The 56,406-nt window shown below is 74.3% G+C and carries 52 protein-coding genes (1 of these 52 cut by a window edge); 25 read left to right on the top strand and 27 right to left on the bottom strand.

The features are described from left to right. Positions 1–79 precede the first annotated feature (79 nt). Complete coding sequence (locus tag ACFY3U_RS05250) at positions 80–1,498, top strand: trehalose-6-phosphate synthase (RefSeq protein WP_387195169.1); 1,419 nt, start codon at positions 80–82, stop codon at positions 1,496–1,498. 9 nt (positions 1,499–1,507) lie between these two features. Here the strand turns inward: ACFY3U_RS05250 and ACFY3U_RS05245 are convergent, their stop codons facing one another. From ACFY3U_RS05245 to ACFY3U_RS05220, 6 genes are all read right to left on the bottom strand, one after another. Beyond that, positions 1,508–2,323, bottom strand: a complete 816-nt coding sequence (locus tag ACFY3U_RS05245; RefSeq protein WP_387195166.1) for an alpha/beta hydrolase — start codon at positions 2,321–2,323, stop codon at positions 1,508–1,510. Continuing rightward, positions 2,320–3,729, bottom strand: coding sequence for a flavin-containing monooxygenase (locus ACFY3U_RS05240; protein WP_387195163.1), 1,410 nt, complete (start codon positions 3,727–3,729; stop codon positions 2,320–2,322). Before ACFY3U_RS05240 ends, ACFY3U_RS05245 begins: the two co-directional genes overlap by 4 nt. A gap of 172 nt (positions 3,730–3,901) precedes the next feature. Next, the gene (locus ACFY3U_RS05235; protein ID WP_387195960.1) at positions 3,902–4,588 is read right to left on the bottom strand and encodes an endonuclease/exonuclease/phosphatase family protein; all 687 of its coding nucleotides are present in this window, start codon (positions 4,586–4,588) and stop codon (positions 3,902–3,904) included. Positions 4,589–4,659: 71 nt separating this feature from the next. After that, complete coding sequence (locus ACFY3U_RS05230) at positions 4,660–5,616, bottom strand: ROK family glucokinase (protein ID WP_387195160.1); 957 nt, start codon at positions 5,614–5,616, stop codon at positions 4,660–4,662. Positions 5,617–5,680: 64 nt separating this feature from the next. Further along, on the bottom strand, positions 5,681–6,394 hold the full coding sequence (locus ACFY3U_RS05225; RefSeq protein WP_387195157.1) for a hypothetical protein: 714 nt from the start codon (positions 6,392–6,394) through the stop codon (positions 5,681–5,683). Positions 6,395–6,428: 34 nt separating this feature from the next. Continuing rightward, the gene (locus ACFY3U_RS05220; protein WP_387195154.1) at positions 6,429–6,884 is read right to left on the bottom strand and encodes an SRPBCC family protein; all 456 of its coding nucleotides are present in this window, start codon (positions 6,882–6,884) and stop codon (positions 6,429–6,431) included. 187 nt (positions 6,885–7,071) lie between these two features. Between ACFY3U_RS05220 and ACFY3U_RS05215 the strand changes: the two genes are divergently transcribed. The 5 genes from ACFY3U_RS05215 (at position 7,072) to ACFY3U_RS05195 (ending at position 14,078) form a co-directional block, all read left to right on the top strand. Next, complete coding sequence (locus ACFY3U_RS05215) at positions 7,072–8,871, top strand: AMP-dependent synthetase/ligase (protein ID WP_387195151.1); 1,800 nt, start codon at positions 7,072–7,074, stop codon at positions 8,869–8,871. Between the two features lie 14 nt (positions 8,872–8,885). Continuing rightward, positions 8,886–10,577: a GAF domain-containing sensor histidine kinase gene (locus tag ACFY3U_RS05210; protein ID WP_387195148.1), complete on the top strand. Its 1,692-nt coding sequence runs from the start codon at positions 8,886–8,888 to the stop codon at positions 10,575–10,577. 7 nt (positions 10,578–10,584) lie between these two features. Next, on the top strand, positions 10,585–11,253 hold the full coding sequence (locus ACFY3U_RS05205; RefSeq protein ID WP_387195145.1) for a response regulator: 669 nt from the start codon (positions 10,585–10,587) through the stop codon (positions 11,251–11,253). Positions 11,254–11,482: 229 nt separating this feature from the next. Further along, a complete protein-coding gene (locus tag ACFY3U_RS05200) occupies positions 11,483–12,295 on the top strand; it encodes an SAM-dependent methyltransferase (protein ID WP_387195142.1) in 813 nt (270 codons plus the stop codon). A 79-nt stretch (positions 12,296–12,374) separates the two neighbouring features. Continuing rightward, positions 12,375–14,078: a putative bifunctional diguanylate cyclase/phosphodiesterase gene (locus ACFY3U_RS05195; protein WP_387195957.1), complete on the top strand. Its 1,704-nt coding sequence runs from the start codon at positions 12,375–12,377 to the stop codon at positions 14,076–14,078. 10 nt (positions 14,079–14,088) lie between these two features. Here ACFY3U_RS05195 and ACFY3U_RS05190 read toward each other — a convergent pair whose 3' ends face one another. Then, positions 14,089–15,213, bottom strand: a complete 1,125-nt coding sequence (locus tag ACFY3U_RS05190) for a glycosyltransferase family 4 protein (protein ID WP_387195138.1) — start codon at positions 15,211–15,213, stop codon at positions 14,089–14,091. Then, on the bottom strand, positions 15,210–16,469 hold the full coding sequence (locus ACFY3U_RS05185) for a M48 family metallopeptidase (protein ID WP_387195135.1): 1,260 nt from the start codon (positions 16,467–16,469) through the stop codon (positions 15,210–15,212). Before ACFY3U_RS05185 ends, ACFY3U_RS05190 begins: the two co-directional genes overlap by 4 nt. A gap of 206 nt (positions 16,470–16,675) precedes the next feature. Between ACFY3U_RS05185 and ACFY3U_RS05180 the strand changes: the two genes are divergently transcribed. Together ACFY3U_RS05180 and ACFY3U_RS05175 are read left to right on the top strand one after the other, a co-directional pair. Beyond that, a complete protein-coding gene (locus ACFY3U_RS05180) occupies positions 16,676–17,182 on the top strand; it encodes a hypothetical protein (RefSeq protein ID WP_387195132.1) in 507 nt (168 codons plus the stop codon). A gap of 32 nt (positions 17,183–17,214) precedes the next feature. Continuing rightward, positions 17,215–18,060 (top strand): DUF4097 domain-containing protein, encoded by an 846-nt coding sequence (locus ACFY3U_RS05175; RefSeq protein ID WP_387195129.1) that lies wholly within the window; start codon positions 17,215–17,217, stop codon positions 18,058–18,060. A gap of 14 nt (positions 18,061–18,074) precedes the next feature. On the opposite strand, the gene ACFY3U_RS05170 is transcribed toward ACFY3U_RS05175, so the two are convergent. Then, entirely contained in the window at positions 18,075–18,296 is a 222-nt protein-coding gene (locus ACFY3U_RS05170; RefSeq protein ID WP_387195126.1) for a hypothetical protein, read from the bottom strand. A 195-nt stretch (positions 18,297–18,491) separates the two neighbouring features. Further along, positions 18,492–19,985, bottom strand: coding sequence for an NYN domain-containing protein (locus ACFY3U_RS05165; RefSeq protein WP_387195124.1), 1,494 nt, complete (start codon positions 19,983–19,985; stop codon positions 18,492–18,494). Between the two features lie 127 nt (positions 19,986–20,112). Between ACFY3U_RS05165 and ACFY3U_RS05160 the strand changes: the two genes are divergently transcribed. From ACFY3U_RS05160 to ACFY3U_RS05140, 5 genes are all read left to right on the top strand, one after another. Continuing rightward, positions 20,113–21,870, top strand: coding sequence for a DEDD exonuclease domain-containing protein (locus tag ACFY3U_RS05160; RefSeq protein WP_387195121.1), 1,758 nt, complete (start codon positions 20,113–20,115; stop codon positions 21,868–21,870). Positions 21,871–21,998: 128 nt separating this feature from the next. Next, positions 21,999–23,783 (top strand): RelA/SpoT family protein, encoded by a 1,785-nt coding sequence (locus ACFY3U_RS05155; RefSeq protein ID WP_387195954.1) that lies wholly within the window; start codon positions 21,999–22,001, stop codon positions 23,781–23,783. A 76-nt stretch (positions 23,784–23,859) separates the two neighbouring features. Next, the gene (locus ACFY3U_RS05150) at positions 23,860–24,399 is read left to right on the top strand and encodes an NUDIX hydrolase (RefSeq protein WP_387195118.1); all 540 of its coding nucleotides are present in this window, start codon (positions 23,860–23,862) and stop codon (positions 24,397–24,399) included. Then, complete coding sequence (locus tag ACFY3U_RS05145; protein WP_387195116.1) at positions 24,396–25,286, top strand: NDP-sugar synthase; 891 nt, start codon at positions 24,396–24,398, stop codon at positions 25,284–25,286. The genes ACFY3U_RS05150 and ACFY3U_RS05145 overlap by 4 nt, the downstream gene beginning before the upstream one ends. A 31-nt stretch (positions 25,287–25,317) precedes the next feature. Beyond that, positions 25,318–25,602 carry an Lrp/AsnC family transcriptional regulator gene (locus ACFY3U_RS05140; RefSeq protein ID WP_387195113.1) on the top strand — a complete coding sequence of 95 codons (285 nt, stop codon included), beginning with the start codon at positions 25,318–25,320 and terminating at the stop codon, positions 25,600–25,602. 91 nt (positions 25,603–25,693) lie between these two features. On the opposite strand, the gene ACFY3U_RS05135 is transcribed toward ACFY3U_RS05140, so the two are convergent. The 5 genes from ACFY3U_RS05135 to ACFY3U_RS05115 form a co-directional block, all read right to left on the bottom strand. Beyond that, positions 25,694–26,386 (bottom strand): DUF4142 domain-containing protein, encoded by a 693-nt coding sequence (locus ACFY3U_RS05135; protein ID WP_387195110.1) that lies wholly within the window; start codon positions 26,384–26,386, stop codon positions 25,694–25,696. 173 nt (positions 26,387–26,559) lie between these two features. Beyond that, entirely contained in the window at positions 26,560–28,191 is a 1,632-nt protein-coding gene (locus ACFY3U_RS05130; RefSeq protein ID WP_387195107.1) for a cytochrome b N-terminal domain-containing protein, read from the bottom strand. Continuing rightward, the gene (locus ACFY3U_RS05125; protein ID WP_387195104.1) at positions 28,188–29,276 is read right to left on the bottom strand and encodes a ubiquinol-cytochrome c reductase iron-sulfur subunit; all 1,089 of its coding nucleotides are present in this window, start codon (positions 29,274–29,276) and stop codon (positions 28,188–28,190) included. The genes ACFY3U_RS05130 and ACFY3U_RS05125 overlap by 4 nt, the downstream gene beginning before the upstream one ends. Positions 29,277–29,343: 67 nt before the next feature. Beyond that, positions 29,344–30,177, bottom strand: coding sequence for a cytochrome c (locus tag ACFY3U_RS05120; protein ID WP_387195101.1), 834 nt, complete (start codon positions 30,175–30,177; stop codon positions 29,344–29,346). 72 nt (positions 30,178–30,249) lie between these two features. Continuing rightward, entirely contained in the window at positions 30,250–30,849 is a 600-nt protein-coding gene (locus ACFY3U_RS05115; protein ID WP_387195098.1) for a heme-copper oxidase subunit III, read from the bottom strand. Positions 30,850–30,968: 119 nt separating this feature from the next. On the opposite strand from ACFY3U_RS05115, the gene ACFY3U_RS05110 reads away from it, so the two are divergent. From ACFY3U_RS05110 to ACFY3U_RS05095, 4 genes are all read left to right on the top strand, one after another. Next, a complete protein-coding gene (locus ACFY3U_RS05110; RefSeq protein WP_387195095.1) occupies positions 30,969–31,952 on the top strand; it encodes a cytochrome c oxidase assembly protein in 984 nt (327 codons plus the stop codon). Between the two features lie 106 nt (positions 31,953–32,058). Beyond that, on the top strand, positions 32,059–32,460 hold the full coding sequence (locus tag ACFY3U_RS05105) for a hypothetical protein (protein WP_387195092.1): 402 nt from the start codon (positions 32,059–32,061) through the stop codon (positions 32,458–32,460). 89 nt (positions 32,461–32,549) lie between these two features. Next, a complete protein-coding gene (gene trpD / locus ACFY3U_RS05100) occupies positions 32,550–33,599 on the top strand; it encodes an anthranilate phosphoribosyltransferase (protein ID WP_387195089.1) in 1,050 nt (349 codons plus the stop codon). Between the two features lie 181 nt (positions 33,600–33,780). Beyond that, complete coding sequence (locus tag ACFY3U_RS05095; protein ID WP_387195086.1) at positions 33,781–33,990, top strand: hypothetical protein; 210 nt, start codon at positions 33,781–33,783, stop codon at positions 33,988–33,990. A gap of 148 nt (positions 33,991–34,138) precedes the next feature. On the opposite strand, the gene ACFY3U_RS05090 is transcribed toward ACFY3U_RS05095, so the two are convergent. The 3 genes from ACFY3U_RS05090 to coxB form a co-directional block, all read right to left on the bottom strand. Beyond that, positions 34,139–35,020, bottom strand: coding sequence for an aminoglycoside phosphotransferase family protein (locus tag ACFY3U_RS05090; protein WP_387195083.1), 882 nt, complete (start codon positions 35,018–35,020; stop codon positions 34,139–34,141). Positions 35,021–35,234: 214 nt separating this feature from the next. Further along, entirely contained in the window at positions 35,235–35,660 is a 426-nt protein-coding gene (locus tag ACFY3U_RS05085) for a cytochrome c oxidase subunit 4 (RefSeq protein WP_387195080.1), read from the bottom strand. 10 nt (positions 35,661–35,670) lie between these two features. Continuing rightward, positions 35,671–36,642: a cytochrome c oxidase subunit II gene (gene coxB / locus ACFY3U_RS05080; protein WP_387195077.1), complete on the bottom strand. Its 972-nt coding sequence runs from the start codon at positions 36,640–36,642 to the stop codon at positions 35,671–35,673. Between the two features lie 168 nt (positions 36,643–36,810). Here coxB and ACFY3U_RS05075 point away from each other — a divergent pair, with 168 nt between their 5' ends. After that, entirely contained in the window at positions 36,811–37,962 is a 1,152-nt protein-coding gene (locus tag ACFY3U_RS05075) for a cysteine desulfurase family protein (protein WP_387195075.1), read from the top strand. A 55-nt stretch (positions 37,963–38,017) separates the two neighbouring features. Then, positions 38,018–38,248, top strand: coding sequence for a sulfurtransferase TusA family protein (locus tag ACFY3U_RS05070; RefSeq protein WP_387195072.1), 231 nt, complete (start codon positions 38,018–38,020; stop codon positions 38,246–38,248). A 26-nt stretch (positions 38,249–38,274) separates the two neighbouring features. On the opposite strand, the gene ACFY3U_RS05065 is transcribed toward ACFY3U_RS05070, so the two are convergent. The 4 genes from ACFY3U_RS05065 to ACFY3U_RS05050 form a co-directional block, all read right to left on the bottom strand. Then, positions 38,275–38,832, bottom strand: a complete 558-nt coding sequence (locus ACFY3U_RS05065; protein WP_387195069.1) for an AAA family ATPase — start codon at positions 38,830–38,832, stop codon at positions 38,275–38,277. Next, positions 38,829–39,806: a carbohydrate kinase family protein gene (locus ACFY3U_RS05060; protein WP_387195066.1), complete on the bottom strand. Its 978-nt coding sequence runs from the start codon at positions 39,804–39,806 to the stop codon at positions 38,829–38,831. The genes ACFY3U_RS05065 and ACFY3U_RS05060 overlap by 4 nt, the downstream gene beginning before the upstream one ends. Before the next feature lie 184 nt (positions 39,807–39,990). Further along, positions 39,991–40,359: an iron-sulfur cluster insertion protein ErpA gene (erpA, locus tag ACFY3U_RS05055; RefSeq protein ID WP_387195063.1), complete on the bottom strand. Its 369-nt coding sequence runs from the start codon at positions 40,357–40,359 to the stop codon at positions 39,991–39,993. Positions 40,360–40,552: 193 nt separating this feature from the next. After that, positions 40,553–41,713: a glycerate kinase gene (locus ACFY3U_RS05050; RefSeq protein WP_387195060.1), complete on the bottom strand. Its 1,161-nt coding sequence runs from the start codon at positions 41,711–41,713 to the stop codon at positions 40,553–40,555. Between the two features lie 71 nt (positions 41,714–41,784). Here ACFY3U_RS05050 and nadA point away from each other — a divergent pair, with 71 nt between their 5' ends. The 3 genes from nadA (at position 41,785) to ACFY3U_RS05035 (ending at position 45,228) form a co-directional block, all read left to right on the top strand. After that, positions 41,785–42,981 (top strand): quinolinate synthase NadA, encoded by a 1,197-nt coding sequence (gene nadA, locus ACFY3U_RS05045; protein ID WP_387195058.1) that lies wholly within the window; start codon positions 41,785–41,787, stop codon positions 42,979–42,981. 216 nt (positions 42,982–43,197) lie between these two features. Next, on the top strand, positions 43,198–44,553 hold the full coding sequence (gene murA, locus ACFY3U_RS05040; protein ID WP_387195055.1) for a UDP-N-acetylglucosamine 1-carboxyvinyltransferase: 1,356 nt from the start codon (positions 43,198–43,200) through the stop codon (positions 44,551–44,553). Between the two features lie 72 nt (positions 44,554–44,625). Further along, the gene (locus ACFY3U_RS05035) at positions 44,626–45,228 is read left to right on the top strand and encodes a DUF3043 domain-containing protein (RefSeq protein WP_387195051.1); all 603 of its coding nucleotides are present in this window, start codon (positions 44,626–44,628) and stop codon (positions 45,226–45,228) included. 91 nt (positions 45,229–45,319) lie between these two features. Here ACFY3U_RS05035 and ACFY3U_RS05030 read toward each other — a convergent pair whose 3' ends face one another. From ACFY3U_RS05030 to ACFY3U_RS05020, 3 genes are read right to left on the bottom strand one after another with little or no spacing between them, the layout of a single operon-like run. Further along, the gene (locus tag ACFY3U_RS05030; protein ID WP_387195048.1) at positions 45,320–46,300 is read right to left on the bottom strand and encodes an ATP-binding cassette domain-containing protein; all 981 of its coding nucleotides are present in this window, start codon (positions 46,298–46,300) and stop codon (positions 45,320–45,322) included. Next, positions 46,297–47,103: an ABC transporter permease gene (locus ACFY3U_RS05025; protein WP_387195045.1), complete on the bottom strand. Its 807-nt coding sequence runs from the start codon at positions 47,101–47,103 to the stop codon at positions 46,297–46,299. Before ACFY3U_RS05025 ends, ACFY3U_RS05030 begins: the two co-directional genes overlap by 4 nt. Further along, entirely contained in the window at positions 47,096–47,947 is an 852-nt protein-coding gene (locus tag ACFY3U_RS05020) for an ABC transporter permease (protein ID WP_387195042.1), read from the bottom strand. Before ACFY3U_RS05020 ends, ACFY3U_RS05025 begins: the two co-directional genes overlap by 8 nt. Before the next feature lie 161 nt (positions 47,948–48,108). On the opposite strand from ACFY3U_RS05020, the gene ACFY3U_RS05015 reads away from it, so the two are divergent. Further along, the gene (locus tag ACFY3U_RS05015) at positions 48,109–53,322 is read left to right on the top strand and encodes a WG repeat-containing protein (RefSeq protein WP_387195039.1); all 5,214 of its coding nucleotides are present in this window, start codon (positions 48,109–48,111) and stop codon (positions 53,320–53,322) included. A gap of 55 nt (positions 53,323–53,377) precedes the next feature. Continuing rightward, positions 53,378–54,376, top strand: coding sequence for an aldo/keto reductase family protein (locus ACFY3U_RS05010; RefSeq protein ID WP_387195036.1), 999 nt, complete (start codon positions 53,378–53,380; stop codon positions 54,374–54,376). A gap of 137 nt (positions 54,377–54,513) precedes the next feature. Here the strand turns inward: ACFY3U_RS05010 and ACFY3U_RS05005 are convergent, their stop codons facing one another. Then, positions 54,514–55,341, bottom strand: coding sequence for an NmrA family NAD(P)-binding protein (locus tag ACFY3U_RS05005; RefSeq protein WP_387195033.1), 828 nt, complete (start codon positions 55,339–55,341; stop codon positions 54,514–54,516). Beyond that, complete coding sequence (locus tag ACFY3U_RS05000; protein ID WP_387195030.1) at positions 55,338–55,754, bottom strand: nuclear transport factor 2 family protein; 417 nt, start codon at positions 55,752–55,754, stop codon at positions 55,338–55,340. Before ACFY3U_RS05000 ends, ACFY3U_RS05005 begins: the two co-directional genes overlap by 4 nt. Before the next feature lie 106 nt (positions 55,755–55,860). On the opposite strand from ACFY3U_RS05000, the gene ACFY3U_RS04995 reads away from it, so the two are divergent. Continuing rightward, positions 55,861–56,406 carry the 5' portion of a TetR/AcrR family transcriptional regulator gene (locus ACFY3U_RS04995; RefSeq protein ID WP_387195027.1) on the top strand. It continues 12 nt past the right edge of the window, so the window shows 546 of its 558 coding nt (coding positions 1–546); it begins with the start codon at positions 55,861–55,863; its stop codon lies beyond the right edge, outside the window.

Raw genomic sequence — 56,406 nt, 5'->3', positions numbered from 1 at the left:
GCCGTACGTCACTTCCCTTCCGACCGCCCGGCTGTTCCTCCCCCGCGCCGGTGGTCCGCTGCAGATCGGAATGCCCGAGATGCGACAGAGCTCCCTGGTGCTGGTGGCCAACCGCCTGCCCATCGACGACAGCGTCGCCCCCGAGGGCGCCTGCGAGTGGCGCCGCAGCCCCGGCGGGCTGGTCAGCGCGCTGCACCCGCTGCTGCGGCACACCCCGGCCACCTGGGTGGGCTGGGCCGGCGGCACCGGCCCCGCCCCGGCCCTGCCCGACGTCGACGGGGTGCGGATGCACTCCGTCGCGCTCACCGCCGAGGACCTGCGCGACCACTACGAGGGGTTCGCCAACGCCACCCTGTGGCCGCTCTACCACGACGCGGTGGAGCAGCCGGAGTACCACCGCCGCTGGTGGGAGGCGTACCAGCGGGTCAACCAGCGGTTCGCCGAGGCCACCGCGGCGGTGGCCGAGCGGGGCGCGGTGGTCTGGGTGCAGGACTACCACCTGCAACTGGTGCCCGGGCTGCTCCGCGAGCTGCGCCCCGACCTGCGGATCGGCTTCTTCCTGCACGTGCCCTTCCCGCCGCCCGAGCTGTTCATGCAGCTGCCCCGCCGCGCCGAGCTGCTGCGCGGCATGCTGGGCGCCGACCTGATCGGGTTCCAGCGGGCCCAGGCCGCGCACAACTTCGCCCAACTGGTCGCCAAGGTGTTCGACCTGCCCGCCACCGACCGGCGGATCGGGGTGGGCGACCGGGTGGTGCGGGTCGGGGCGTACCCGGTCTCGATCGACACCGCCGAGATGGCCGCGCTGGCCGGCCGGCCGGACGTCACCGCGCGCGCCCAGCGGCTGCGGCGGGATCTCGGCGACCCGGCGCAGGTGATCCTCAGCGTCGACCGGATGGACTACACCAAGGGCATCGAGCAGCGACTCAAGGCGTACAGCGAGCTGCTGGCCAGCGGCGACGTCAAGGTCCGGGACACGGTGCTGGTGCAGGTCGCGATGCCGAGCCGGGAGCGGGTCGGCCAGTACCAGATCCTGCGGGAGCGGATCGAGCGCGAGGTAGGCCGGATCAACGGCGAGTTCGGCCGGGTCGGCGAGCCGGCGATCCACTACCTCAGCCAGCCGTTCGACCGCGCCGAGCTGGCCGCCCTCTACCGGGTGGCGGACGTGATGGCGGTCACCCCGCTGCGGGACGGGATGAACCTGGTCGCCAAGGAGTACGTCGCCGCCCGGGTGGACGACACCGGCGCCCTGCTGTTGAGCGAGTTCGCCGGCGCGGCCGCCGAGCTGGAGCAGGCGTACCTGGTCAACCCGCACGACCTCGACGGCCTCAAGCAGGGGTTGCTGGCCGCGCTGCGGGCCGGCCCGGACGACGGCCGGGACCGGATGCGGGCGATGCGCGCGCACCTGCACCGGCACGACATCCGGGCCTGGGCCCGGTCCTACCTGAGCGCGCTGGACGAGTCCGGCGCGCTGGTCACCCGGCTGGGCAGCACCGGCTGACCGGCCGGGTCACACCCGCTGCGGGTCCTTGGCCAGCCAGTCCAGGACCGCGTCGATCGGCTCCCGCCAGCGGGCGTCGAGCATCACGTCGTGCCCCATGCCGGGAAAGAGCAGCGGCGCCGCGGCGTACCGGCGGGCGGCCCGGGTCAGCGCGGCCGGCGGGACCACCCGGTCGTCCGGGCTGCCCAGCACCAGCACCGGCGGCCGGCCCACCGGCGGTTCGGCCTCCCGGCCGGCCAGCAGCTGCCACTGCGCACGCCGCCCGGCCCGGCCCAGCCGGGCGACGTGCCGCCGGGCGTCCGCGTCGGGCAGCTCCCGGCTGAACAGCTGCCGGCGGTTCAACCGCAGCGCCCCGCCGAAGAGCGCGGGCAGCGTACCGGCCGGGTTGTGCCGCAGCGCCGCGCCGGCCGACGACCAGCCACCCAGCACCGGCGCGACCAGCGCCGCGGCCCGCGCCGGGTAGCGGGCCAGCGCGTGCGTCACCACCAGCGCCCCGGCGCCGTGCCCCACCAGCACCGCCCGCCGCGGCAGGCCCGCCGCCACCTGCACCACGTCATGGGTGTACGCCCGCAGCGTCGCGTCCGGTGCCGGCGCGCTGCCGCCGTGCCCGCGCAGGCTCACCGCATAGGCCGGGAAGCCGCGCGAGGCGGCGTGCTCCAGCCAGTGCTCGGCGAACGCCCACGCGCCGTGCCCGAAGCCCGGCACGAACAGCAGCGGCGGCCGGCCCTCGTCCAGCTCCGGCGCGGCGCCCAGCACCTCGCGCCGGACCGGCCGCACCGGCCGCGCCCACTCCCGCCCCCGCATCACCCGGGTCCGCTCGCTCATGCGCTTTTCTCCAGGTCGTCGAGGGCGCGTTCGACGGCGCGCAGGTAGTCGGCGTGACCCACCTCGAACCAGTGCCGGCTGCTGTCCTTGACCTTCGGCGAGTACCGCTCGCCCGCGCCGGCCGTCACCCTGGCCGCGAACGCCGCGGCCCGGTCCGGGTGGCTCAGCCGCAGCAGGAGCAGCCGGGCGAAGAGCACCGTCTGCCAGTGCGACAGGGTGAAGATGCCGGAGTCGGGCTGCACCAGGCCGGCCACCGCCAGGGTCGGGTGCCCGGGAACGAACGCGTTGAGCCACAGCCGGGGCCGGCCGACGGCCTCGGCGTCACCCAGGACCGCCGGGTCGAGGAACTCGAAGCGCGGCAGGTAGCCGGTGGCGAAGACGACCAGCTCCGGATCGATCTCCCGGCCGTCGGTGAGGGTGACCCCGCCGGCGTGGAAGCGGGCCACGTCCGGCACCGGGGTGATCTCGCCGTGGCCGACGTAGTAGACCAGCTGACTGTTGGCGATCGGGTGCGTCTCGTAGACCCGGTGGTCCGGCTTGGGCAGGCCGAACCGGGTCAGGTCGCCGACGGTCAGCCGCAGCGTCCAGTGGTAGAGCCACTGCCGGATCCGCAGCGGCACCCGCAGCGCCAGCAACGTGTCGTTCACCTGGTCGGCCGGGCGACCGAGGACGTACTTCGGGGCGTACCAGTAGCCGCGGCGGGTGGAGTGCCAGCAGCGGGACGCCTGCTGGGCGGCCTCCACCGCGATGTCGCACCCGGTGTTGCCGGCGCCGACCACCAGCACCCGCTTGCCGCGCAGCTGCGCCGGGTCCTTGTAGGACGACGCGTGCATCACCTCGCCGCGGAACTCCTCCAGCCCCTCGTAGGCCGGCAGCTTCGGCGACCAGTTGTGCCCGTTGGCGACCACCACGGCGGCGTACCGGGAGGTGCGCTCCGGGCCGTACCCGCCGGTGCTGCGGGTGGTGACGTCCCAGCGGTCGCCGTCGACCGGCTCGGCTCGGACCACCTCGGTGCCGAACCAGACGTGCCGGCGCAGGTCGAAGTGGTCGGCGTACCGCTCGAAGTAGGACAGCAGCTGGCTGTGGTGCGGGTAGTCCGGCCAGGAGTCCGGCATCGGGAAGTCGGGGAACTGGGTGAACGGCCGGGACGAGATGAGGTGCGTGCTGGCGTACACCGGGCTGCGGTCGTGCCGCCAGTTCCAGGCGCCGCCGACGCCCGTCTCGCGCTCGTAGCAGTCCACCCCGAAGCCGTGCTCGGTGAGGTTCTTGACGGCGGCCAGCCCGCTGGCCCCGGCGCCGATCACGCAGACCGTGTCGCCCCGGTCGGAGATCGGGCGACCGTCCCGGGTCAGGGCGAGCGTGCTGGTCTCCGGATCGGGCCGGTCGTGCGCGGTGGAGGGGGACACCGGAAATCTCCTTACTGCGGCACGAATGCCGGTCCGACGGGCATCCTTCCCGCCGTCGGTGGCCGTTGTCCAGTCCCGCTGGCCCGGGCCCCGCGGACGCCGGGCGCGGGCCCGCCAGGGGGTCGCCGACGCCGGACCGGAGGCCTCGGCCGCCGGTCCGGGGGCTGTCGGGTCAGCCGGAAGCCGGCAGCAGCAGGTCCACCAGGACCGGGAAGTGGTCGCTGGCGCGCCGGGTCAGCGGGGTGTCCACCACGTCGTAGTCGACCACCCGGATCCGCGGGTCCACCAGGACCGCGTCGATCCGCCGGCGCGGGTCGGCGCAGGAGAAGGTGTTCCGGTCGTCCGCACCGGCCGCCACGGCCGCGTCGGTCAACCCGTCGGCGAGGGTACGCCAGGCCGAGCCGTCCGGGCCCTCGTTGAGGTCCGCGCCGAACACCACCGGCACGGTGGCGCCGGACAGCTCCCGCTTGACCAGCGCCGCCTGGCCGGGCCGCTCGGCCGGGTCGGTGGCCAGATGCGAACCGGCCAGCAGGAACCGCGCGCCGCCGACCTGGCAGTGCGCGTACGCCGCCCCGCGCAGGTGCCGGCCCGGGGTCAGCGGGAAGCGCTGGCAGCGCGTGTCGCGGACCCGCACCCGCAGGCTGGTCAGCAGCAGGTTGCCCAGCGAGGGCAGGCCGCCGGCGGCCACCACCAGCCCGAACGATTCGGCCAGCGTGGCCGACTTCTGCCGCCACCGGAACCGGCGCGGCGCCTCCTGGACGATCACCACGTCGGGCGCGGCCGCGCGGACCACCTCGGCCAGCGCGGCGGTGTCGTCCCGCTGGCTGTGCACGTTGTACGAGATCACCCGCAGCGGCACGCCCGCCGCGGCGGCCGGCCCGCTCGCGGGCAGCCCGGCGCCGGTCGGGGCGGCGCCGGGACCGGGCACGGTCACCGCCGCAGCGCGAGGTCGGCGGCGCCGATCACGCCGGCGGTGTTGCCCAGCTCCGCGGGGCGGATCTCGGCGACCGGCAGCCGGCTGCGCTGGGCCAGCGCGTCGGTGAACGAGCGCCGGGTCGGGCCGAGCAGCAGGTCGCCGGCCTCCACCACGCCACCGCCGACCACCAGCACCTGGGGGTCGAGGATCTGCGCCATGTCGGCGAGGCTGGTGCCGAGCCAGCGGCCGATCTGGGCGAACGCCTCGGCGGAGATCGGGTCGCCGCCCTGCGCGGCGGCGGTCACCATCGGCCCGGTGATCGCCTCGGCCTCACCGCCGGCCAGCTCCAGCAGCGCCTCGGCCCGGTGCGGTTCCTGGCGGGCGCCGGCGCGGGCGAACCGGACCAGGGCGCTGCCGCTGGCGTACTGCTCGATGCAGCCCAGCCGACCGCAGCCGCACTGGTGGCCGTCCGGCACGGTGAGCATGTGCCCCAGCTCGGCGGCGATGCCGTTGGCGCCGCGCAGCAGCTCGCCGCCGAGCACGATGCCGCCGCCGACGCCGGTGCCGATGGTGAACATGACCATCGAGTCGTCCGCCTCGCGGGCCGCGCCGTACCGGAACTCGGCCCAGGCCGCCACGTTGCCGTCGTTCTCCACGATCACCGGCAGGCCGGTCGCGTTGCTCACGTACTCGCGCAGCGGCTCGTCCCGCCAGGCGAGGTTGGGGGCGAACAGCACGGTGGAGCGGGAGGCGTCGATCCAGCCGGCCGCGCCGATGCCGACCGCCTCGACCGGGTGCGACCCGGCCAGCTCGGTGACCACCTCGATGATCACGTCGCGGGTCTTGGCCACGTCGTCCGCGGGGGTGTCCCGCCGGGTCTGCACGAGAACCTTTCCGGTGTCGTCCACGACACCACCGGCCACCTTCGTGCCACCGACGTCGACTCCGATGGTCAGCGTCACCGCTGCCACTCCCCTCTGCTGTGCTGCCCGACATCGGCCGAACCGGCCGTGCGATGGCGGGATGTCCGGTGGTTCAGGCCCTGTCGCCCGGTGCTTCCCCGCCCGTGCCGTCCGGCACACGCGAGGCGGGCACCGCAGGGCGGTCGGCCGCCGACCGGTGGGCCGACGGCGCCGGCCCGGCGTCGTCGACGGGCGGGGCGGCGGCGGCCGGCACGACCGCGTCCTCCGCCCGGGTGGCGGCGGACCAGACGTCCCGATCCGGCGCCGACGCAGAATCATGCCCGGTACGGGTGGCCTCGCGCCACACGTGGTCCGGGTCGGGGCCGGCGGCGGGCCGCCCGCCGGTGGGCGCGGCGGGCCCGGCGGGCCGTTCGTCCGGCGCGCCCGGGGTGCCTTCGGAGCCGAACGCGCGCAGCAGGCTGGCGACACCGGCGGCCAGATCGCCCGCGCCGGTGGCCAGCCGCTCGGCGAATTCCGGACTCGGGTCGCGCAACGCCGCGATACCCCGACAGACCGGGCACACGCAGCATTCCGGTGAGCCGGTGGCGAATCCCCCGCCGGTCGCGTTTCCCCCCGAGGGGCGGGACGGCCCGGCGCTGTGACCGAGCACACCCGAGACGATCCCAGCGAGCGGACCCCACGACCCGGCGCCCCGGGAGGTGGCGGCGGCGAGCACGGTGGCGACCAGCCGCTCCGCCTCCTCGCGGGCGGAACCCGGCCCGGACGCGTCGTCGTGCGGCCCGGGGCCGGGACCCGGCCTGGCGGAGCCCGGTTGCGTACCACCCATGGTCGGCTCCTTCACCGTGCCGGACGCCGTCGCGTCAGTGCGCCGCACCGGGTGCTTCTACCCGGCGCTTCAGCTGCTTCAACGCCGTATCCATGATCATCTTCTCGGCCTTGCGGCGGAACATGCCGAGCATCCCGACGGAGAGCTCGACCTCCAGGGTGTAGACCACCGTCGACGTGCCGTCCGGGTTGCCGGTGATGTCGTACGAGCCGCGCTGGGACCGCTGCATCTTCGAGGGCGCCACCAGATGCCACTCGATCCGGGACAGGTCCTCGGCGTACTCGTACGCCAGCACGTACTCGTCGGCCATCACGCCGGCGTCGATGGTGAACCGGACCTGGCTGGCGTAGCCGTCCTCGTACTCCTCGACCACCTCCGCGCCCTGCACCGCGTCGGTCCACTCCGGGTAGCGCGGGAAGTCGCAGATGACCGCCGCCACCCGCTCCGGTGACGCGCCGATGATGATCGACTGGGTGGAGGAGTCCGCCATGGGGGGAGGCTACCCGGCCGGGCCGCCACCCGCCCCGCTCCACCCCCGGCCGCGCCGCCTCCGGGCTCGCGCCGGCACCGGCCGGGCAACCTCCCTACCGCACCGACCTGGGTGTGCGGGTAGGTTGCGACCAGAGCCGACCCGCCGTGGCGGCCGGCCCGGCCAGTGCGAGCACGAGGGAGTGCAGGTGCGCGAGTTCTCCGTTCCGCCGATCGTCACCGTCGGCGACGCGGCCAACCTGACCGACCCGGTCTGGGCCAACGCCGAGGCCGCCCCGGACGCGGTGCAGTTCGTCCGGCCGGCCACCGACGGCGGCGCCGCGACGGACGTGACCTGCCGGCAGTTCCGCGACGATGTGGTCGCGGTCGCCCGCGGGCTGGTCGCCGCCGGCATCTCCCCCGGCGACCGGGTCGCGCTGATGAGCCGCACCCGGTACGAGTGGACCCTGCTCGACTACGCGATCTGGGCCGCCGGCGCGGTGACCGTGCCGATCTACGAGACCTCCAGCGCCGAGCAGGCCGCCTGGATCCTCGCCGACTCCGGCGCGGTGGCGGTCGTGGTCGAGTCCACCGCGCACGCCACCCTGGTCGCCGGCGTGCGGGACCGGCTGCCCGAGCTGCGCGAGGTGTGGCAGATCGAGCTGGGCGGGGTGGACGAGCTGGTCGCCGCCGGCGACCCGGTCGATCCGGTCGAGATCGAGCGCCGCCGCAAGACGGTCCGCGCCGCCGACGTCGCCACGATCATCTACACCAGCGGCACCACCGGCCGCCCCAAGGGCTGCGTGCTCACCCACCGGAACATGTACGCCGACATCGCCAACGCGGTGCCGGTGCTGCCGAACCTCTTCTCCGCCGGGGCGACGACACTGCTGTTCCTGCCGCTGGCGCACGCCTTCGCCCGGCTGATCCAGATCGGCGTGGTGCAGGCCCGGGCCACCATGTCGCACTGCGCCGACACCAAGGACCTGGTCGGTGAGCTGCAGCGGTTCCGGCCGACCTTCGTGCTCTCCGTGCCCCGGGTCTTCGAGAAGGTCTACAACGGCGCCCGGCAGAAGGCCGAGGCGGACGGCAAGGGGAAGATCTTCGACCGGGCCGAGAAGGTCGCCGTGGCCTGGAGCGAGGCGCTGGAGACCCCGGGCGGGCCGGGCCTGGCCCTGCGCGCCCAGCACGCCCTGTTCGACCGGTTGGTCTACGGGAAGCTGCGGGCCGCGCTCGGCGGTCGCTGCCGCGACGCGATCTCCGGCGGCGCGCCGCTCGGCGCCCGGCTCGGGCACTTCTTCCGGGGCGTCGGGGTGACCATCTACGAGGGGTACGGCCTGACCGAGACCTCCCCCGCGGCCGCGGCGAACCTGCCCACCGCCACCCGGATCGGCACCGTCGGCAAGCCGCTGCCCGGGGTGACCGTCCGGATCGACGACGACGGCGAGATCCTGGTCGCCGGCGACCTGGTCTTTGAGGGGTACTGGAAGAACGAGTCGGCGACCGCCGAGGCGCTCACCGACGGCTGGTTCCGCACCGGCGACCTGGGCCGGCTCGACGAGGACGGCTTCCTCAGCATCACCGGCCGGAAGAAGGAGATCATCGTGACGGCCGGCGGCAAGAACGTCGCGCCGGCCGTGCTGGAGGACCAGGTCCGGTCGCACCCGCTGATCAGCCAGTGCGTGGTGGTCGGCGACCGGCAGCCGTTCATCGCCGCGCTGGTCACCGTGGACGAGGAGGCGCTGCCGCAGTGGCTGGCCGGGCACGGCCTGCCCGCGGACACCACGGTCGAGCAGCTGCGCGACGACGAGCGCCTGCGGGCCGAGGTCCAGGGCGCGATCGACCAGGCCAACCTGGCGGTCTCCAAGGCCGAGGCGATCAAGGTGTTCCGGATCCTGCCCCGGGACTTCACCGAGGCGACCGGCGAGCTGACCCCGTCGCTCAAGGTCAAGCGGCAGGTCGTGCACAAGACGTACGCGGCGGAGATCGCCGAGATCTACCGCGGCTGACTACGATCCGTCACGTGCCCGCCTCGACGCCCCGCCCGCCCCGGACGCACCCCCTCGCCGCCGCCTCCCGCGCGCTGATGCTGGCGCTGGTCGCCGTCCTGACCCTGGTCGCCACCCGCGACCCCGCCCAGCTGTGGTGGATCGCCCTACTGGGGGTCGCCGGGCTGCCGGCGGTGCTCGCCCCGCAGCACCGGCTGCTCGGCCCGCTCGGCCGCTTCGCCGAGGTGGTGGTGCTCGGGCTGGCCGCCAGCCAGGTCGCCGCCGGGTCGACCATCGGCGGCACCGTCGCCGGGCTGGGCGCCTCGGCGGTGCTGCCGTACCTGGCGGTGCCGGTCACGGTGACCGCGCTGCGTCGACACTTCCGGGAGGGCGCCGCGCTGCTCGGAGTGGCCGCGGCCACCCTGCTGGTGGCCGGCGCGTTCACCCCGGTCGACGGCGGCCGGCAGCTCGGCCAGCCGGGCTACCTCGCGGTCTGCGCGCAGTGGCTGATCCTGGCCGGGCTCGGCCTCTACACCGCCGGCACCCTGCACCGGGTGATGCGGGTCCGGGACGCCGGCAAACCCCAGCCGTACGCCGAGGCCACCCGGCTGCTGACCCAGCTGCGGACGGTGGCCCGGCAACTGCCCGGCGCCACCCTCGACCCGGGCGGCATCGCCGAGCACCTGCTGGAGGAGCTGCGCACCGTCGCGCCCAGCACCCGGGCCGCGGTGCTCTCCGCCAGCGGCGGCGGTCGGCTGGTGGTGCTCGCCCAGGTCGGGGTGGACCGGGTCGACTGGGAGACGACGCTGGACGCCGACTCGGCGATCGCCGACGCGTGGGCCAGCCAGCAACCGCAGACCGCCGCCCGCTCGCAGGCCCGCTCGCACCGCGGCGGCGACGTCTCGGCGCTGATCGTGCCGCTGGTCGCCGGCGTCCGGACGATCGGGCTGGTGGTGCTGGAGGCGGACGCCGCGCAGGCGTACCCGGCGCCGGTGACCGCCCGGGTGACCGCGCTGACCGGCCCGGCCGCGCTGCGGCTGGAGGCGGCACTGCTCTTCGACGAGGTGCGCTCGCTGGCCACCAACGAGGAGCGGCAACGGCTGGCCCGGGAGATCCACGACGGGGTCGCCCAGGAGTTGGTGATGGTCGGCTACGGCATCGACAACGCGCTGGCGTACGTCGACGAGGATCCGAAGGAGACCGCCGAGGCGCTGCGCACCCTGCGCGGCGAGGTCACCCGGGTGATCACCGAGCTGCGACTGAGCCTGTTCGAGCTGCGCAGCGAGGTGGACCGGCACGGCGGGCTGGCCGCCGCGATCGCCGAGTACGCCCGGACCGTCGGCGCCTCGGGCGGCCTGCGGGTGCACCTGTCGCTGGACGAGTCGACCGCGCGGCTGCCCGCGGCCACCGAGGCGGAGCTGCTGCGGATCGCCCAGGAGGCGGTCACCAACGCGCGCAAGCACGCCGGCGCCTCGAATCTGTGGGTCACCTGTGAGGTGGACCCGCCGTACGCGCAGATCGAAGTGTCGGATGACGGTCACGGCATCGGTGACCAGCGCCCCGACGGGCACTACGGTCTTGCGATCATGGCCGAGAGGGCGGAACGTATCCGGGGCCGGTTGGAGATCAGGCCGCGGCGACCCAGCGGTACGACCGTGGCGGTGGTGGTGGGATCGTCGCCCCGGCGCGATAACCTGCGTGGCAGCGCAGCAGCAGAAGGGGAGTAACCCGAGGATGACCACAAGCCCGACACCGGCCACCCGTACCAAGGTCCTCCTTGTCGACGATCACGACCTGATCCGCAAGGGGCTTCGGCACGCCTTCGAGCGCGACCGGCAGTTCGAGGTCGTCGGCGAGGCCGCGACGGCTTCGGAGGGCGTACGCCAGGCGGGCGCGCTGCAGCCGGACGTCGTGATCATGGATCTGCGGCTGCCCGACGGCAGCGGCCTCGAGGCCACCCGCGCGCTGCGCAAGTCGAGCGCCACCATGGGCATCGTGGTGCTCACCATGTACGCGGGCGACGACCAGCTCTTCGGCGCCCTGGAGGCCGGGGCCAGTGCGTTCGTGCCGAAGACCGCGCCGGCCGACGAGGTGGTCGCCGCCGCCCGGCACGCCGCCTCCTCCCCCAGCGCGTTCACCGCGGCCGACCTGGCCGAGGCGATGAAGCGTCGGCTGGCGCCGTCCGGCCCGCAGCTGTCCCCCCGCGAGGGGCAGGTGCTGCGGCTGCTCGCCGACGGCATGAGCGTGGCCGGCATCGCCAAGCAGCTGTTCGTCAGCGAGTCCACCGCGAAGACGCACATCTCGAAGCTCTACGAGAAGCTGGGCGCCGCCAACCGGGCGCAGGCGCTGATGACCGCGCTGCGGCTCGGCCTGCTCGAGGCGCCGGACGCGCCGAAGTTCTGACCCACCGGACCTCCGCGAGGGCCCGCGTCCGCCCGTCGGACCCGGGTCCTCGTGCCGTCCGGCGCTCCGGCGTCGTACGGTCCGCTCCGGCCGGTCACCCAGCGGCGTGGCCGGTGTGCGGGCGGTGCGCGTAACGACCGCGGTCTTTGCACTCCGACGGCGGACGGGCAGAATACCCGGGTGCGCCCCGCGGGGCGCCGATTCTCGCGTCTGTCGACAAGGGGTGGGCATGCGACGGCCGGACTGGGCACCCGAGGAGATCGACATCGAGCGCCCCAGCGTCGCCCGGATGTACGACTACTACCTGGGCGGCTCGCACAACTTCGCCGCGGACCGGTCGGCGGCGCGGGCCATGGTGGAGGCGGTGCCGGACGCCCCGCTGATGGCCCAGGCGAACCGGGCCTTCATGCGGCGGGTGGTGCAGCACCTGGTCGACGCCGGGGTGCGCCAGTTCCTGGACATCGGCTCCGGCATCCCCACCGTCGGCAACGTGCACGAGATCGCCCAGCGGGCCGCGCCGGACTCCCGGGTGGTCTACGTGGACGTCGACCCGGTGGCGGTGGCGCACAGCCGGGAGATCCTGGCCGGCAACCCGCGCGCCATCGTGCTCCAGGAGGACTTCCGCCGGCCGGAGGCGATCCTCGGCCATCCCGAGGTCACCGGGCTGCTCGACTTCTCCCAGCCGGTCGCCGTGCTGATCGTGGCGGTGCTGCACTTCATCCCGCCCGCCGACCGTCCGGAGGAGATCCTGCGGACGATCCGCGCCGCGCTGGCGCCGGGCAGCTACCTGGTGCTGTCCCAGGCCAGCGACGAGAGCCGCGACGGCACCGGGGAGCGGGCCGAGGCGGAGCGGGTCTACCGGCGTACCGACAATCCGCTGTGGATCCGCGGCCGGGACGAGCTGACCGACTTCTTCGCCGGCTTCGAGCTGCTCGACCCGGGCGTGGTGTGGGTGCCACAGTGGCGCCCGGAGACACCGGAGAGCGCGGAGGACGCCGAGCAGGCGGTCTTCATGGGCGGCGTCGGACGCCTCGGTGGGTGAGCAGCGGACGGTGACGTCCTGCCCCGGCACGTTCGCCCGGGCCTGGGCCAAGGCGGTCTCCGGCACCAGCTACCTGCCGATGACCCAGGCGCAGCTGGAGGCGCTGCTGCAGCGGCTCACCGAGCGGCTGGCCGGGGCGCTGCTGGCCGAGCCGTTCGACCACCGGGTCGGCCTCCAGGTCGGCGCCGAGCTGGTCGCCGCGCACATCGCCTCGGCGGAGGGGCTGGGCCGCACGGTGGAGGTGATCCAGCTGCGCCTGGTCCGGGATCTCGGGCTGGTCGCCGACGACGTGACCGACCGGATGGCCCGGCTGCTGGCCACCGTCACCACCGGGTACGCCCGCGCGCTGCGCGACCGCACCCTGGACGAGCAGGAGTCGATCCGCCGGGCGGCGATGATGGCCCGGGCCCAGGCCGAGCGGGCGTTGCGCGACAGCGAGTCCCGCTTCCGGCACCAGGCCACCCACGACCCGCTGACCGGCCTGCCCAACCGGGCCCTGTTCACCGAGCGGCTGAGCGCGGCCATCGCCGAGCCGGGCGGGGGCGCGGACCGGGTCGCCGTCTGCTTCCTCGACCTCGACCGGTTCAAGGTGGTCAACGACTCGCTCGGTCACCAGGTCGGCGACGCCCTGCTGGTGGCGGTCGCCCAACGGTTGCGCCGGGCGCTCGGCGAGCACCTGGTCGCCCGGTTGGGCGGAGATGAGTTCGTCGTGCTGGTGGAGCGTACGGCCCGTGCCGACGACGCGGTCCGGGTCGCCGAGGCGGCGCTGACCGCGGTCGGCGAGCCGGCTCTGGTGCACGGGCACGAGCTGACCGTGTCGGCCAGCATCGGCATCGTGGAGCGTCCGGTCGCCGGCACCACGCCGGGCGAGCTGATGCGGGCGGCGGACAGCACCCTGCACTGGGCGAAGGCGGCCGGCGGCGCGCGCTGGTCCATCTTCGACCCCGAGCGGCACCGCGCCGACCTGGCCCGGTACGCCCTCTCCGCGGCCATCCCCACCGCCATCGACCGGGGCGAGTTCTTTCTGGACTACCAGCCGCTGACCTCGCTGCGCGACGGCACGCTGGTCGGGGTGGAGGCGCTGGTGCGGTGGCGCCACCCCGAGCTCGGCCTGCTGCGCCCGGACACGTTCATCGGGCTGGCCGAGGAGACCGGGCTGATCGTCCGGCTCGGGAGCTGGGTGCTGGCCGAGGCGTGCCGGGAGGCGTCCACCTGGTCGGCCGCCGGCCCGGCGCCGTTCGTCAGCGTCAACCTCGCCGTCCGCCAGGTGCACCGGCCGGAGCTGGTCGCCGAGGTACGCGAGCTGCTGCGCCGCACCGGCCTGCCACCCGAGCGGCTGCAGCTGGAGATCACCGAGAGCACCATGATGAGCACCGCCGAGGAGCCGGTGCGCGCGCTGCGGATCCTGGCCGACCTCGGGGTGCGGATCGCCATCGACGACTTCGGCACCGGCTACTGCAACCTGGCGTACCTGCGGGACCTGCCGGTGACCGAGCTGAAGGTGGCCGGCGAGTTCGTCACCGGGCTGCGCGCGCCGGCCACCGAGCCGGCCGGCCGCACCGACGAGCGGATCCTCGCCTCGCTGGTCTCGCTGGCCCACGCGCTGGACCTGACCGTCACCGCCGAGGGGGTGGAGACCGCCGGGCAGGCCGACCGGCTGCGGGCGATCGGCTGCGACACCGGCCAGGGCTGGCACTTCGGCCGCCCGGGGCCGGCGGACCGGCTGCCGGGCCGGGTGCCCACGCTCGTCGGCACCGGCGGCGACGGCGGCAACCGGCCCTGAGCCCCGGGGATCAGCCGGCGAGCAGCGCGGCCATCCGGTGCGCCTGGGTCTCCCAGCGCCACTCCCGCTCCACCCAGGCCCGACCGGCCGCGCCGAGCTGGCGGGCCAGGTCCCGGTCGGCGAGCAGGGTGGCCACCCGGTCGGCGAGGGCGGCGACGTCCCGACCGCCCACCACGTAACCGGTCTCCCCCTCGCGGACCGCGTCCGGCGCGCCGCCGGAGTCGCCGGCCACCACGGGCAGGCCGGTGGCCGACGCCTCCAGGTAGACGATGCCGAGCCCCTCCACGTCCAGGCCGCGGTTGCGGGTCCGGCAGGGCATCGCGTAGACGTCGCCGGCCGCGTAGTGGGCGGGCAGCTCGGCCGACGGCACCGAGCCGGTGAAGACCACGTCCCGCTCCACCCCGACCTGCCGGGCCAGCTTCTCCAGCGTCGCCCGGTACGGCCCGCCGCCGACCACCAGCAGCGCCGCGTCCGACACCCGGCGGCGGATCTCCGGCAGGGCCCGGATCAGCATGTCCTGCCCCTTGCGGGGAACCAGCCGGGACACGCAGACCACCACCGGCCGGTCGGCCAGCCCGAGCCGGACCCGGACCGGCTCCCCGTCGACGGACGGGTGGTAGGTGTCGACGTCCACCCCGGGGGCGAGCCGGCGCAGCTCGGTGACGCCGTGCAGCGCGCGTTCCAGCCGTACCCGGGTGTAGTCGCCGAGGTAGGTGACCACGTCCGTACCCCGGCCGATCCGGCGCAGCGCGGACCGGGCGGCGGGCAGCGCGGCCCAGCCGACCTCATGGCCGTGGGTGAGCGCGACCGCCCGGCGGACGCCGGCCCGGCGGCGCAGCCCGGCGGCGAGCAGCCCGAGCGGGGCGGCGGCGCCGAACCAGACGGTGTCGCAGTCGTGCTCGCGGGCGAGCCGGGCGGCCCGGCGGGCGATCAGCGGGGTGGGCAGCAGCACCCGGGTCCGCTCCCGGATCACCGGGAACGGCTGGTCGGCGTCGAACTTGGCCGCACCGGGCCAGCTGGACGCGTAGACCACCACCGAGCCGGTGGGCTGGCGCACCGCCAGGTTGTGCACGAAGGACTGGATGCCGCCGGGTCGCGGCGGGAAGTCGTTGGTGATCAGCAGCGTACGGCTCATCGGCCGGCCTTCCGGGCGAAGAAGCGGGCGGCGGCCATCCGCTCCACGGTGGACGGGTGCGAGGCCGACCAGAGGTACTCGGCGCGGGGCGGATCCGGGTCGGCCAGGTTGACCCCGGCCAGCCGGCGCTGCATCGCCTCGAAGGTGGCCGGGTCGGCGGTCAGCGCCAGGGCGTGCGCGTCGGCGCGCGCTTCGACCCGGCGGGAGACCAGCGCCTGGACCGGGGTGGCGACCAGCCCGGCCACCGTGACCAGGGCGATCAGCAGCGGGAACGCGCGCGGTTCGGCGATCTGGTCGACCCCGGCCTGGCGCAGCAGCGGCGTCCACGAGCCGATCAGGTAGAGCGCGACCACGGCCGCGGCGGCGCCCAACGCACCGGTCAGCGTGCCGGTCCAGACGTCCCGGTCCTTGGCGTGGCCCAGCTCGTGGGCGACCACGCTGGTCACCTCGGCCGGGGTGGCCTCGCGCAGCAGGGTGTCGTAGACGACCACCCGGCGGGTCGGGCCGAGCCCGGAGACGTACGCGTTGACCGCCCGGGTGCGGCGGGACGCGTCGGCGACCAGCACGTCGCGGACGGGCACCCCGTCCCGGGCGGCCAGGCTGGTCAGCTCGGTGCGCAGCGGGCCGGCCTCCATCGGGGTGAACCGGTTGAACACCGGCTCCACCAGCACCGGCAGCACGAAGGAGAGCAGCACCACCAGGCCGGCCGCGCCGGCCGCGCCGAACGCCCACCACCAGCGCGGGGCGAGCCGGGTGACGGCGTAGAAGCCGAGCAGCGCGACCGCCCCGATCACCGCGCTGACCGCGTACGACTTGAGCAGGTCGACGGCCCAGCCGCTCCAACCGTGGGTGCTCAGCCCGTACCGGGTGAGCACGGACTGCCGCCAGGCCGCGAACGGCAGGGTGAGCAGGTCGGCGACGAGGATAACGGCGAGCCCGCCGAGTACCGCGCGGGCGATCCAGTGGCCGCCGAACGGGCGGCCGGCCAGCTCGACCAGGCGCGCGCCCAGCGGGGTGAGCCCGAGCAGCAGCGCCACCAGCAGCCCGGCGGCCAGCCCGCCGTACGACCCGGGACGCAGCGCGGCGTGGAGTTCCCGCCCCCGGGTCACCTGGTCAACGGGGAGGTCACGCAGCGCGGCGAGCTGGTCGGCCCGGGGCGCGGGCGGGCGGTGCCAGGGCACCAGCAGCGCGCCGGCCACCACCAGCGCCAGCACCAGGGCGGCCAGCGTCAGCAGCGCCCAGCCGCGCGGGCTCACGCCGGCACCTCGCCCGCCGGGCCGCCGCCATCACGCCGTACCCGCGTCATGCCGCTCCTCCTGCCGTGGCCGCCCATCCTATTGCCCGCCCGACCGGTCGGGTCGAGGGGAGGCGGGCGTCAACTGACATCGCCTTGGCGTCATTTGACGCCACCGAGAGGCCATATCCTCTTGCCATGACGTCATGATGGTGCCACTATGACGTCATGGATTTGAACTCGTACGTCGAAAGCCTCCGACGGGAGCTGGTCGACGCCGCCGAACTCGGCGGTGCCGACGCCCGCAGCCTCGCCGGTCGGCTCACCGGGCCGATGGAGTCGGCGTTCCGGCTCGCCCTGCTGGAGGCGCTCTCCGGCGCCGCCGCCGAGATCACCCGCGACCTGGCCCCCGGCTCGGTCGAGGTCCGGCTGCGCGGCCGGGAGCCCTACTTCGTGGTGACACCACCACCCGCCGAACCGCAGCCCGACACCACCGAGCCGGCGGACGTCCCGGTGACGGCTCCCGAGGCCGAAGACGGCCCCGTCTCCCGGATCAGCCTCCGCCTGCCCGACCAGCTCAAGGGTCGGGTGGAGGAGGCGGCCAACCGGGACGGCCTCTCGGTCAACGCCTGGCTGGTGCGGGCCGTCACCGCCGCCGTCCAGTCCGGCTCCCCCACCCGGCCCACCACCCTGGCCCCGCGCAGCGCCCAGCACTTCACCGGCTGGGTCCGATGACCATCCCCACCCTTTCCCCGAGGAGGAACACCGTGCCCACCTTCAACACCCCCGGACCGGTCGAGACCACCATCGAGGTCGTCGTCGGCGACGTCCGGATCACCGCCGCCGACCGCGACACCACCGTCGTCGAGGTACGCCCCACCGACCCGGCCGCCGAGGCGGACGTCCGGGCCGCCGAGCAGACCCGGGTCGAGTACGCGGACGGCCGGCTGCTGATCCGCGCGCCGCGCCAGAAGGTGCTCGGCATGTTCGGCAAGCCCGGCTCCGTCGACGTCACCGTCGACCTGCCGACCGGCTCCTCCGTACGCGGCACCGCCTCGGTCGGGGCCTTCCGCTGCGCCGGCCGGCTCGACGAGTGCCGGCTGAAGACCTCGGCCGGCGACCTCGAGGTCGACCGGACCGGCCCGCTCGAGGCGTCCACGTCGGTCGGCGCGGTCGAGGTGGCCGCCGTCGCCGGGCGCGCCGAGGTGAGCACCGACTCGGGCCGGATCCGGATCGGCGAGGTGGACGGCGCCGCCGTCATCAAGAACTCCAACGGCGACAGCTTCGTCGGCGTCGTCGCCGGCGACCTGCGGATCAACGCCGCGAACGGCCACATCGTCGTCGACCGGGCCGGCGCCGGGGTCACCGCCGCGACCGCCAACGGCGACATCCGTCTCGGCGAGGTGTCCGGCGGCGCCGTGTCGATGAAGACCGCGATGGGCCGGTTGGAGGTCGGCATCCGCCCCGGCGCCGCCGCCTGGCTGGACCTGCACACCCAGTTCGGCACGGTGCGCAACGAGATCGCCCCGTCGGACGCCCCGACCGCCGGCGACCGGACCGTCGAGGTCCGGGCCCGCACCGCGTACGGCGACATCGTCGTCCGGCGCAGCTGACCGAGCCGGCGCGCTCAGGCCGCCGTCCGACCCCGCCGCCCCGCACGGGGGGAGACGGCGGGGTCGGACGGCGGCAGCACCTCCACCTCGAAGCCGGCCCGGGCGAACACCTCGATCGCCCGGGCCTCGGCCGCGCCCAGGCCGGCCGTCGGCGAGTCCACGTCGAACAGAGCGGTCACCAGACACTCGGCGCAGCCCGCGCCGCGGATGTCACAGCGGTCGCACTCGATCAGCATCGTGCCTCCTGCGGACGGAGTCGGGCAGCGGGGTTGGCATCCTCGTCACCACCCGGCCACCGTCGGTCAGGTCGGACACTAGTCATCGGGTACGACACAATCGGACAACGGTGATCAACACGGCCCGAACGACGGCCGCCGTCCACGCCTCGCCGCGAGGGCGACGGCTGCCGTCCGCCCCTCGCCGTACGAACGTCAGGAGCGGGCCAGCCGGCGCAGCAGCGAGTCCGCCCCCAGCGGGTACGCGCCGTGCCGGCGTACCCCGTCGGCGACCTCCCGGTCGGAGGAGACCACCACCACCGGGCGGCCGGGCGGTTCGGCCCGGACCAGGCGCCGGATCAGCTCGTCGGCCGTCTCGCCCTTGCGCGAGAACAGCACCCGCACCCCGCGCGGCGCCGGCGGCAGCCCGTGCATCCGCTCGGCGCCGTCGAAGACCACGGTCACCTCGTCACCGGTCTGCGCGGCGATCCCGCCGAGGCCGGTGATCAGGCGTTTGCGCTGCTGCTCCAGCGACATCTCACCGAAGCCGCGCTTGGTCACGTTGTAGCCGTCGACCACCAGGTGCGCGCGGGGCAGGGCGAGCAGCTGGTCCAGCCGGGCCGGGTCGTCGGTGTCCCGGGCCCGGGCGCCCGGGCCGCCACCGGCCGGGTTGGCCGGCGACTCGGAGAACGCGTCCGCGACGAAGTCCGCCGGCAACTTCTCCACCGGGTCCAGGGCCAGCTCCCGGCGCAGGCCGACGGCGGCCTGCCCGATGGTCTCCAGCAGCAGCCAGAGCCGGGCGTCGTCGACCGAGCGGGCCTCCTTCGCGGTGGCCCTGGCCACCCCGGCCGCGGCCTCCGCCTCGGCCAGCCGGGCCCGGACCCGGCGCAGCTCAGCGTCGGTGTCGGCGGTCGCCCGGGCGGCCCGGCCGCGCTCGGTGGCCAGCAGCTCCGCGGCCCGGCGCTCGCGGGCCTGGACCTCGCGCAGGGTACGGCCCAGCTGACGGTTCTCCTCGCGCAGCTGACCCAGCTCCTCCCGGACCCGGGCCAGCTCGTCGCGGAGCTTGTCCGCCTCGACCCGGGCCACCGCCCGGTCGTGCTCGGCCCGGGTGGCCCGCTGCTCGGCCTCGCGGACCAACTCGGCGACGACCGCGCTGTCCGCCTCGGCGCGCACCGCGGCGCCGCTGGCGTCGATCAGCTCGCGCCAGCCGCGCGGGCGGGCCAGGTAGGCCAGCGCGGCCACCTCGACCGGATCGGCGGCGGCCGGCGCGGTGCCGTCGACCACGGCCGCGCCGAGGTCGCCGGCGTCGGCCAGGACCCGCGCGGTGACCCGCTGCCGGAACAGTGGGTCGGCGGTGAGCTGGGCGGCGATCGCCGGCGCGCCCAGCCGGGCCCGCCGGTTCGGGGCGAACTTGGCCACCCGGCGCAGCGGCACCGGCACCTCGTCGGCCGGCAGCACCGGCAGCACCGTCGCGGTAAGCGCGACGATCCGCTGGCGGACCGGCTCGGGCAGCGTCGGCTCGGGCTCGGCCGCTGTCGGCGCGGAATCCGCGGCGGTCGGCGCAGGCTCCGCGGGGGTCGGCTCGGGCTCGGACTCCGGCGGTGTCGGCTCCGGCTCGGGCGCCCCCGCACCCGGCTCCACGCCGCCGGAGAGCGCGGCGTCGGACGACTCCTCGGGGAGGTGGTCGTCGTACGGCTCGGTGAGGGGCATGGGGCAAGTCTCCCACCGCGAGCGGGCCCACTGCCGGGCGAGTGAGCCGATCTCTCATCCTAGCGCCGGGGTGACCGGTGGGGCCGGTGTGCGGGGAGTGTCGGACCGGGCGGCTAACCTGCCGGCCGTGACACGAGGGGAGTTCGTCCAGCAGTCGTTGGCCGGTCTGGATCCGCCGGCCGACGGTCGGGTCGACCCGGCGCTGCCGCTGCACGCGACGACCTTCGTGGTGGTCGACCTGGAGACCACCGGTGGGGCCCCCGACGGCGGCGGGATCACCGAGATCGGTGCGGTCAAGGTGCGCGGCGGCGAGCAGCTGGGGGTGCTGGGCACCCTGGTCAACCCGGGCGTGCCGATCCCGCCGTTCATCACCGTGCTGACCGGGATCACCCAGGCCATGCTCGTCCCGGCGCCGCCGATCGAGCAGGTGCTGCCCAGCTTCCTGGAGTTCCTCACCGACGCCGTGCTGGTGGCGCACAACGCCCCCTACGACGTGGGCTTCCTCAAGGCCGCCTGCGCGAAGCACGGCTACCGCTGGCCCAATCCCCGGGTGCTGGACACCGCCGCGCTGGCCCGCCGGGTGCTCACCCGCGACGAGGTGCCCAACCGCAAGCTCGGCACGCTCGCGGCCTACTTCCGCACCGCCACCCAGCCCACCCACCGGGCGCTCGACGACGCCCGGGCCACCGTGGACGTGCTGCACGGGCTGATCGGCCGACTGGGCGGGCACCGCGTCGACACGATCGGCGAGGCGATCGAGTTCACCCGGGCGGTCACCCCCACCCAGCGGCGCAAGCGGCACCTCGCCGAGGGGCTGCCCAAGGCGCCCGGCGTCTACATCTTCCGCGCCGCCGACGGCCGCCCGCTCTACGTCGGCACGTCCGGTGACATCGCCACCCGGGTGCGCAGCTACTTCACCGCCGCCGAGAAGCGGGCCCGGATGTCCGAGATGCTGGCCGCGGCCGAGCGGGTCGAGGCGGTCGAGTGCGCCCATCCGCTGGAGGCCGAGGTCCGCGAGCTGCGGCTGATCGCCGCGCACGCCCCGCCGTACAACCGGCGGTCTAAGTTCCCCGAGCGGATGGTCTGGCTGAAGCTGACCGACGGGCCGTACCCACGGTTGTCGGTGGTGCGCAACCTCGCCCCCGGAGACACCGCCTACCTCGGCCCGTTCCGCTCCAAACAGGCCGCCGAGCTGGCCGCGGCCGGCTTCCACGACGCGGTCCCGCTGCGCCAGTGCACCCACCGGCTGTCGTTGCGCACGGTGACGCCGTCCTGCGCGCTGGCCGAGCTGGGTCGCTGCCCGGCGCCCTGCGAGCACCGGATCTCTCCGGAGGAGTACGACGACCGTGCGGCCGCCCCGTTCCGCACCGCGACGGCGAGCGACCCGCAGGTGGTGGTGGACGCCCTGCTGGCCCGGATCGGCACGCTGGCGGCGGCCCAGCGCTACGAGGAGGCGGCGGTGGTCCGGTCCCGGCTGGCCGCGGTGCTGCGGGCGGCCGTACGCATGCAGCGGTTGGCCGGGCTGACCCGGATCGCCGAGCTGGCCGCCGCCCGGCGTGCCCCCGGCGGCGGCTGGGAGCTGGCCCTGGTCCGGCACGGCCGGCTGGCCGGGGCCGGGGTATCGCCGCCCGGGGTGCACCCCCGGCCGACGATCAACGCGATCCGGGCCACCGCCGAGACGGTGCCACCCGGCCACGGTCCGGTGCCCCGGGCCTCGGCCGAGGAGACCGAGCGGATCCTGTCCTGGTTGGAGCGGCCGGAGACCCGGCTGGTGGAGATGACCTCCGGATGGTCGTCCCCGGTGGCCGGTGCGGGCCGGTTCCGCGACCTGTTGGCGAAGGCCGAGCACGGCGGATCCCACCAACTCTCAACCGAACGCTCATGAGCAAGTGTCCGATCGGACCACGGAGACTCGCATAGGCTGTCAGGGGAGTGCAGTCCTGCCCGTTTCGTGGGCCTGCTTCCGGTTGACCGCGAGGGTGACCGCGGAGCCGGGGTGAGGAGGTGTCCTTCGTGGACGTCGACGCCGGACACGGCGCCGCCCTGGGGGGCGCGCTACCGACCCAGCCCGGGGAGCTGCCGCTGTCCCGCCGGTTGCGCTCCCTGCTCAGCTGGCCGACCACCGACAGCGAACCGGTCGGGCCGTTGGTCCGTAACCACCGCGGCATCCACCCCAGCGCGGACGCGTCGGTGTTGCGCCGGGCGTACACGATCGCCGAGAACATGCACCGCGGTCAGTTCCGCAAGAGCGGCGAGCCGTACATCACCCACCCGCTCGCGGTCGCCGAGATCTGCGCCGAGCTGGGCATGGACACCACCACCCTGGTCGCCGCCCTGCTGCACGACACGGTGGAGGACACCCGCTACACCCTCCAGGCGCTCAGCGAGGACTTCGGCCCCGAGGTGGCCCACCTGGTCGACGGGGTGACCAAGTTCGACAAGGAGTTCTACGGCAAGGCCGCCGAGGCCGAGACGATCCGCAAGATGATCATCGCGGCCGGCAAGGACGTCCGGGTGCTGATCATCAAGCTGGCCGACCGGCTGCACAACATGCGTACCCTCGGGGTCCGGTCCGCGGCCTCGCGCGAGCGGATCGCGCGCAAGACCCAGGAGGTGCTGGTCCCGCTCTGCGACCGGCTCGGCATCCAGACCCTCAAGCGGGAGCTGGACGACGTGGTGCTGCTGCACCTGGAGCCCGACGAGCACGCCCGGATCGCCCGGCACGTGCACGACCGGCCCGGCTGGGACGGCTACCTCGCCGACGTGGTCGACCGGGCCAAGGCGGCGCTGCGGCGCAACCGGGTGGACGCCGAGGTCGGCGCCCGCCCCCGGCACCTCTACTCGATCTGGAAGGACACCGTCGCCGGCGGCCACCCCGCCCCCTTCGACCTGCCCCGGATCGCGATCGTGGTGGACGGCCCGGAGACCGACTGCTACGCCGCCCTCGGCGCGGTGCACGGGCTCTGGCGGCCGGTGCCCGGCCGGTTCAAGGACTTCATCGCCTCCCCCAAGAACAACCTCTACCGGTCGCTGCACACCAGCGTCTGCGGGCCGCAGGGGCGCACGGTGGAGGTGCTCATCCGCACCGAGGAGATGCACCGCTGCGCCGAGTACGGCATCGCCGCGCAGTTCCGCTTCCCGCGGTCGTCCGGTGGCTCCCGCCGGGACCAGCTGGCCTGGCTGCGCCGGGTGCTGGACTGGGAGCAGGAGGCCCCCGACCCGGCCCAGTTCCTCCGCTCGCTGCGCGGCGACCTGGCCGAGGCGCAGATCCAGGTGGTCGCCGACGGGCGGCAGGTGGTGCTCCCGGCCGGCGCCACCCCGGTGGACCTGGCGTACGAGCTGGGCACCGAGCGCGGCGACCACTGCCTCGCCGCCCGGATCAACGGCCGGCTGGCGCCGCTGGCGTCCGAGCTGGACGAGGGCGACGTGGTGGAGATCTTCACCGAGAACGACGCGGAGAGCGGGTTCGAGGCGGACGCCGCGCCCCGCGGCCCCCGGCGGGAGTGGCTCGGCTTCGTCAAGTCACCGCACGCCCAGATGCAGATCAACCGCTGGTTCGCCGAGCACACCTCGCCGGGCATCTCGATCGCCGACAAGGTACGCCTCGGCCGGGCCACCATCGGGCTGGCGCTGCGCAAGCACGACCGCGGGCTGGCCAGCGACCTGCCGCTGCTGCGGCTGTCCGAGGAGCTCGGCTACCCCGACCTGGAGACCATGCTGGTGGCGGTCTTCGACCGCGCCCTGGAACCGGACACCGTGGTACGCCAGCTCATCGACCTGGTCGACCACCGGCAGTGACCCGACCGGGCCGATCCGTCCGGGTCACCCGTCGCCCCGCCCACCGGGGCCGGCCCGGCACGGCTAGCCTGGGGTCATGATCCCCCGCTCCCGCGCCACCGGCAGGGCCGTCGCCTACAAGGTGTTCTACCGGCTGCCGGTGGGCGTGCGCCGCCGGCTGGTACGGCTCGCGGTGCGCAAGTACATCGTCGGGGCGGTGACCCTGGTCCGGGACGCCGAGGCCACCGGTCCGGGCCGGATCCTGCTGCTGCGCCAGCCGCCCGGGCACAGCTGGACGCTGCCGGCCGGGCTGCTGCAGCGCGGCGAGACCCCGGTGGTCGGCGCGGCCCGCGAGCTGCACGAGGAGTCCGGCATCCGGCTGTCCCCCGACCGGCTGCGCCCCGCCGTGCCGAACGCCCTGGTGCACGACAAGGGCTGGGTGGACATGGTCTTCGAGACGGAGGTGCCCGCCTCCCGCACCGCGCTGAAGGTCGACGGCGCCGAGGTCTTCGAGGCCGGCTGGTATCCGCTGGACGAGCTGCCCCGGCTGAGCCGGGCGACCGCCAACCTGCTCGGGCATTACGGCATCGGGCCGCGGGCCGGGAAGGTTCCGCCGGCCGGCCGCCCGCCCGCGTGAGCACCGCCGGGGCGGAGGTCTGCGCCGTGGTGCTCGCCGCCGGCGAGGGCACCCGGCTGCGCCCGCTCACCGAGACCCTGCCCAAGGCGCTCTGCCCGGTCGGCAACGTGCCGCTGCTGGAGCGGGCGCTGGCCCGGCTGGCCGGGCTGGGGCTCACCGGGCCGGGTCGGGTCGCGGTGAACGCCTGTTACCTCGCCGAGCAGGTGGTGGCGCACGTCGGTCACCGGGCGCACCTGTCGGTCGAGCCCGGGGACCCGCTCGGCACCGCCGGCGGGCTGGGCAACCTGCGGGACTGGATCGCCGGGCGCGGGGTGCTGGTCGGCAACGCCGACGCGTACCTCGCCGACCCGGACGCCCCGCCGGGCCCGGACATCGCCGCGCTGCTGGCCGGCTGGGACGGGCACGGCGTACGGCTGCTCGGTCAGCCGGCCGCGGACCCGGCGGCCCCCGGCACCTTCGCCGGGTACGCCTTCACCGGGTTCTCGCTGCTGCCCTGGCACCGGGTCCGGGAGCTGCCGGCGACCTTCGGTGACCTGGTCCGCGCGGTGTGGCGGCCGGCCGAGGCGGCCGGTGAGCTGACCGTGGTGCCGTACCCCGGCACGTTCTTCGACACCGGCACGCCGGCCGACTACCTGGCGGCGAACCTGCACGCGGCCGGCGGCGGCGAGCTGGTCGACCCGGGCGCGACAGTGACCGGCCGGGTGCGGCAGGCGGTGGTCGGCGCGGGCGCGGTGGTACGCGGCGACGTGCGGCGGGCGGTGGTCTGGCCCGGCGCGACGGTCGGGCCCGACGAGCGGCTGCGCGACGCGGTACGCGCCGACGGCGGCCTCACCGTGCCCGCCGGCCGGCCCGATCCCGCCCTGCCGGCGGGCGAGGACCTAGCATGAGCCACGACGTCGACGAACGGAGAAACGTCCAGTGATCACCGCGATCGTCCTGATCGACTGCGCCACCGACTCGATCCCCGAGGTGGCGGAGAACCTGGCCAACCTGTCCGGTGTCAGCGAGGTCTACTCGGTGGCCGGGCACGTCGACCTGATCGCCATCGTCCGGGTCCGGGAGTTCGAGCAGATCGCCGAGGTGATCGCCGGCAGCATCTCCAAGGTGCCCGGAGTGATCAACACGGAGTCACACATCGCGTTCCGGGCGTACTCCCAGCACGACCTGGAGGAGGCCTTCGCGATCGGGCTGAACGCCGACTGACCCACCGGCCGACCCGCTGCCGAAAACCGGCCCGGCACGCGGCGGCCGGCCCGCCCCGGAGGGCGGACCGGCCGGTGCTGGCGCGATGCCGTCAGCTGTTGCCGGGAGCCGGCGTCTGGGTGGCGCCGCCCGGAGCGGGCTGCTCGGTGCCGCCCGGAGCGGGCTGCTCGGTGGTGCCGCCCGGCGCCGGGGACTCGGTGCCGCCCGGCGTACCGCTACCGCCCGGGCCCGGGGTGCCGCTGGCGCTGGCCTGCGGGACCGGGATGCCCAGCTGCTGGGCCAGTGCGACGAGCGCGTCGTAGTGCGCCTGCAGGACCGGCAGCGCGTCCTGGGCCAACTGGACCACGGACTGCTCGGAACCCTGCGAGATCTCGGTCTGGGTGGCCTGGATGGCCTGCACGTGGCCGGCCAGCTGGGCGGTCACCCACGCCTTGTCGAACTCGGCGCCCTTGAGGGTGCCCAGCTTGTCGAGGACCTTCTGCTGGTCGGCGGTGGGCTGGCTCGGCAGGGTCACGTTCAGCTGCTGCGCGGTGCTCTGCACCGTCTGGTCCAGCTGGGTGTGGTCCGTGACGAACATCTGCCCCAGGTCCTTGACCTGCTGGTTCTGTGCCTTCTGCTGCGCCAGGTTACCTGCGGTGATCTCGAACAGGTTCACCTGGTGCACCGCCTGCAGGTACTGGGTGTCCTGCGTCGACGGCTGTGCCGCGGCCTGGGCCGCGGCCGCGGGCGCCAGGCCGACCACCACCAGCGTGGCCAGCAGTCCCAGGCGTTTGATACCCAACATGTGTCCCTCCCCGTTTCGTTGGACCGCACGGATACCCGGCTGACGAGGGTTATTCCTGCGTTTCCACCCGTTGGGGACGGCGGCGGCCCGAAGGGCGGACGGCGGGGCGGGAAACGGACGTGGCGCCCGCCGGAGAGGATCCGGCGGGCGCCACGGTCGGGCGGTACGGGTGGTCAGCCGCGGCGCTCGCCGCTGCCGATCTCCTCGCGCTCGGGTCGAGCCTCGACCGGCGGGTGCCCCGGCGAGACCGGCGCCTCGGCCGGCTTCTCGATCGGGTAGAAGAAGCCCCGGATGGCCGGGCCGAGGGCACCGAGCCGGTTCATCTTCTTCGGCACCGGCCAGCCGACGTACTCCAGCTCACCGTGCCCGTCGGCGTGCCCGTCAACCGCGGAGAGCGGCTGGTGCACCTCGACGAAGCGGCCGTCCGGCAGGCGCCGGATGATGCCGGTCTCCACACCGTGGGCCAGCACCTCGCGGTCGTGCTGCTGCAGACCGAGGCAGAGGCGGTAGGTGATGTAGTACGCCAGCGGCGGGACCACCAACAGGCCGATCCGGCCCGCCCAGGTCATCGCGTTGAGGCTGATGTGGAACTTGTCGGCGATCACGTCGTTGCCGCCGGAGAGGGTCAGCACGACGTAGAAGGCGACCGCCATCGCGCCCACCGCGGTGCGGGCCGGGACGTCCCGGGGCCGCTGCAGCAGGTTGTGGTGCTTGTAGTCCTTGAGGCGGCGCGCCTCCACGAACGGGTACATCGTCGACAGGCCGACCAGGATGCCGGGCAGCACGACCGTCGGCCAGAACAGCGGCGGGATGACGTACCCGTCGCCGATCGGGATGTTGATCTGCCACGCCGGCATGAGGCGGGTGGAGCCGTCGAGGAACATGACGTACCAGTCGGGCTGGCTGGCCGCCGAGACCACCCACGCCTCGTACGGGCCGAAGTACCAGATCGGGTTGATCTGGAACAGACCGCCCATCAGCGCGACCACGCCGAAGACGATCATGAAGAAGCCACCCTGCTTGAGGGCGTAGCGCGGGAACATCCGCTCGCCGACCACGTTCTCGTTGGTCCGGCCGGGGCCGGGCCACTGGGTGTGCTTCTGCTTGAACACCAGACCCAGGTGGGCGCTGATCAGGGCGACCAGCAGACCCGGGATGAGCAGCACGTGGGCGATGAAGAACCGGCTGATGATGATCTCACCCGGGAACTCGCCACCGAAGATCGACGAGGTCAGCCAGGAACCGACCACCGGGATCGACAGCATGATGCCGGAGGCGATCCGCAGGCCGGTGCCGGAGAGGCCGTCGTCCGGCAGCGAGTAGCCGGTGAAGCCGGCCAGGAAGCCGACCCAGAACAGCAGCGAGCCGATGATCCAGTTCGTCTCCCGCGGCTTGCGGAACGCGCCGGTGAAGAAGACCCGCATCATGTGCACCACGATCGCGGCCATGAACAGCAGCGCCGACCAGTGGTGCATCTGCCGCATGATCAGACCACCCCGGACGTCGAACGACAGGTCCAGGCTGGAGGCGTACGCGGCCGACATCGGGGTGCCCCGCAGCGGGGCGTAGCTGCCGTTGTAGACCACCTCGGTCATCGCCGGCTCGTAGAAGAAGGTCAGGAACACACCGGTCAGCAGCAGGATCACGAACGAGAAGAGCGCGATCTCACCGAGCAGGAAGGACCAGTGGTCCGGGAAGACCTTGTTGAGCAGCTTGCGCAGGGGCGTGGCCACCTGGAAGCGGTCGTCCACTCCCCCGGCGGTCTTTGCCGGCACCGCTGCTACGTCGAACTTTCGGCGCTTCATGGCCGCTCCCAGAAGTCGGGGCCGATGGTTTCGGTGTAGTCGGACTTCGCCACGAAGAAGCCCTCCTCGTCCACCTCGATCGGCAGCTGCGGGAGCCGCCGGCTGGCCGGACCGAAGACCGGTCGAGCGTTGTCGGTGATCTGGAACTGCGACTGGTGGCAGGGGCAGAGCAGCCGGTTGGTCTGCTGCTCGTAGAGGCTGGCGGGGCAGCCGGCGTGGGTGCAGATCTTGGAGAACGCCGCGTAGTTGCCCCACATGTAGTCACCGTGGCCGACCCGCGCGTTGGCCTCGCGGGACTCCTGCGCGTCGTCCTCCCGCAGGTGGATCAGCAGGGTCGGCGAGTCGGCGTGCTTGTTGCTCACGCCGTCCTTGATGCCGGGGAAGACCGTGAGCTGGCCGCCGGCGCTGACGTCGGCCGGCCGGATCGGCCGGCCGTCCTCGCGGACCAGCCGGATCTTCTTACCGCCCTCGGCCGGCGCGAAGCCGGTGGTGAACATCTGGTTGTTCTTGTGCGGCTGCGAGATCAGGCCACCGACCAGCGGCGCCGCGGCGACCGCGCCCACCGGCAGCAGGCCGGCGACCAGCGAGACCCCGAGCAGCGGGCGACGCCGCACGCCGAGCTCGTCGGCCATGTAGAGCATGGTCTCGCCGGTGATCTTACGATCCTCCGGGGTGCCCGGCTGGTCGTGCCGGTCCTGGATCGAGACCTCCTTGGGCAGCAGCTTCTTGCCCCAGGTGAGGATGCCGAAGCCGATGCCGAGCAGGGCGACGCCCAGGGTGAGGCCGAGCAGCGGGGTGTACAGCTTGTCGCCGCCCCGGCCGGCCTCGTACCGCCACGGCCACCAGATGTAGATGGCCAGGAAGGCCGTCGCGGCCAGGCCGGTGAGCAGGAAGAACAGCGAGACCGTACGGGTCAGCCGGCGCTCGGCGCGGCTGCCCGGGACGACCTGCTCCTCGTAGTGGACGATCTCGATGTCGTCCCGACGCGCGCCCTCCTGGACGACGTCGAACCGGGACAGCCGGGGGTCCAGGACGTCGAGCTCTTCCCGGCCCTCGGGGGCCTGGCGCTCGGTGTGGGTGCTCATGCCGTCACCTCGCTACGGGCGGTGCCGGCGAACGGCACCACGGCAATGGTACAGATGTTCTGCATGATCACGACTTGCCCGCGATCCAGAGGCTGGCGAAGACCAGCGCGACGATGCCGACCAGGAAGATCGCCAGCCCCTCGGTGGAGGGGCCGTACCGGCCGAGGTTGAAGCCGCCCTGGTCCTGGTCGGCCTTCAGGGTCTCCTGGATGTAGGCGATGATGTCCGCCTTCTGCTCCGGAGTGATCTGGTTGTCGCCGAAGACCGGCATGTTCTGCGGTCCGCTCAGCATCGCGGCGTAGATCTGCCGGTCGCTGGCCGGGTGCAGGCTCGGGGCGTACTTGCCGGAGGAGAGCGCGCCGCCGCCACCGCCGAAGGCGTGGCACTGCGAGCAGTTGATCCGGAACAGCTCACCGCCGGTGGCCAGGTTGGCTCCCTCGCGCAGGTTGCCCTGCGGGACCTGCGGGCCACCGCCGAGCTCCTGGATGTACTGGCCGAGCTGGCGCACCTGCTCGTCGGTGAAGACCGGGGGCTTGCGCATGGCCTGCGCCTCCTGGCGGGCCATCGGCATGCGGCCGCTGCCGACCTGGAACTCCACCGAGGCGGCGCCGACGCCGATCAGGCTCGGGCCACGACCCTCGACACCCTGCGCGTTCTGCCCGTGGCAGGTCACACAACTCACGTCGAACAGCGCCTTGCCCTCGGCGGCGGCGCCCGTGATCGGCGGGTTTTCCTGCGCCTGCGCGGTGGGGGCGAAGACCGTGTAGGCGCCACCGGCCAGGGTGAGCGCGGCGATCAGCCGGACCGCGGCGCCCAGCCGGCGGCGGCCCCTGCTGCGCGCCACGGGCCGCCCGCGCAGTCGCGCGAGCAGACCGCGTCGGCGGTCGTTGTCAGAAGTCATGACCTGTGTCCTTAACCGGTTGGACCTTGTCTCAGGGGACGGAGCAGCGGCGCGGTTCGTGACGCGCCAAGATCACTGAAGCCAGTAGATCATGGCGTAGAGGGCGATCCACACCACGTCGACGAAGTGCCAGTAGTACGACACGACGATCGCCGAGGTGGCCTGGGCCGGGGTGAACCGGCCCATGGTGGTGCGGACCATGAAGATGATGAAGGCGATGAGACCACCGGTCACGTGCAGACCGTGGAAGCCGGTGGTCAGGTAGAACATCGACCCGTACCCGTCTCCGTTGATCTTCACGCCCTCGTGCACCAGGTTCCGGTACTCGTTCGCCTGGCCGAGCACGAAGATCAGGCCCATCACGAAGGTGATCGTGAACCAGCGCCGCAGGGCGTGGACGTCACCCTTCTCGGCCGCGAAGACACCGAGCTGGCAGGTCACCGAGGAGAGCACCAGGATCACCGTGAACGTGGTCGCGTACGGGATCTTGAGGACCTCGGTGTGCTCCGCCCACTGCTCCGGCGCCGCGGCGCGGATGGAGAAGTACATCGCGAACAGCGCCGCGAAGAACATGAGTTCGCTGGAGAGCCACACGATCGTCCCGACGCTGACCATGTTGGGTCGCGTCAGAGAGTGGATCCGGCTCTTGTCAATGGCTGGGGCCGCAGTCACGCCGTCATTATTGCCCTTGACCGGCGGCGGCGATCAGCGGGGTGGCAAACCCACGCCGTCCGTGGTGCTCCGGTGGCCCGGCCGGGGTGGTCCGGTTCGCCTGGCCTACCCTGAAAAGCGTGCTGCACGTCGATTCGATCATCGCCGCGACCTCGGCGACCGCGCCCGCCGGCCCGGCGGCCGCCGCGGCGTCGCTGCCGCCGTTCACCGTCGAGCGGGTCTTCACCGAGCTGGAGTTGGACAGCTGGCTCGCCCTGGGCCTGGTGGTGGCCGCCGGCCTGTACCTCTACGGGGTGTACCGGCTGCGGCTGCGCGGCGACCGGTGGCCGGCGGTCCGCACGGTCTGCTTCCTCGGCCCGGGCCTGGGCGGCATCGCCGCGGTCACGCTGAGCGGGCTCGGCGCGTACGACACCACCCTGCTGTCGGTGCACATGGTGCAGCACATGGTGCTGTCCATGGTCGCGCCGATCTTCCTGGCCCTGGGCGCGCCGGTCACCCTGGCGCTGCGCACCCTGCCGGTCCGCCCGCGCAAGCGACTGCTGGCGATCGTGCACAGCCGGATCGCGCGGATCTACAGCTTCCCGCTGGTGGCCTTCACCATCTTCGTGGTGAACCCGTTCGCGCTGTACTTCACCGACCTCTACCGCTACACCCTGGAACACGCCTGGGCGCACGAGCTGGTGCACGCGCACTTCATCATGACCGGCTGCGTGTTCTTCTGGCCGCTGCTGGGCCTGGACCCGCTACCCGGGCGCTGGCCGTACCCCGGCCGGGCGCTGCTGATGATGCTCTCCGTGCCGTTCCACACGGTGCTCGGTCTCACCATCATGCAGAGCACCACCCTCTTCGGCGGCGACTGGTACCCGTCGCTGCGGCTGAGCTGGTCCGACCCGTTCAGCGACCAGGTCGTCGCCGGCGGCATCCTGTGGGCCGGCGGCGAGTTCGTCAGCGTGACGATGATCGCGGTGCTGGTGGTGCAGTGGGTGAAGCAGTCCGAGCGGGAGGCCCGCCGGCTGGACCGGGAGCTGGACCGGCAGGAGGCCCGCGAGCGGGCCGCCGCCACCGCCGAGGCCGTCACGCCGGCCCCGGGCGCACCGGCCTGAGCTGCGCCGACAGCAGGTCCGCCAGCAGCCGCCGGGCGGGATGTCGGGTACGCCACACCGACCGGTACGATCGGCGGGCAGCTACGAGGTGGGAGCCAGACCGTTGATGAGTGAGCGCGATCGTCTTTGCACCGTCCTGCTCTACAGCGACGACCCGCAGGTCCGGGACCGGATGCGGTTGGCCGTCGGCACCCGCCCGGCGCCGGGTCTGGAGCTCGAGTTCGTCGAGGCCGACGACTACGCCGCCTGCGTCCGGCTGGTCGACGACTACGAGATCGACCTGATGCTGCTCGACGGTGAGGCCTCCCCCGGCGGCGGGATCGGCATCGCCCGCCAGATCAAGGACGACCGGGACGACGCCCCGCCGACCTGCGTGGTGATCGCCCGCTCGGCCGACCGATGGCTCGCGGCGTACGCGCAGGTCGACGCCGTGCTGGTGCACCCGCTCGACCCGGTGACCACCGGCAGCACGGTCGCCGAGCTGCTGCGTACGCACGCCGCCGCCTGAGTCGTCGCACTCGGCGGCGCCCCGGCGCCCGGGTGGATCGGGCGCCGGATCCCGCCCACCCCACCCACGCTCCGCTCGGGAGGCCCGCCATGGGCGATCGGACCTGGCCGCACCTGCTCCACGCGCTGCTGCGCGGCGAGGAGCTCTCCACCGCCGACACCGCCTGGGCGATGGACGAGATCATGACCGGCGCCGCCGGGTCGGCGCAGATCGCCGGCTTCGCCGTCGCGCTGCGCGCCAAGGGTGAGACGCCGGCCGAGCTCGCCGGCCTGGTCGAGGGGATGCTCGGCCGGTCGGTCGAGGTCCGGCTCCCCGACCACCTGCGGGACACCGCGCTGGACGTGGTCGGCACCGGCGGTGACCTCGCCCACACGGTCAACATCTCCACCATGACCGCGCTGGTGGTGGCCGGCGCCGGCGTCCGGGTGGTCAAGCACGGCAACCGGGCGGCCTCGTCGCTCTGCGGCACGGCCGACCTGCTGGAGTTCCTCGGCCTGCCGCTGGATCTCGGCCCGGACCAGGTGGCCCGCTGCGTGGCCGAGGCCGGCATCGGATTCTGCTTCGCCCCCCGGTTCCACCCCGGCTTCCGGCACGCCGGCCCGGTGCGGCGCGAGCTGGGCGTGCCCACCGCGTTCAACTTCCTCGGCCCGCTGACCAACCCGGCCCGCCCCCGGGCCGGCGCGGTCGGCTGCTTCGACCTGCGGATGGCGCCGGTGATGGCCGCCGTCTTCGCCGGCCGCGGCGACTCAGCGATCGTGATGCGCGGCGAGGACGGGCTGGACGAGTTCACCACCGCCGCGCCGACCCGGGTCTGGGTGGCCCAGCGGGGCGCCGTCAGGGAGGCCGTGCTGGACGCGGTGGACCTCGGGGTACCCCGGGCCACCCTGGCCGACCTACGCGGCGGTGACGCGGCGTACAACGCCGACGTGGCCCGCCGGCTGCTGGCCGGTGAGACCGGCCCGGTGCGGGACGCCGTCCTGGTCAACGCGGCGGCCGCGCTGGCCACCCAGGGCCCGCTGGACGGCGACCTGACCGAGGCGCTGCGCGCCGGGATGACCCGGGCCGCCGAGTCGATCGACTCGGGCGCCGCGGCGACCGCGCTGGAGCGCTGGATCGACACCGCCCGCGCCGCCGCCTGACGCGTGGCGCACCGTCGCTCGGCCTGGTCACCGCGCCGTGGGTGGGTGGCCGGGCGGAAGTGTCGGTGGGGGGTGGGAAACTACAGGCGAGTAGTTTTCCGTCCGGCCGGCCGCCGCGCGACCGGCCGCGTGTCGGGTGGCGGTGATGCGGTCGCCGACACCCCGGCGAGAGGAGACACGCGTGTTCGAGCGTGAGTTCTACTGCGACACCTGCGAGGGCGTGCAGCAGTTCGAGGCCCCGCCCTGCCCCGACGGGCACGGCTCCGGCTGCCCCGAGCTGGCCTGCGTCGGCTGCGGCGCCGCCGTGCTGATCGCCACGTTCACGTTCCCCGCCCCCACCCTCGACCGCCGTCGCGGCAGGGCGGTCATCAGCCACCGCCGCGCCGCCTGACCCCTTCCCACCCGTGCCGCGGCGCGCCGGCCGGAGACGTTCGCCCAGGTGCCCGCCGTCACCCCGGATCCACCGCGATGGTCGCGGCGGTGGTGGACGACCCGCCGGCTCCGCCACGTCGGCACCGCAACGAGGTGGAACGAGTCAGCTAGTCCAGCACCGCACGGAAGGCGCGCTCGCCGATGCCGCGCATCAGCGGGTTGTCCGCCGAGTGCGTCAGGAAGACCACGGACAGCGCGAGCGCCCACCCACGCGCCCGCGCCCAGGTCGCGTCGTCCGCGCGGCCGTACGCCCGTCGCAGCGCGGCACGCTGCCGCTCCCCCGGAAACAGCAGCCACGCCACGGACAGGTCGGTGGCGGGATCGCCCGAGGTGAGATCCCCGAAGTCGATCACCGCGCTGATCCGACCGCGGTCGACCAGGATGTTGGCCGGGTGCAGGTCCCCGTGCAGCCACAGCGGCGGGCCGTCCCAGGCGGGCGCGGCGATCGCCGCCGCCCAGATCCGCAGAGCGGCGGCACGGTCGGCCGGATCGACGTGCGCCAGCCCGGTCAGGACCCCCTCGGCACGCCCGACCAGTGGAATCCCGCGAACCAGGTTGACAGGTGCCTCCGAAGGAGCCGGGGCGTGCAGCGCGGCCAGGAAACCGCCGAGCGTCGCCGCGGCCGACCACAGGTCGTCGGGCTCCGACCGCGCCGCGACCCGGCCCGGGAGGAACGGCACGACACTCCACGGCCACGGGTACCCGGTCGCCGGCCGCCCGGTCCGCACCGGCGTCGGCACCGGCAACGGCAGGCGGCCGGCCAACTCCGGCAACCACCGCTGCTCGTGCGCGACGAGCTCGGCGCCCATCGCTCGCCGCGGCAACCGGACCAGGAGCTCCGTTCCGAGCCGACAGACCAGGTTGTCCCAGCCGTTGGCCAGGACCTCGACCGGCAGTCCCGCCAGGTCCGGATGCTGCTGATCGAGCAGCCGGCGGACCAGCTCGACGGAGACGGGAACCTCCGCGGCGGGCATTCGGTGAACGGCCACACCGGGAACCCTACGGCCGCCGCCCGCGGTCCCCACAGCCGCCCGTGACCGTGCCGATCCTCCCCGGACCGACCGGCCGTGAGCGGCCCACCGCGTCCACGGCTGCACCCGCCGTCCCGCTCGGCCGGGAACGTCGGGGGCGGCGGTTCGGGCGGGAGAACGGCGAGGCCCGCGTCCCCGGAGCGGGGGCGCGGGCCTCGCAAGTGCCGTCAGATCAGTGCTCGGCGGTGCGCCGGGTGCCGGTGTAGTACTCGAACAGCAGCCCGCAGGCGGCGAAGATGACCGCCACCAAGCCGAGGCCGAGCAGCCAGAACTGCCAGAACACCAGGCCCAGGCCGGCCGTGGCGGCGGCCAGCGCCAGCCCGAAGGGCCAGTAGCTGCCCGGGCTGAAGAAGCCGATCTCGCCCGCGCCGTCCGCGATCTCGCCGTCCGCCCGGTCCTCCGGGCGCAGGTCGATGCGGCGGGAGACGAACCAGAAGAAGCCACCGCACATCGAGCAGAGCAGGAACGACAGCAGCAGCGCCACCGTGCCGACCCACTCGATGTTCCCGGACTCACCGTGCGTCCACGCGCCGTACAGGATCGTCGCGCCGAACAGGAAGCCCGCGATGATCAGGAAGATGCGCCACTCGGTCTTCATGCCAGACTCCTCAGCTACCCGAGCGGGCCGACGTGCTGTCGGGGTTGAAGTTGTCCTTGGTGCGCCGGGTGTCGAACGGCTGGGTGGTCTGCGCGTACGGCGCCTCACCGATCGCGGTGAGCGCGTCCTGCGTCGACTTGCCGCTCTTCTTCGCCGCCAGGAACTGGTCGTACTTCTCCGGGGAAACGACCCGCAGCTCGAAGTTCATGAACGCGTGGTAGCTGCCGCAGAGCTCCGCGCAGCGCCCGACGTAGGCGCCCTCGGTCTCGAGCTTCGACACCTCGAACGCGTTACGGATCTTGCCGGGGAAGACGTCCCGCTTGAACAGCAGCTCCGGCACCCAGAACGAGTGGATGACGTCCCGGCTGGTCTCCTCGAACCGGATCGACCGGTCGGTCGGCAGCACCAGCACCGGGATGACCTCGCTGGTGCCCAGCGTCGACGCCACCGTGTTGGCCCCGGGGCCCTGGCCGTCGCGGTAGTTGAACTGCCAGTTCCACTTGAAGGCGACGACCTCGACGGTCACGTCGGGGTTCTTCGTCTGCCGCACCACGTCGGTCTGCACGATCGCCGTGTAGTAGAAGAGCACCGAGACGATCAGGATCGGCGCGATGGTGTAGAGGAACTCCATCGGCATGTTGTAGCGGGTCTGCACCGGCAGCTCGTTGCCCCGCTTCCGGTAGCGCACCACGCACCAGAAGATCAGGCCCCAGACGAACACGCCGACCGCGAGCGCCGCGATGCAGGACGCGATCCACAGGTCGTACATCCGGTGCGCCTCGGGGGTGATGCCGCCCTGCGGCCAGCCGAAACCGTCGACCGACCTGCCGACGTCGCACCCGGTGAGCAGAACCAGCAGCGCGGCTCCGCCAAGGCCGAGCCCGGCGAGCCGACCAGCACCACGCCGTCGGCGTCCACCGACCCCTGGGGAAGCGCTGTGCCGTACGGCCGACGGCCGTACCTCCGAACTCCTTGCGACCACCTGGTCCTGCCTCCCTAGCGCGCCGCGGCGGTTTCCCTTGACACCGACGGCAAAGGCGTCACCGACGGTCGCAGATTACTCGACCATGACGGGCTGGACCGTCTTGGGGTCACTGTCCGCCCCCATCGGGGAGATCTTGGGCGTACCGCCGCGCTAGCGTCGGAAGCCATGAGCGCTCCCCCGGTCTACCTGGACGCGGCCACCGCCGCGCCGCTGCACCCGGTCGCCCGGCAGGCCCTGCTGGCTGCCCTCGACGACGGCTGGGCGGATCCCGCTCGGCTCTACACCCAGGCCCGCCGGGCCCGCCAACTGCTCGACGCCGCCCGGGAGGCCGCCGCCGGCACCCTCGGCGTCCGCGCCGACGAGCTCTCCTTCACCCCAAGCGGTACGACCGCGGCCCACGCCGCCGTGCTCGGCGGGCTGGCCGGGCGGCGTCGGGTCGGCCGCACCCTGGTCCACTCCGCGATCGAGCACTCCGCGGTGCTGCACGCCGCGGAGCGGCACGTGGCGGGCGGCGGCGACGCGGTGTCCGTACCGGTGGACCGGGCCGGGCGGTTGGACCTGGACGCCTGGGCGGCCGCGGTGGCCGCCCCGGGGGTGGCGCTGGCCGCGTTGATCGGGGCCAGCCACGAGGTGGGCACGGTGCAGCCGGTGCCGGCCGCGGCGGAGCTGGCCGCGGAGTCGGGGGTGCCGCTGTACGTCGACGCGGCACAGCTGGCCGGCCGGGTGCCGCTGCCGACCGGCTGGTCGGTGCTGACCGCCAGCGCGCACAAGTGGGGCGGCCCACCCGGGGTGGGGCTGCTGGTGGTCCGCAAGGGCACCCGCTGGGAGTCGCCCTGGCCGGCGGACGAGCGGGAGTTCGGGCGTACCCCCGGGGTGGTGAACCTGCCGGCGGCGGTGGCGGCGGCGGCGAGCCTGCGCGCGGCGGCGGCCGACGCGGCGGCCGAGGCGGTGCGGCTGGCGCCGCTGGTGGACCGGATCCGGGCCCGGGTGGCGGCCGAGGTGCCGGACGTGGAGGTGGTCGGCGACCCGGTCGACCGGCTCCCCCACCTGGTGACCTTCTCCTGCCTGTACGTCGACGGCGAGGCGCTGCTGCACGCGCTGGACCGGCGCGGCTTCGCGGTCTCCTCCGGCTCGTCCTGCACCTCCTCGACGCTGCGCCCGTCGCACGTGCTGGAGGCGATGGGGGTGCTGTCGCACGGCAACGTCCGGGTGTCGCTGCACCGGGAGACCGGCGAGGCGGACGTGGACCGGTTCCTCGCCGAGCTGCCCGGGATCGTCGCCGACCTGCGCGCCGACGCCGGGGTGGTAGGGCTGTGAGCGCGAGGAGTGAGCCGGGTTTGCGAGCCCCGCAGTCGCGAACGAAGGTGGGCCTGTGAGCGAGCCGGGTCTGGTGCTGGACTGCCGGGGGCAGCGCTGCCCGCTGCCGGTGATCAACCTCGCCCGCCGGCTGCCCGAGCTGCCGGTCGGCGCGGTGGTGCGGGTGCTCGCCGACGACCCGGCGGCGGCGGTGGACATCCCGGCCTTCTGCCGGATGCGCGGGCACGACTTCCTCGCCGCGCACCCGGACCAGGGCCCCGCCTACGACGTCCGCCGGGCCCGCTGAACCGCGCCCGGCGGGCCGGGAGCGGGTCAGGCCAGGTAGGCGAGGATGGCCGGCAGCGGGTCGACGTCGATCGCGGTGTCCACCACCAGCCGGGGGCCGATGATCGGCTCGAACGCGGCCCGGCGGGCGAGAGTCTGCTCCCAGGTGGGCAGCGGCTGCCCCGGCGGGGCCGGCAGCCGCGCCTCGACCCGGCGGCGGTGCTCCGCCACGTCGCCGCAGTGCACCTCCACCACGCGCAGCGGCACGCCGACCCGCTCGGCCAGGTCGTGCCAGAGGCCGCGGGCGCTGGCCACCGGGTTGACCGCGTCGACCACCACGCTCAGGCCGAGGCCGAGCTGCACCTCGGCGAGCCCGGCCACCGCCGCGTACGCCGCCATTCCCGGCACGTCGCCGACCAGGCCGTACCGGGCCAGCGCCTGCTCCACCGGGTCGACCGGCAGCACCGGGGCGTCCAGCGCCGAGCCGACCCGGATCGCCAGCATGCTCTTGCCCACCCCGGGCAGCCCGGCGAAGGCGACCAGCAGCGGCCCGGTCGCGCCGGGCCGCGCGGCGCCCGGATCCAGGCCGCCCGGCACCGTGGTCACGGCAGCAGGTGCGGCCGCACGTCGGCGGCGGCCTCGTCGCCGTACGACTCGGCGAGCCGCTTGACGAACAGGTCGGGCCGCACCTCGTACTCCTGGCCGCCGAAGTTCTCCAGCACCAGGGTGGCCAGCAGGCAGCCGACCTGGGCGGCCCGCTCCAGCCCGACGCCCCAGTCGAGCGCGGCGAAGAAGCCGGCCCGGAAGCCGTCGCCCACGCCGGTCGGGTCGGCCGCCTGGATCTCCCGGGCGATCGGCACGTGAATGGTGCCGATCTCCCGACCGACGATCTCCACCCCGCGCTTGCCCAGCGTGGTGACCCGGATCTTGACCCGGTCCAGCAGAGACTCGTCGGAGAGGCCGGCCTTGGTCTGCAGCAGCGACCGCTCGTACTCGTTGGTCATCAGGTAGTCGGCGCCGTCGATCAGGCCGAGCACGTCCGCGCCGTCCATCCGGGCGAGCTGCTGGGACGGGTCGGCGACGAAGGCGTAACCGCGCTCCCGGCACTCGGCGGAGTGCCGGATCATCGCCGCCGGGTCGTTGGCGCTGACCAGCACCAGGTCGAGGCCGCCGAGCCGCTGGGCCACGGGGGCCAGCTCGATGTTGCGGGCCTCGCTCATCGCGCCGGCGTAGAAGGAGGCGATCTGGCACATGTCGGTGTCGGTGGTGCAGACGAAGCGGGCGGTGTGCGCGACCTCGCTGACGTGCACGGAGTCGCAGTCCACCCCGTGCCGCTCCAACCAGGACCGGTAGTCGGCGAAGTCCGCGCCGACGGCGCCGAGCAGGACCGGCCGCAGGCCCAGCTGGGCCATGCCGAAGGCGATGTTCGCGGCGGTGCCGCCACGGCGCAGCACCAGCTCGTCCACCAGGAAGGACAGCGAGACCTTGTCCAGCTGGTCGGCGATGAGCTGGTCGGCGAAGCGACCGGGGAAGCTCATCAGGTGGTCGGTCGCGATCGAGCCGGTCACGGCGATCTTCATGTCAACCCTCGGGGTCGGGAGCACGGCGCCGGTCAGCCTACCGGGCGGCGCGGCCTTCCGGCCCCGCGGCGACCATCTTCCGCTCACTCCGTCGTCGCCCCGTGGTCACCGCCGCGGGCCGGGGCCGGACACGCCGACGGGGTCGCCCCGGGAGGGACGACCCCGTCGTACGGGAGTGCTCGACTCAGCTGAACGAGTCACCGCAGGCGCAGGAGCTGCCCGCGTTCGGGTTGTCGATGGTGAAGCCCTGGGCGTCGATCCGGTCGGCGAAGTCGATCGTCGCCCCGGACAGGTACGGCGCGCTCATCCGGTCGACGACGACCTCGACGCCGCCGAAGTCGGTGACGACGTCACCGTCGAGCGAACGCTCGTCGAAGAACAGCTGGTACCGCAGGCCGGAGCAGCCGCCCGGCTGCACCGCGACCCGGAGCCGCAGGTCGTCGCGGCCCTCCTGCTCGATCAGGGCCTTGACCTTCTGCGCCGCGACGTCGGTGAGGACGACGGAAGTAGGGGCCTGGGCCTCGGTCGACTCGGTCTGCGCTGGCGTGGTCACGTGGAAATCTCCCTGCGCGGTATGGGTCCGGACGCACTGGCCAACATCGCTCGTCGCCCAGTGATTCCCGGTGTGGTCCAGATCCGATCGTACGCCGCCCCGGCCGAGGTCACCCGGGTGGCGTGATCCCCGGCGGCCCCGGCGGCGGCCGGCACGCACGGCCGGCCGGTCAGCGACTCCACTGCCGGGCCGGTCAGCGGCTCCACTGCCGGGCCAGCCGGGCGCCGAGCGCGCGCAGGCCCTCGGCGGGGCGGGCCAGGGCCGCCTCGAGCCCGCCGCGCTCCTCCCCGCCGAAGTGCGCCACCAGGCTGTACGCCTCGGTCACGCCGGCCGCCGCGGCCTCCCGGCGCCCGGTGCTCACCCGTCCCGCCAGCACCACGCACGGCACCCCGCGGTCCCGGGCGGCGCCGGCCACCCCGGCGACCACCTTGCCGCGCAGCGACTGGTGGTCGAACGACCCCTCGCCGGTGATCACCAGGTCGGTGGCGTCCAGCGCGGCGTCCAACCCGATCGCCCGGGTGACCAGGTCGATGCCGGGCTCGCAGCGGCCGCCGAGGGCGAGGATCGCCGCGCCCAGCCCGCCGGCCGCCCCGCCGCCGGGCAGCGCGCCGAGCCCCGGGGGGCAGCCGGGCAGGTCGCGCTCCAGCACCCCCGCCCAGCGCTCCAGCGCGGCGTCCAGCAGCAGCACGTCGGCCCGGTCGGCGCCCTTCTGCGGGCCGTACACGTTGCTGGCGCCGTGCAGGCCGAGCAGCGGGTTGTCCACGTCGGTGGCGGCGACCAGGGTGGCGCCGCGCAGCCGGGGGGCGCCGTCGAGCGACGCCACGGCGGCCAGCGCCGCGCCGCCGTACGGCAGGGCCCGGCCGGCCTCGTCCAGTCCGGTGACGCCGAGCGCGGTGAGCATCCCGGCGCCCCCGTCGTTGGTGGCCGAACCGCCCAGCCCGATCACCACGGTCCGCGCGCCGTGCTCCACCGCCGCGCCGACCAGCACGCCCAGCCCGTACGAGGTGGTTGCCTTCGGGTCCCGCTCGGCGACGGTGAGCAGGTGCAGCCCGCACGCCTGGGCGCTCTCCAGGTAGGCCGTCCCGTCGGCGGTGAGCAGGATCTCACCGGCCGCCGGGCGGCCCAGCGGGTCGGTGGTGGGCACCGGGATCCGCCGCCCGCCGAGCGCGTCGGCGAGCACCGTGACGAAGCCCGGCCCGCCGTCGGAGAGCGGCCGGACGAGCAGGTCGTCCGCGACGGCGACCTCCCGCCAGCCGGCGGCGACCGCCGCGGCCACCTCCGGCGCCCCGAGGGTGCCGGCGAACTTGTCCGGGCAGAGCAGTACGCGCATGCCGGGAAGTGTGGCAGGCCACATCGGCGCGGGGCAGTGCGGCAGCCCACACCGGCACGGCCGGTACGCCCCGCCCGCTGTGGGACCATTGGGGCGTGACTTCGACCTGGGTGGAACCCTCCAACACCGCGACCGCGCTGCTGCTGCTCGGCCGGGGCAGCGACCCCGCCACCGAGCGTGGCGTGGAGTGTCCGGGCGACCTGCCGGCGCCGAGCGATCCGGATCTGGTGGCCCGTGCGACGGCGGCCAAGGCGGCGCTCGGCACGAAGGTGTTCGTGCTGGGCCACCACTACCAGCGCGACGAGGTGATCCAGTTCGCCGACGTGACCGGCGACTCGTTCAAGCTGGCCCGCGAGGCGGCGGCCCGCCCGGACGCGGAGTACATCGTCTTCTGCGGCGTGCACTTCATGGCCGAGAGCGCCGACATCCTCACCTCGGCCGCGCAGAAGGTGATCCTGCCCGACCTGGCGGCCGGCTGCTCGATGGCCGACATGGCGGTGCTGTCGCAGGTCGAGACCGCCTGGGACGTGCTGACCGAGCTGGGCATCGCGGGCGACACCGTGCCGGTGACGTACATGAACTCCTCGGCCGACATCAAGGGCTTCGTGGGGCGTAACGGCGGGGTGGTCTGCACCTCGTCCAACGCCCGGCGCGCCCTGGAGTGGGCGTACGAGCAGGGCTCGAAGGTGTTCTTCTTCCCCGACCAGCACCTGGGCCGCAACACGGCGGTGCTGGAGATGGGCTTCTCGCTGGACGACTGCGTGCTCTACGACCCGCACAAGCCGAACGGCGGGCTCACCGCGCAGCAGCTGCGGGACGCGAAGATGATCCTCTGGCGCGGGCACTGTTCGGTGCACGGCCGGTTCACCCTGGAGAGCGTGAACGACGTCCGGGAGCGGGTGCCGGGGGTCAACGTGCTGGTGCATCCGGAGTGCCGGCACGAGGTGGTCACCGCCGCCGACCAGGTCGGCTCCACGGAGTACATCATCAAGACCATCGAGGCCGCGCCGGCCGGTTCGGCCTGGGCGGTCGGCACCGAGCTGAATTTGGTCCGCCGGCTGGCGCTGGCCCACCCGGACAAGCAGATCATGTTCCTCGACAAGGCTGTCTGCTACTGCTCGACGATGAACCGGATCGACCTGCCGCACCTGGTCTGGGCGCTGGAGGAGCTGGTGGCCGGCCGGGTGGTCAACCAGATCACGGTGGACCCGGACACCGCGCACCACGCCCGGGTGGCGCTGGACCAGATGCTCGCGCTGCCCGGCGCGGACACCCCGCCGCCCGCGGCCTGATCACCGACGGTCACATCGCTGGTACGGATACGTGCCGGTAACGCCGGTTCGTTCCTTCGCTGGCGATGTGACCGGTTCCAATTTCGTGACCGAGGGCTATGCTGCCTCGGGCGGCGACACGCCCGGCCCGTTTCGGGCCGGCCACCGCGGGGTAGCTCGACCGCTTGCCCCATCATCGACTTCATCTGCACCACCCGACACGCGCTGGAGGTTGCGTTGACGGACGACGTCTTGGTCGTACACGGAGGTACTCCGCTCGAAGGGCGGATCCGCGTGCGCGGCGCGAAGAACCTGGTCTCGAAGGCGATGGTCGCCGCCCTGCTGGGTGACTCGCCCAGCCGGTTGTTCGACGTGCCGAAGATCCGTGACGTCGAGGTGGTCCGCGGGCTGCTCGGCCTGCACGGGGTGAAGGTGACCGACGGCGGGGAGGACGGCGAGCTCGTCTTCGACCCGTCCAACGTCGAGAGCGCCAGCACCGACCAGATCAACGTGCACGCCGGCTCGAGCCGGATCCCGATCCTGTTCTGCGGCCCGCTGCTGCACCGGCTGGGCCACGCGTTCATCCCGGACCTGGGCGGTTGCCACATCGGGCCGCGCCCGATCGACTTCCACCTGCAGGCGCTGCGGGAATTCGGCGCGACCGTCGAGAAGCGCCCCGAGGGGCTGCACCTGTCGGCGCCGAACGGCCTGCACGGCACCAAGTTCGCCCTGCCGTACCCGAGCGTGGGCGCGACCGAGCAGGTGCTGCTCACCGCGGTGATGGCCGAGGGCGTCACCGAGCTGCGCAACGCCGCGGTCGAGCCGGAGATCATCGACCTGATCTGCATCCTGCAGAAGATGGGCGCGATCATCAAGGTGCACACCGACCGGGTGATCGAGATCCAGGGCGTGCCCAAGCTGCACGGCTACACCCACCGGCCGATCCCGGACCGGATCGAGGCGGCGAGCTGGGCGGCGGCCGCGCTGGCCACCCGCGGCCACGTCGAGGTGCTCGGCGCCCAGCAGGCCGACATGATGACCTTCCTGAACGTGTTCCGCTCGGTCGGCGGCGAGTACGAGGTCACCGACGCCCGCCCGCCGAAGCTCGGCGACCCGGGCCAGGAGGGCGGCATCCGGTTCTGGCACCCGGGCGGCGAGCTGAACGCCACCGCGCTGGAGACCGACGTGCACCCGGGCTTCATGACCGACTGGCAGCAGCCGCTGGTGGTGGCGCTGACCCAGGCCCGCGGCCTGTCGATCGTCCACGAGACGGTCTACGAGCAGCGGCTGGGCTACACCGAGGCGCTGAACAAGATGGGCGCCAACATCCAGGTCTACCGGGACTGCCTGGGCGGCACCCCGTGCCGCTTCGGCCGGCGCAACTTCAAGCACTCCGCGGTGATCGCCGGCCCGAGCAAGCTGCACGCGGCCGACCTGGTCATCCCGGACCTGCGGGCCGGGTTCAGCCACCTGATCGCGGCGCTCGCCGCCGAGGGCACCTCCCGGGTGTACGGCGTCGACCTGATCAACCGGGGCTACGAGGACTTCGAGAAGAAGCTGGCCGACCTCGGCGCGCACACCGAGCGCCCGTAATTCCGCTCACCCTCGACCGCCCGGTGCACCGTGAGGTGCACCGGGCGGCGTCGTTTGGCTACCCTTCACCTCGTGCCCTCGCTGTTTCGCCGCAAGTCGGCCGACTCCGACTCCTCCGCCACCGCCGTGGTGACCGAGGAGCAGCCCACCGCGCGCCCCCGGGGATACACCCCGAGCAAGAAGGAACTGGGGCTGCAGACCCCCAAGCGCCCGGTCGCCGGTCGCCGCCCCGCCGGGCCGGTGAAGCCGCTGACCAAGGAGGAGGCCCGGGAGCAGCGCCGCAAGGCGCGCGCCGAGGCGGCGGCCGAGTTCCGCCGCGAGGGTGGCCCGCGTGACCGTGGCCCGGAGCGGCAGCTGGCCCGCAACGTGGTCGACTCCCGGCGTACGGTCGGCACCTGGTTCTTCGGCGGCGCGCTGATCGTGCTGGTCGGCTCGAACGCGGCCATGCCGCCGGTGATCCGGCTGGCCTCCAACGTGCTGTGGGGCGCGCTCGCGCTCGGCGTGGTGATCGACTCGATCCTCATCTCCCGCAAGATCAAGAAGCTGGTCGCGCAGCGCTTCCCGAACAGCGGCGAGCGGATGGGCTCGATCTACCTGTACGCGATCATGCGGTCGATCACTTTCCGCCGGATGCGCGCCCCGGCCCCCCAGGTCAACATCGGCGACCCGATCTGACCCCACCCGCTCCCGACAGCCCCGCCCCGGCGGGGCTGTCGCGTCTGCGGGCTCAGTCGCCGACGCCCGGGCCCGGGGCGGCGTTCCCGGCTCAGTCGCCGACCCGCGGGCCGGGGGCGGGCGCCCGGTAGAGCCGGGCCACCACCTCCTCGATGTCCGGCTCCAGCACCGAGATGTCCCGCAGCGCGGCCAGGCCGGCCAGCCCGGCGACCACCTCCGCGACCCCGGCCGACTCCAGCGCGTACACCAGCCGCCGGCCGTCGTCCTCCACCCGCTCCAGCGGCGCGCCGGGCAGCCGCGGCGCGGCGGCCAGCGCCGCGTCCAACTCGGCGACGACCAGGCGGCGGGAGCCGTACCGGGCGTGCAGGTCGGCGATCGAGCCGTCGTGCACCACCCGACCGTGGTCGACCACCACCAACCGCCGGCAGAGCCGCTCGATGTCGGCCAGGTCGTGGGTGGTCAGCACCAGCGTGGTGTCGCCGGCCCGGCCCAGCTCGGCGAGGAAGTCCCGGACGGCGCGCTTGCTGACCACGTCCAGGCCGATGGTCGGCTCGTCCAGGAAGAGCACCTCCGGGCCGTGCAGCAGGGCGGCGGTCAGCTCGCCGCGCATCCGCTGGCCCAGCGAGAGCTGCCGGACCGGGGTGTCCAGGAAGGCGTCCAGGTCGAGCAGGTCGCGGCAGCGGCGCAGCCGGGCGGCGTGCTCGGCGGCCGGCACCCGGTAGACGTGCCGCAGCAGGTCGAACGACTCCCGCAGCGGCAGGTCCCACCACAGCTGGGACCGCTGGCCGAAGACCACCCCGATCCGCAGCGCCAGCCGGGTGCGCTCCGGCACCGGGCGCAGCCCGCAGACCCGGGCCTCCCCGGACGACGGGGTCAGCACGCCGGTGAGCATCTTCAGCGTGGTGGACTTGCCGGCCCCGTTCGGGCCGATGTAGCCGAGCATCTCGCCGCGTTCGACCCGCAGGTCGATGCCGTCCACCGCGGTGACCGTCCGCTTCTCCCGGCGCAGCCGGCCGGCCTTGACCCGTACCGTGAAGTCCTTGCGCAGTTCGTGCAGCTCGATGACGCTCATGACCCCGTACTCCGGTAGTGGCGGATCCCGACGCGCCAGGCGGCGGCCGCGCCGGCGGCGGCGACCAGCGCCACCGCCGGCGACGCCCAGCCGGCCCAGGCCGGCAGGCCCAGCGGATCGGGCCGGCCGAGCAGCGCCAGCGCCGGCTGGTAGGCGACGAACGCGAAGCCCAGGCCGTACGCGAAGGTGGCGCGGAACCACCCCTCGAAGACGGTGACCGGGTACGCGGTGAAGTCCCGCCCGCCGTAGGTGACCGAGCTGCCCACCTCCCCCGACTCCACCCAGACGAACGACAGCGTGGCGGTGGCCACGAAGATCGAGCCGAAGAACACCACCCCGGCCAGCGGGGCGACCACCACCAGCACCGCCCGACCGGGCGTCCAGGCGATCCCCGCGGTCGCCAGCGCCACCACCAGCACGGCCACGCCGAACAGCGCCCGGGAGACCTTGCGCAGCGGCAGGTCCATCAGCAGCAGCTGCGGCAGCGCCCCGAGCGGCCGGACCAGCACCGCGTCGAGCAGCCCGCCGCGGACGTACCGGGGCAGTCGCTCGATGTTGCCGACCAGCAGGTCCGCGGTGGCGAACGCGGCGGCGGACAGGCCCACCATGACCAGCGTCTCGTGCAGCGTGAAGCCGCCCAGCGTGCTGGTCACCCGGAACAGCACCAGGATGGCCAGCACGTCGAAGACCGTGGAGCCGACGTTGCCCACCAGGTCGACCACGAACGACGTCCGGTAGGCGGCCTGGGACCGGGCCTGCGCACCGAGCAGCGCCCGGTACGCGGCCAGCGTGCCCTCAGCCACCCTGCACCACCAGCCGGCGCTCGGCCCGGCGCTGCACCAGCCGGCACAGCGCCAGAATCGCTCCCGTCCAGGCCAGCTGCAACACCACCAGGCCGAGCTGGGTGGCCGGCGGGACCCGCTCGACCAGCACGTCGAGCGGGGTCTGCAGCAGGCTCGGGAACGGGGTGCCGACCCACAGCGCCCACTGCAGCCACTCCGGCAGGAAGCGCAGCGGGAAGTAGAGCCCGGCCAGCACCCCCGAGCCGACGGTCCAGAGGATCAGCGGCCCACGGACGTCCTGCAACCAGTACGCGGCGGCGTTGACCAGGAAGCGGCAACCGAAGCAGAGCACCACGGCGCTGAGGGCGGACAGCACGAACAGCGGCACGGTCGGCCAGCGGGTCGGCAGGTGCACGTCGAAGAAGATCGCCCCGAGCAGCATCGGCGGGAGCATCCGGGTCGGCACGGCGAACCCGGCTCGGCCGAGGTCGGTCGCCAGGTAGCTGGTCACCGGATGGACCGGCCGCAGCAGGTCGCCGGCGATCTCGCCGGTGCGGATCCGGTCGGCCAGCTCGGTCCAGCCCCAGAGCAGGATCATCGCGATCATGCCCTGCCCCGCCCAGACGTACGCCGCCAGCTGCCCCCGGTCGTAACCGGCGACGCCGCTACCGGCGCCGGCGACCGCCAGCAGGACGGAGCACTTCAGGAAGCCGAAGACGGAGTTGGTGAACAGGCCGGCCATCGCAGCCTGCCGGTAGGTGGCGTATCGTCGGAACCCCGAACCGGTTATCGCCCCGAATGTCCGGAACCATGGGATAACCTGGGACGCCGTGGGCGGAGCCACAGTGGCGGTGAACGAGCCCACGCCGTTACCCTCCATCCGCAGCCACGACGTGCCGGAGCGGGCGACTCTACGGCACCCGGGCAGCCCCGGCACGACAATTTGCAACGAGGTGACACCGCCGTGAGCGAGCGACGCGAGCCGGCCTTCGGGGAGCGCCGCACCCTCGGCGGAGGAGTCACGAGATGACCGACGGTTACCGCGACCGCTGGCGCGATCCGGCGGAACCGTCCTGGGTGGTCGAGCCGACCACCGAGTGGCACCCGCAGTTCCCCGGCCAGCGCTACCCCGGCGATATCGGCGTCCGTAACGCCCCGCCGCCGCGGGCCCGCGCGTCCGCGGTCGGCCGGGCCGAGGTGCCGCCGCTCGCCCCCACCCGGCCGGACGGTACGTACCTCGGCCGGTCCTGGGCCGACGAGGAGGAGCCGTCGGAAGGGCGGGCGTACCCGGCCGAGGGAGGATGGGCGTACCCCTCCGAGGGGCGCCGGTTCCCGGACGAGGCGTCCCGTTGGGCGCCCGACGAGCCGATCTGGCAGCGGGAGCGACGCCGGCCCGAGGCCGACCGCACCGAGCGGCGTCCCACCGAGCCCGGCCGCGCCGAGCGGCGTCCCGGCGAGCCGCGCGAGGCGCCGTGGCAGCGCGACCGGCCCGACACCCGCCGGCCGTGGCACGACCGCGGCGCCCCCGGCGTCGCGCCGGTGTCTCCCGCCGGCCGGCCGGAACCGGCCCGGGCCGACCAGGGCAACCCCGCCGAGCCGGGCTGGATGCCCGAACCGGACGAGGCTCCCCCGACCCGCCGGGTCGCGGCGCCCGAGCCGGCCGGATACGACCGCCGCCCGACCGAGGACGGCCGCGCCCGCCGGGGCCGCGACGACCGCTACGAGCAGCAGCCCGCCGCCGGGCACCGGGTCGAGCGCGATCCGACCGGGCGCTACCGGGACGACGAGCAGCGCCGCCACTCCCCGGAAGGCTTCCGCCCCGAGCAGCGCCGGTTCGCCTCCTACGGCCTCAACGACGACCGGCGCACCGCCGGCCGGGTCCTCGACGGGGATGTCGCCGCACCTCGCGGCCACGCCGATCGCTCGTACCACGACGGCTACCCAACCTCCGCGGAACAGATCCCGGTCGACGGGCGCTCGGGACGAGACGATCGCTCCGGACGCGACGGTCGTTCCCGCCTCGACGGCGGTCCGGGCCACCACGGCGCGGCCGGTCCCGATGGGCGCGCCGACGCCGACCGGCGATCGGGCCACGATGGTCGCGCGGCCACGGGCCACCGGGAGCAGGAAGGTCGGCCCGCGCCGGACGGGCGGTGGGACGCACCCACCCGCCAGGATCGACAGTGGGACGAGCGACCCGGGTACGACGAGCCGCGCCGCGACGAGTTCCGCGAGCGCTCCGCTCGCGAGGTGCGCGGCGCTGGCGAGGTGCGCGGCGTCGGCGAACAGCGCGGTGCGGCCGAGCAGCGCGGCCCCGGCGAACAGCGCGGGGCGGGTGAGCCCTACGGCCTCGACGGGTCCCGCGGTGTCGACAGCCCCCGTGGCACGGGCGAACGCGAGCTCCGGAACGGGTCGCGCGGGCGGGATGACCGTGCCTTCGGCGACGGCCATGACCGACGCGACGGGTACGACCCGCGCAGCCTCCCCGACCAGCACGACGTACGCAACGCGCTCGGCGGCTCCGACCAGCGGGACGGTCGCGACCAGCACCGTCCGGAGCGGCGCGCGGCTGCCGACGGGGCGTACCCGGATCGATGGTCGCCCGCGGCGGGCCGCCCCGCGGAGGCGTACCGCGAGCCGTGGAACCCGCGCGGCGCGGACCGGGACGGATCCCGGCGGCCGGCTCCCGAGTGGGGTCGCGACGACCGGCGCGCCGACCAGCGTCACGCCGAGCCCACCCCGCACCGGCCGGATCCCCGCCCGTCCCGGTCCGCGGAAACCCCTGCGGCACGCGCCACGCAGGGTCCGGCCCCAACCCGACCGGTCTCCGGCCCGCCGGTCTCCGGTGCGCCCACCTCCGGCGCCCCCGTCTCGGGCATCCCGACCTCCGGCGCGCCGGTGCCGGGCATCCCGACGTCGGGTGCCCCGGTGCCGGGTGCCCCGATCTCGGGCCCGCCTGCCGCCCATGCGCCCGCCCTGCCGGCTCGTCACCGGGGAGACCAGCCGACCGGCCCGCTGCACGGTCCGGTCCGCCCGCCCGCGGCGGCGTCGGCCGCACCCGGGGCGGCGGGCACCGCGGGAACGAGCGCCACCGGCGAACGGTCTCCCGCTCGCCGCCCCGACGCCGAGCCCGGCCCCGTGCCGCCCCCGGATCGGCGCCGCGAACCGTCCGAACCGACCTTGAGTCCAACCCCGGTCACCGACCGTTCCACGCCTGGGCGCGACGGCGTCCCGACGGGTCAGCGGCCGACGTCGGCTCCACCGTCCGGCCACCGCCCCGGCGACCCGCCACCGGTCGAACCGCGTCCGACCGCAGCGCCCGGCACCGACCGACGGCCCGGATCGGCGCCGCCGTCGCCCGCCGTCCCGTCGGCCGTCGAGCGGCCGGTCGACGAGGCGCCGAGGCCCGCCGCCCCGGTGCCGACTCCGCCTCAGGAGGCCGCGACCGGCGAGCCGGGCGCCCCTCGACCGTCGACACCGTCGGGGCTGGCCATCACCCCGGACCGGCCGCGTCGGTACGTACCGCCGCCACCCCGCCCCGACCCCGTGGCACCTCCGGCCGCCGTCCGGCCCGCCCAGCCCAACAGCTCGGAGGCCTGGTTCCGCCCGGCCCAGCCCGTGGCACCGACCGCGGACGATCCCATCCGGACGGACGACAGCCCGATGGGCCGGCCGGAGCCGGACTCGGCGGGCGCCGGTGCGGCGCACCCGCCCTCGACCCGACCGGAGGCCGACCCGGACGCTACGGCTGACCCGGACGCGACGGCTGACCCGGACGCTACGGCTGACCCGGACGCGACGGCTGGCCCGGACGCGGCCACCGCCACACCGGCGACGACCGGGTCCGCCGACGTGCAGGCCGATCCGCCTGCCATGTCGGTGCCGCCTTCCGATCCGGTGCCGTCCTCCCCGTCAGCGCGCGCCGCGGTGAAGGCTCCGCCGCCGGGTGCGGAGGCGCACCGCACACCGCCAGCCGACGTACCGCGCCCGAACCCGTCCGTGGACGCCGGGCCCGCCGACGCGGCCGACGACGCCGAGCCCGCCGACGCGGTCGTGGACAGTCCCCCCACCAACGTGCCCGCGGACAGTCCGGCCATGGACGCCCCCGTGGACCCGTGGCCGACCACCGCGGCACCGGTCGAGCCCGTCTCCACCGCGACCACGCCGCCGGCGACGTCCGAGAGTCGGTCGGAACCGACGCCGCCCACCGCCCCGGCGCCGCACCCGCACGGCCCGGTCGACGCGGCTCCGGGCGGGCTCGGCGACACCGACGGACCGACACCGGCCACCGTGGACGTCAGCACACCCGCACCGACCGGGGAGGACGCCGACGGTCCGACGCGCACCGACGGCGGCCCCGGCGCACCACGACCGAGCGATGCGGCCGGCACGATCCTCGGGGCGCGGGACGGCGGCCCCACCCACGCCGGCCAGGACGGCGGCACCACCGACACTGGCCGGGACGGCGGCACCACCGACACCGGCCGGAACGCGAGCACGACGCCCACGGGCCAGGACGGCCGCACCACGCCCACCGGCCAGGACGCGAGCACGACGCCCGCGGGTCAGGAGGAGCTGCCGGCAGCGGTCGTGCCACCCGCCCCCGTACCGACGATCGAGCAGTTCCCGGCACCGGCGACCAGCGCGCCGTCCCAGCCACCGGCCGACCCCGAGGGCGACCCCGGACCGGCGACGGCGCCCGTCGGCGACACCGCCGCGCCGGCCGCGGAGCCGGCCGTCACCGGCACGGATCCTGCCCCGGCGACCGGGGCACCCGCGACCACCACCTCCACGACCGGGGGACCCGCGAGCGGGGCACCCGGGAGCACCGCCCCCGCGACCACCGCACCCCCGGTCGACGCCCCCGCCGCGACCCCGCCCGGCATCCCCGCGTCCCCCACCGACGACCCGGCCCGCACGACCAGGTCGCTCTCCGACGGAGATCCCGAGCAGTTCCTGGCCGGATACCGGTGGCGGCTGGACCCGGAGACGCTGCGGGAGATCGTCGACGACCCGTACGAGCTGCGGCTGATCCGGCGCCGGTTGACCGAGAAGCTCGGCGCGTCCCTGGACAACCGGGCCCGGGCCCGGCTGCTCAGCCTGCGCGCGGTGGTGTCGCGGCTGGTGGACGACCTGGACGACGCGCTGGCCGACGGCCGGCTCGCGCTGACCTACGCGGAGGCGACCGGCGAGCTGCGGCGGACCGCGCTGGCCCGGGCCCGGCTGGCGGAGGTGCTGCGCCGCAAGGGCGAGTTCGCCGAGGCGGACCGGCTCTTCGCCGAGGCCGGCTCGAGCGAGCTGCCGGACCGGCTGCGGGCGGCGCTGCACGAGCACGCCGGCCGCTCCTGCTTCGACCAGGGCCGGTTGATGGAGGCCTGCGAGCACTTCGAGCGCGCGCTGGACCTGCGTCGCGCCGACGACCCGGAGCTGACCGAGCGGATCCGGGTGTCGCTGGATGCGGTGCACGCCCGGGCACGGGAGCGCGGCGGCTTCGGGCCGTACCCGCGCACCCGGGAGGAGGTACGGCACGGCCGGCGCTCCCCGGTGCCCACGTTCGACGGTGGCCTGCGGCGCTGGGGGTACGCGGACTCCGACGGCGAGCTGGTCCTCGGCTACGAGTACGCGCAGGCGCAGCCGTTCGGCGAGGGGATGGCCTGGGTCCGGCGCCCGGACGCCCCGGGCTGGGAGCTGATCGACGAGCGCGGCGGCACCCTGCTCGGTCCCGCGTACACGCTGGTGCGGCCGTTCTCCGACGGGCTGGCCTGGGTGTCGCCCGCCGGGGGCGCGGACTGGACGGCGATCGAGCCGGACGGCGCCGAGGTGACCTCGGGCGGCTTCGCGGAGGTCCGGCCGTTCACCGCCGGGGTGGCCGCGGTCCGCCGGGACGGCTGGGGTGCGGTGGACCGTAACGGCCGGCTGGTGGTGCCGACCCGGTACGACGGTTTCGCCACCGCGCTCGCCGACGGGCGGCGGTTGGACGGCTTCTGCGAGGAGGGGCTGGCCGTGCTGGATCAGGGCGGCCTGCTCGGCGTGCTGGACCGGCGGGGCAAGGTGGTGGTGCCGCCGGTCCACCGGGAGCTGGTGATCCACCCGGTGGCGTTCCTGGTGGGCGACGGGTCGGGCCGCTGGGGCGCGCTCGACCGGCGCGGTGGCCCGCTGATCGATCCGGTGCACCCGGGCCACGAGGCGGTGCTGGCCGAGCTGGACCTGCTGCTGACCGACACCCACCCGGTGCTCTGAGCCGCCCGGAACGCGCCACTGCGCGGTCGGACCGGGCCGGGACTAGGGTCGGGGTATGGAATTCCGTCACCTGGGCCGCTCCGGCCTGCTGGTCAGCGAGATCTCGTACGGCAACTGGATCACCCACGGTTCGCAGGTCGAGGAGGACGCGGCGCTGGCCTGCGTCCGGGCCGCCCTGGACACCGGCATCACCACCTTCGACACCGCCGACGTGTACGCCGGCACCCGCGCCGAGACCGTGCTGGGCAAGGCGCTCGACGGCGAGCGCCGCGAGGGGCTGGAGATCTTCACCAAGGTCTTCTGGCCCACCGGCCCCGGCCGCAACGACCGCGGCCTGTCCCGCAAGCACATCATGGAGTCGATCGACGGCTCGCTGCGCCGGCTGCGCACCGACTACGTGGACCTCTACCAGGCCCACCGGTACGACCACAGCACCCCGCTGGAGGAGACGATGGAGGCCTTCGCCGACATCGTGCACGCCGGCAAGGCGCACTACATCGGCGTCTCCGAGTGGACCGCGTCCCAGCTGCGCGAGGCCCACAAGCTGGCCCGTGAGCTGCGCATCCCGCTGGTGTCCAACCAGCCGCAGTACTCGATGTTGTGGCGGGTCATCGAGACCGAGGTGATCCCGGCGAGCGAGGAGCTGGGCGTCGGGCAGATCGTCTGGTCGCCGATGGCGCAGGGCGTGCTCTCCGGCAAGTACCGGCCGGGTCAGCCGCCGCCGGCCGGCTCCCGGGCGACGGACGAGAAGTCCGGCGCGGGCTTCATCGCCCAGTGGCTGACCGACGAGGTGCTGACCCGGGTGCAGCGGCTCAAGCCGCTCGCCGAGCAGGCCGGGCTGACCATGCCGCAGCTGGCCATCGCCTGGGTGCTGCAGAACCCGAACGTCTCGTCGGCGATCGTCGGCGCGTCCCGCCCGGAGCAGGTGCACGACAACGTCAAGGCCGCCGGCGTGACGCTGGAGGCGGACCTGCTCAAGGCGATCGACGAGATCGTCGAGCCGGTCACCGAGCGCGACCCGGCCAAGACCGAGAGCCCGGCCCAGCGCCCGTGAGACCCCCCCGGCCGGCGCGGCATCCCGCGCCGGCCGGGGTCCTCCCGGGGTACGCCGACCCTGACCCACCCCGCCGCTGCGCGCCGGCTCCCGGTGAGCGGGCGCGCCCTACCGCCCGACGGGCGACGACGAGCCGGTCATGGTCGCCTCCCGGCCAGTCGGGCCAGGCAGAAGTCTCGGAACGACCGGGGCGGTCGGCCCGTCACGTCCGCGACGGTGGCGGTGACGCGGTCCTCCGCGCCGGCGGCGACGGCCGTGTCCAGCCCGGCGAGGAAGCGGGCGAAGTCGGGCGGGAGGCCGTGATCCTCGTGGTACGCCGCCAGCGTGTCCTCGTCGACCGCCCGGTGCCGTACCGGGCGGCCGAGGTGGTCGGTGAGCGTGGCGGCGACGTCGGCGTAGCTCAACCGCTCGGGGCCGGTGATGACGTGCTCGGTGTCGTGGGAGGTCGGGTCGGTGAGGGCGCGCACCGCCACCTCGGCGATGTCGGCCGGGTCGACGAACCCGACCCGGGCGTCACCGGTGGCGCTGACGATCTCGCCACGTTCCCGGATGCTCGTGGCTTGCGGGTGCTCGCCCACGAAGTTCTCCATGAACCAGGAGGGTCGCAGCACCGTCCACTCGGGGATCATCCCGCCGAGGGCGGCCTGCACCTCGCCCAGTCCGGGCGCGCCGGCCTCGATTCCCGAGGAGCTGAGCAGCACGGCCCGCCGCACCCCGGCCCGCCGGGCAAGGTCCAGGAAGGGCAGCATGGTCGGCGCCGGGTCGGCGTCGCCGACGGGTGCGATCAGGTAGAGGCTTGTCGTGCCGATGAGCGCGGCGGCGTGGGTGCCGCGGTCGTACCAGTCGAATCGGGGTTCGCCCGCGGCCGGCCGGCGGCTCGCGACGCGGGCCGGGTGGCCCCCGGCGGCGAGTTTCGCGGTGACGAGTCGGCCGGTCGTTCCGGTGCCGCCGATGACGAGGATCATCCGCGCACCAGTCCCCCGCCGAGCAGCTCCTGCGCGGCCTGCGGGTTCCAGTAGTCGCGGTAGTGCACGAGGTACCCGTCCCGGATGGTCAGGACGGCGATGTACCGCAGGCGGTACGGCCTCCCGGTGGCGACGACGACACCGGAGGCGGTGAACTCGGCGACGATCACCGCCGGCTCCGCGGTCTCGTGCACCGTGACGTCCTCGATCTCGCGGATGTCGAGCAGCTCCGGATAGCCGATCAGATAGTCGTGCAGCGCGGCGCGGCCAGCCACCCGGCCCGGCTGCCCCGGTGGTGCGAACGGGAACTCCATGACGCCGTCGTCGGCGAACAGCGCGATGAATCCGGCCATGTCCTTGGCGAGCAGCAGGTCCATGGCGTGGTGGAACAGGTCGGTGGCGGCATTCGGCACGGTCGTTCCTCCTCGTCGGTGGCCACCCGCCATGATCTAGGATAAACGGACGGGTGGTCCGCTTTGACTGTAGCGGACCGACGGTCCGCTTGCGAAGGGGGTAGCTGTGCGCGCCGACGCGGCACGTAACCGGGAGGCGGTGCTCGCCGCGGCGGACCGGCTGTTCGAGACCGCCACCGACCCCGAGCAGATCGCCATGGACGACGTCGCGGCCGCGGCCGGAGTGGGCAAGGGCACTCTCTTCCGCCACTTCGGCGACCGGGTGGGACTCGTCCGCGCCCTCTACGCCAGGCGCAGCGAGCACCTACGGGCGGCGCTGGCGACGGATCGGTCGGGCGACCCGCCGACTGACCAGGTCATCGCGCTGCTGGGCGAGCTGGTCCGGTTCAAGAGGGAGAACCGGGTGCTCGCCCTGGCCCTGGAGAACGCCGGCAACGGCAGTCCCTACCGCGCCGAGTCGTACGAGGAGTGGCACGCCCTGCTGACCGCCCTCGTCTCCGCGGCGCGCGGCCCGGAATCGGCGGACTACCTGGCCCATGCCCTGTTGGCGGCCGTCCGCAGCGACCTCGTGGAGCATCTGCGCGACTGGCCTGACGCGCGCTGGGAAGCCGGACTGGGCGCACTGGTCCGGTCGGTGCTGAACGCCCCCCGC

Origin of the sequence: Micromonospora sp. NPDC000089 (genome assembly GCF_042899365.1) — a bacterium.
Lineage (GTDB): Bacteria > Actinomycetota > Actinomycetes > Mycobacteriales > Micromonosporaceae > Micromonospora.
The sequence above is the reverse complement of the archived record's forward strand: the minus strand, read 5'-3'. Positions and strand labels throughout refer to the sequence as shown.

Excerpts from the sequence above, each read along its gene's own strand:
- ACFY3U_RS05250 (WP_387195169.1), top strand. The coding sequence starts at position 80 with ATGCGACAGAGCTCCCTGGTGCTGGTGGCCAACCGCCTGCCCATCGAC.
- ACFY3U_RS05245 (WP_387195166.1), bottom strand. The coding sequence starts at position 2,323 with ATGAGCGAGCGGACCCGGGTGATGCGGGGGCGGGAGTGGGCGCGGCCG.
- ACFY3U_RS05225 (WP_387195157.1), bottom strand. The coding sequence starts at position 6,394 with ATGGGTGGTACGCAACCGGGCTCCGCCAGGCCGGGTCCCGGCCCCGGG.
- ACFY3U_RS05220 (WP_387195154.1), bottom strand. The coding sequence starts at position 6,884 with ATGGCGGACTCCTCCACCCAGTCGATCATCATCGGCGCGTCACCGGAG.
- ACFY3U_RS05205 (WP_387195145.1), top strand. The coding sequence starts at position 10,585 with ATGACCACAAGCCCGACACCGGCCACCCGTACCAAGGTCCTCCTTGTC.
- ACFY3U_RS05200 (WP_387195142.1), top strand. The coding sequence starts at position 11,483 with ATGCGACGGCCGGACTGGGCACCCGAGGAGATCGACATCGAGCGCCCC.
- ACFY3U_RS05195 (WP_387195957.1), top strand. The coding sequence starts at position 12,375 with ATGACCCAGGCGCAGCTGGAGGCGCTGCTGCAGCGGCTCACCGAGCGG.
- ACFY3U_RS05190 (WP_387195138.1), bottom strand. The coding sequence starts at position 15,213 with ATGAGCCGTACGCTGCTGATCACCAACGACTTCCCGCCGCGACCCGGC.
- ACFY3U_RS05180 (WP_387195132.1), top strand. The coding sequence starts at position 16,676 with ATGGATTTGAACTCGTACGTCGAAAGCCTCCGACGGGAGCTGGTCGAC.
- ACFY3U_RS05170 (WP_387195126.1), bottom strand. The coding sequence starts at position 18,296 with ATGCTGATCGAGTGCGACCGCTGTGACATCCGCGGCGCGGGCTGCGCC.
- ACFY3U_RS05165 (WP_387195124.1), bottom strand. The coding sequence starts at position 19,985 with ATGCCCCTCACCGAGCCGTACGACGACCACCTCCCCGAGGAGTCGTCC.
- ACFY3U_RS05150 (WP_387195118.1), top strand. The coding sequence starts at position 23,860 with ATGATCCCCCGCTCCCGCGCCACCGGCAGGGCCGTCGCCTACAAGGTG.
- ACFY3U_RS05135 (WP_387195110.1), bottom strand. The coding sequence starts at position 26,386 with ATGTTGGGTATCAAACGCCTGGGACTGCTGGCCACGCTGGTGGTGGTC.
- ACFY3U_RS05130 (WP_387195107.1), bottom strand. The coding sequence starts at position 28,191 with ATGAAGCGCCGAAAGTTCGACGTAGCAGCGGTGCCGGCAAAGACCGCC.
- ACFY3U_RS05125 (WP_387195104.1), bottom strand. The coding sequence starts at position 29,276 with ATGAGCACCCACACCGAGCGCCAGGCCCCCGAGGGCCGGGAAGAGCTC.
- ACFY3U_RS05120 (WP_387195101.1), bottom strand. The coding sequence starts at position 30,177 with ATGACTTCTGACAACGACCGCCGACGCGGTCTGCTCGCGCGACTGCGC.
- ACFY3U_RS05105 (WP_387195092.1), top strand. The coding sequence starts at position 32,059 with ATGAGTGAGCGCGATCGTCTTTGCACCGTCCTGCTCTACAGCGACGAC.
- trpD (WP_387195089.1), top strand. The coding sequence starts at position 32,550 with ATGGGCGATCGGACCTGGCCGCACCTGCTCCACGCGCTGCTGCGCGGC.
- ACFY3U_RS05085 (WP_387195080.1), bottom strand. The coding sequence starts at position 35,660 with ATGAAGACCGAGTGGCGCATCTTCCTGATCATCGCGGGCTTCCTGTTC.
- ACFY3U_RS05075 (WP_387195075.1), top strand. The coding sequence starts at position 36,811 with ATGAGCGCTCCCCCGGTCTACCTGGACGCGGCCACCGCCGCGCCGCTG.
- ACFY3U_RS05060 (WP_387195066.1), bottom strand. The coding sequence starts at position 39,806 with ATGAAGATCGCCGTGACCGGCTCGATCGCGACCGACCACCTGATGAGC.
- ACFY3U_RS05050 (WP_387195060.1), bottom strand. The coding sequence starts at position 41,713 with ATGTGGCCTGCCACACTTCCCGGCATGCGCGTACTGCTCTGCCCGGAC.
- ACFY3U_RS05030 (WP_387195048.1), bottom strand. The coding sequence starts at position 46,300 with ATGAGCGTCATCGAGCTGCACGAACTGCGCAAGGACTTCACGGTACGG.
- ACFY3U_RS05015 (WP_387195039.1), top strand. The coding sequence starts at position 48,109 with ATGACCGACGGTTACCGCGACCGCTGGCGCGATCCGGCGGAACCGTCC.
- ACFY3U_RS05010 (WP_387195036.1), top strand. The coding sequence starts at position 53,378 with ATGGAATTCCGTCACCTGGGCCGCTCCGGCCTGCTGGTCAGCGAGATC.
- ACFY3U_RS05005 (WP_387195033.1), bottom strand. The coding sequence starts at position 55,341 with ATGATCCTCGTCATCGGCGGCACCGGAACGACCGGCCGACTCGTCACC.